The following is a 57,671-nucleotide window of genomic DNA, read 5'->3' on the forward strand; positions in this document are numbered from 1 at the left end:
AAAACTGCTTTTAAACGTCGATAGAAATTGTGCTCTGGTACGCGAACACTTAACTGAAAATTGTTGAATAATTTCTCTTGATAATCTTTCTTGCCTTGCATTCCTAAAAATAAGAACTTTCATGCAAATCTTAAAATTTTAAACTATATTTGAGTGTTGTGCAACAGGCACACCGTATAAAAATAATGCTTAGTTTAGTGCTTAATCAAGGGTTAGTGCGTTTTGCTAGCTTCTGATTTTCCTTCGGAAAATCCTCGCACACAAAACCGCACTATTCTTATACAATCACGTTAGCAACAAGCAAAACTTAACGCAGATGAAAACTGAATTCAAAGAAGAACAGAAATTTACTCAATGGTGGCTTTGGTTGATTTTAATTTCAATTGGAATTTTACCAATATTCGGAATTTACAAACAACTGATTTTAGGAGAACAATCTGGAGATAAGCCAATGTCTGACCTTGGATTAATAATATTTTCGGTGTTCGTTTTCGCGTTAATCGGACTTTTCCTTATTATGAAATTAAAAACCTCGATTGACAAAAATGGAATTCAAATGGATTTCTTCCCTTTTACGAAAAAGAGAGTTGAATGGACTGAAATAAAAAACACAAAAGTTGTGAATTATGGATTTGTTGGCGGTTGGGGAATCCGACTTTGGACAAAATACGGAACAGTTTACAATATGAAAGGAAATAATGGACTTGCGATAGAATTGAAAAATGGAAAAAAATTTCTAATCGGAACTCAAAAAGAAACTGAATTGAATAATGTTGTGAAAAAAATGCCAGTTGCTAACAATGTATAACCGCAATTACGGCGGATTCGACTACGTCCGAATCCACTCGGAATTGCTAAAGTCTGTGCCAAACCGAAAATTATTAACTTTAAATCCGTAACTGACGGTTATACGAAACCGTTGTAAGCAAGCTAAAAACTCGAACAAACATCAAAATTGGAACAATTACTTTCAGAAGAGGATATTAAAGAAATTCTATCTAATAATAGAGAAAATCCTGTTTTTAAATACTATGGCTTTCGTTTAATGTCGACGGACAAACATTCATTTAAAGAGGTTATTGCTATTTCGGACAAACATAATCTGATTTTAATAAAAGGAAATGAAGATACAGGAAACGAGCATATTCGAGAAAGACATAATTTTTGGTCTACTAAAAAATATATAGTTCCTGATGATAATGGTGGTTTAAGATTTCAAAACCAAAGTAGATTTCCAATGGGAGTTGCACCAATCAACTATCTGAAAATAGCTGATGAAATTTACTCAACAGAAAATCTGATTGAAAACAATTCTCACCCAATGGCAGAAAAGTTTGATTTGTATATTGGAGAATATTTATTTGACAAGCCTAAAAAAGAAAAAGTTAAGCTTCTACTTTATAAAGGAACTAAAATCGTTCATTCACTTTTTTTAGCAAGAGATTCATATAATCAGAAAAGAGCAAAAAAATTTCCGTTTGCAAGAGGAAAAGTCAAATTCAAAACAAAAAAAGGAATAGAAGAAACTTTTATTCCATATTACGATGTGACAACCAAACTTCGTTATGGAATTTCGATTGAAAAATATCCTTCAGAGGATATGGAACATATTTATTTGCTAATTTTCAATCCTAAAGATTATTCAGGTCATAATTTCATTAAACTTTTGGAAAGAAAACTAACATATTTTCAAACAAAAAAACACGAGGAAGTTACATATCAATTTAATGATTTAAGTGAGGTTGAAAGATATATAATGGATATAGATTACGGAATAGAAAACGGATATTTGAAATTTGGAGAACAATAAAGCCAGCTTACAACACCGTATAAAAATAATGCGTAGTTTAGTGCTTAATCAAAGGTTAGTGCAGTTTTGCTAGCTTCTGATTTTCCTTCGGAAAATCCTCGCACACAAAACAGCACTATTCTTATATAATCACGTTGTGGTTAATTTGAAAAAATGACAATAGAAGAACTAAAATCGAATATAAAATGGTGGGAATCTAAAAGATGGATTTATAATGTCGCTGTTGGACTTTTCGGAATTTTTGCTATTTATGATGGACTTTCAAGAGGAGAATACTTTTGGACTTTAGACGACACAATCGGAATTATAGTTTGGGGAATTGGAGCAAATATTTTTTACTCATTAGGAATCTTATTAGAATTATTTGATTGGTATTATCTGAAAAATAAAGTCGGAATTAAAAAACTGCGAATAATATTCTTCATAATCGGACTTTTATTTAGTTGCTTCTGGACTTTATGGTGTGGTTGGCTCTACTTTGCAAAACCTTATTTATGGTAAAAAAAATCATTTTTCTATTTGTGATTTTGACAATAATCAGCTGCAAAAAAGAAAAAGTTGATGGAATCATTATTGGCGACACTTTGCTTGTTCATCAATCTTTGTCGGAAAACATAAAAATGGAAAGTTTGATTAACCACGCTCTGAAAAAAGATAAAAACGCAATCATTGGAATAAAAAAATTTCCGAATGGTGGAGCAGCAAGTTCTTATGATTTGGGTTACGTTTTAACCCAAATAATTTATCGAATTGGTGAAAACGAATTTGCAAATATTTTAAGAGAAATACCAAAATCGGAACTAAATGGATTTGAAGGACTAATAGCTGTTGGACTTGAATATGGAGACAATGACTACGATGGAAAAATGGACAATAAAAGAATGGAAACGGAATTTCCAAAACTAACTAAAATACTGAATGAGTAAAAAAACTAACCACAACACCGGCTATAGTTCATTGCTTCTGACTTTCCTTTCGGAAAGTCCTCACAAATTTGCTATCTCCGGTTTACGGCGGAAAATCATAGCTGATTTTCACGCAACGAAACTATAGCCCAACCGTCAGACTGCGCAAAAACTTCTTCTTAAAAACCATTAATGATTCTTTTTAAATTCGTATCTTAAAGCACTGATAATCAATACTTATTTCTATGGATTTTATTAATGGATTCAACAGAAACCAATTACTAATGATGGATTTATGATCTTCTTCGGTCTTTACTATTTTCTAAATCCTTTGATTATTATTTTAACTCAAAAAGCTTGGTTCAAAAATTTTGATCTTCACTACGAAATTCAACCTGAAAGAATTATTATTAAATCGGACAAAAGTAAATCTGAACTTGATTATTCTGATTTAAAATCTGTTCAAAAAAGGAAAACATATTTTGCTTTAAAAACAGATTCAAAACAAGGGATTTATCTTCCAATAAAATTATTAGAACCAACTGAAATTGATATTTTGAACAAACTTAAGCCGTGTATAGCTCATTGCGGCTGAATTCCTAATCGGAATTCATTGCAATTTGCTATCTTTCGGTTACGGTGGAAAATCCTTGCGGATTTTCACGCAACGAAACCATACACAATCACGTTATGCTAAAAAAACATTGTGCAAACAATAGCAATTCTATATCAAGCCAAACTTCCACCAATTAAAGGTGGAATTCAGAAACCAATGAAACCTGGTGGTTATTCGGATAGTGGAGCTGACATTGCATATGAATTGGAAAAAAATGGTATCCGAATAGTTACGCCAATCAGTAAACCAAATATTAAAACAGATTTAGATTGGGTATTTCCCGATACAAAAAAAGGAATTCAAAATGCGTTGGACAAAGGAGCAAACACTTTTTGGTTAAACACCGTTTTATACAAAAAACACGAAATAGAAAACTACTTTAACCGAGATTTTAAATTTATCGGACAATTACCAAGTCAAGTTGATATTTACGATGACAAATATTTTACGAATGAACTTTTAAGAAAAAATAAAATTCCTATTCCTAAAACGAAATTAATTTCAACAGAAAATTTGACCATTTATACATTGGATATTGATTTTCCAATAGTCGCTAAGCCAATAAGAGGAAGAGGAAGCCAAGGTGTTTCGCTGATTAGAAATCAAAAAGAATTGGACGACAAGCTAAACAAAATATTCTCGAATAACGAGTATGGAAATACAGTTTATGTCGAGCAATTTTTAAATGGACAAGAAATAACTGTTACTGTAATGCCATCTGGTAATTATTTGATTGACAATCAGGAAAAAATTTATAAAAATCCTTGGTGTCTTCCTGCTGTAAAAAGATTTAACCATAAAGATGGAATAGCACCTTATAACGGAATTGTAGCAGTAATGAAAAACAGTTCAGTTCTCGAAAATAAGGAGCTAAACTCAAGAAAAATAATTGAAGTTTACAGACAATGTGAAAAAGCGAGTGAATTATTAAATATCAAAGCACCAATACGAATAGATTGTCGTGCGGACGAAAATGGAAATTATTTCTTGTTCGATTTAAATATGAAACCCAATATGACAGGACCATCAAGACCTCACAGGCAAAATCAAGATAGTTTGACATTATTGGCTTCGAGAAAAATTGGATGGAATTATATAGATTTATTGAAAAATATGATTAAACAATCGTGGAAAGCCAGTTGCTAACAAACGTATAAAAATAATGCTTAGTTTAGTGCTAATCAAAAGTTAGTGCGTTTTGCTAGCTTCTGATTTTCCTTCGGAAAATCCTCGCACACAAAACCGCACTATTCTTATACAATCACGTTGGGCACCAAAATAAAGAACTGAATGCTAAATTTTGATTTTAAAGAAAACTATATTTTAGAAGATGATTTTGTGAAAATGAGTCCTCTAAAAATTGAGCACGTTGAAAATTTAATTGAAATCGCAAATGAAACTGACATTTGGAAATACTCATTCGTAAAGGGGAACGGAATTGAAAATCTGACTAAATATATACAATCAACTATCGACAATCGAAAAGCTGAAAAAGATTATCCCTTTGTCGTTTTTGACAAAATTAAAAATCAATTTGCGGGAAGTACAAGATACTGTGAAATAGTTCCAAGTTTAAAAGCTATCCGATTAGGGTACACTTGGTACGGAAAAGAATTCAGAGGGACTGGATTAAATAAACATTGTAAATTTTTACTATTTGAATTTGCATTTGAAAAAATTGAAGCTGAAAGAATCGGACTTGGAGCCTACATCGAAAATGAAAGAAGTATTAGAGCAATGGAAAGTGTCGGATGTCAAAAAGAAGGAATATTACGTGGAATTTTTCCAGCAACTAATGGAATTGGACGAACTGACGGAATTTTAATGAGCATTCTGAAAAGTGAATGGAATGACAATGTAAAATCTGAACTAAAGAAGAAATTGAATAAAATGCCTACACACAAAACCGTATAAAAATAATGCTTAGTTTAGTGCTTAATCAAGGGTTAGTGCGTTTTGCTAGCTTCTGATTTTCCTTCGGAAAATCCTCGCACATAAAACCGCACTATTCTTATACATAATCGTTGTGCAACAGCTAAAAAAATGACGGAAGAGTTAAGAAAGTTCCTTGAAAAAGAAAAACGGACAGAAGAAAGGAATAAAAAAATATGGAAGATTATAGATAAGATTTACTTACCACTTGCAATACTTGCTTTGATATTATCAATTATCCTTTGAAAATAGAGACTAATAATGCAATAATAGATATTACAATAGCGACAAGTTCTGACCAATAGCTGAAATTCTTATACCAAACAAAATGATTTTCGGATATGGCATTTCTACCTTTATCAGTTATACCTCAAAAATCAGTTTCTCCTTTGCCGTGCAATCTGAATTTTTTAATATAGTCGTTGTAATGAAGAGCACCAATGAGAAGATTGACCGAATCTAAACTATAGTTAGTTTTTCTATGTATGTCTTCAGTACTTAAAGTTTTACCAGCTTCTTGAGTATTTGATGTTGTAAAACTTTTGTCATTATAGACTTTTAAAAGAAGATTCAATATTTTATGTTTTTTAAGACTTGACATAGAAAGAAAATTTTGACTAAATTAACAAACTAAAGCGGAAAAACAACACATCGGAGAAAAAAGCCAATTGCACAACAAAGAGCTAAAAAACAAATAGCTTAAGAAGAACAACAATCAATGTGTTTTATTAAAAATAGTTTTTCTTTTATAAAATCATTATATTAGTATCAAAATACAACAAAAGATCTTATCAAATAAGTTACCTATTCGGTTACCAAGGTGTGAAATAATACGTAACTATTTGATTATTAAAAAAGTACATTGGGATATTTCTACCTGTCATCCCGACGAATTTAGAAAATAAAAATATCAAAAACACTAATAATTTAATAATTATTAGTGTTTTTATTTTATTAATATCTCGTCTGATTTTTGCGAATATGAGTAAATAGTTTTTAATAAAATTAGGTTAAGTTTTTACTTCTATACCTTATTACTTTGTATAAAATTATAACCCGAATTCATTTTTTATGTTTTAAACTAAATATGTTTCGATTTATGTTTTTTTCTTGAAAATACATTTATATATTTGCAGCCTTAAAATACGTAAAAGTATTTTTAAATTTTAGTTATAGAATTTAGTCTAATATAGATTATTTTCTACTAATTAATGGTCGCGTAGCTCAGTTGGATAGAGCATCTGCCTTCTAAGCAGACGGTCACAGGTTCGAATCCTGTCGCGATCACTACAGCACCTTTCAAAAAGTGTTAAAACCTTGCAAACTATATGATTTGCAAGGTTTTGTAGTTTTAAGGGAGCAATTTATTTTGATTTGATTTGAGATTAAATGGTTCTAAATCGGTCAACAGTTTAAAAAAATGAAAAAGTGTTGACCGAATAAGGGGTTAAAATCCTTATATTTAGATAGTTGTATTTGGCTTTCGTCTTAGTAAATGTTTAACTAAAGACGATAATTATGAAAAATCGATCCACTTTTAGCCTTTTATTTTGGGCTAACACCTCACGTATTAAAAACGATCAAGTTCCAGTTTATGCAAGGATAACAGTTAATGGTAAACGAACAAATTTAAGCTTGCAAAGACGCATACCCATTTCTAGTTGGGATGCAAACAAGGGAAAGGCAAGAGGGACTAAACAACAAGCTAGACTTTTTAATAAGTATCTAGAGCAAGTAAGAGCAAAAATTTATGAATCTTATGAAGACTTGCTGAGTGAAAATAAATTAATTACTGCTCAATTAATTAAATCCAGGTTTTTAGGAATGGATGAATCTGGCAAAACATTGTTGGAATTATTTAAATATCACAATGAAGTTTCCAAGGAAAAATTAAATAGCCATACGCTTCGTCATTATAAAGTAACTCAAGGGTATTTAGAAAAGTTTTTAAACGAGAAACTGAAAACTACTGATGTTAGTTTACAAAGTTTAAATTATTCATTTATTGTCGATTTCGAATGCTTTATCAAATCCTACCAGCCCAAGGACCATCAACGAAAAATGAGTCATAATACAGCAATGAAACATTTGCAGAGATTACGTAAAATGGTAACTATGGCGTATCATATGGAGTGGATAATTAAAGATCCATTTGTTAGGTTTAAAAGCTCATTTGAAAATAAGCGCAGGGAGTTCTTGACAGATGCTGAGTTGGATTCGTTAGAAAAATTTCATTCATCTATTGAAAGACTTAACATTATTAAGGATTTGTTTCTTTTTAGCTGTTATACAGGGATATCTTATATAGATATGAACGGGTTAACAGCTGACAACATTATCTTAGGTATGGACGGAAATTATTGGATAAAGTCTAAGAGGAAAAAAACAAATTCCTTTTTGGAAATACCTTTATTGAATCAGGCTAAAAATTTAATAAAAAAATACGAGGGACATCAAAGAACCGTCATTTCAAATACGCTTTTCCCTTGTTTCTCAAATCAAAAGATTAATAGTTATTTAAAAGAAATTGCCGAGTTAAGTGGCCTTAAAAAAAACTTAACCTTTCATATGGCTCGTCATACCTTTGCTACGACGGTTACCTTGAGCAATGGTGTTCCCATTGAGACAGTTTCTAAACTTTTGGGACATACTAAAATAGCAACTACACAAATTTATGCTAGGGTAATTAATAAAAAGGTGAGCGAGGATATGTTTAAGTTGAGTGAAAAGCTGCAAGTTAAATAGATTTCTCTTTTGAATTAAAAAGTATGAATTTACAAAGTTGATATCCCAAAATAGACACATGATACCCACATTTTGATCGTAACCCACTTTGATTATTGTTAATAACTTAGAATACATATAATTACTGGCATTTTTTTGACATTTTCATTTAGGGTAATTGATATGAAAAAGATAAAAGAAAAATTTGGTAATGGTTTTGATTATATGGTTTGACTTATTTTGTTTTAATTTGTTGTTTATCAAATATTTGTGAATAACTATTTCAGGTTTTTTCTTCTTTCAATAGCTCAGTTTTATACCTTTATTTCCACACTCCCATAAGGGAAAACAAAGGCCTTTGTTCATTTTATTAACTCAAAAACAATAAAAATGGACAATCTATTAATACTTGAACGGCTTGACCGTTTGGAAAAACAGCTCATTGGCCAAAAGGAGGTCTTGACCTTTGATGAAGCCTGTGATTATGCGGGAATATCCAGGAGTTATTTGTATAAGTTAACATCCTCTGGCAGGATACACCACTCAAAACCCAATGGCAAAAAGCTCTTTTTTGAGAAGAAGAAACTGATTGAATGGCTACTACAAAACAATCAGAAATCAAAACAGGAGCTTGAAGCCGAAGCTTTGGTCTATACTATGCGCCGTAAGGTGAGACAGGGAATCCTTCATTTAAAACAGTTATCATGAAGAACATACCTTATATACGTGTAGGCACGTCGTATTATAAGCGTGTCAAAGCACCCACTATTGCCGGAGGTTTTAATGAATTGCTTGTGCATTGGACTCAAGAAATCATTAGGCAAGATCATGGTAAAGATTTAATTAGTAAAATACCAAAGTACGATGGCTTTACCTGTATGCCCAGCCATCTGAATTTTCAGCAGGAATACTTTGGATTTTATAATATTTACTCACCATTATCGAATACTCCAATTAAAGGCGATTTTAGCTTAAGCATTGAATTTGTATCCCATATTTTTGGAAAACATTACGAACTGGGGCTGGATTACCTGCAATTACTCTATACCAGGCCTATCCAAATTTTGCCAATTTTATGTCTGGTTTCTAAGGAGCGTTCCACAGGAAAAAGTACCTTTTTAAAGTGGCTTAAGAAAATCTTTGAAAATAACATGACTTATCTTACCAACGATAGTTTTACAAGTCAATTTAATGAGGATTGGGCCAATAAACTACTCATATGTATTGATGAAGTCCTCTTTAATAAAGAAGAACTTACTGAGCGTATAAAGTATTTGAGTACAACAAATACTAATAAACTTGAGGCCAAACGTAAGGATAGAAGGGAAGTTGAGTTTTTTGGAAAGTTTGTGCTATGTAGTAATAATGAAACAAACTTTATCAAAATAGATGCTCTTGAAACGCGATTTTGGGTATTAAAAGTACCGTCAATATCTCAAGAGCTTACTAATTATCTGGAAAAACTAACAGAAGAGATTCCTGCTTTCCTACACTTTTTAAAGCACCGAAAGTTGCATTCTCCCCATAAAACCAGAATGTGGTTTACAGAACAACAGATAAAAACACCGGCACTTGTCAAACTGGTTCAAAATAACAGAAACCGTGTTGAAAAAGAATTGGCCAGTATTCTCTTGGGTTTCATGGAGAATTATGATATGGAAGAAGTGCATTTATGCCCGATGGATGCATTGCACCTCATGAACAGAACCCGGGTACGAACAGATTTGACACAGCTAAGGAAGCTGTTGAAATTTGACTGGTGTCTGGAAAATCAAAAGAACTCCAATAAATATAAACGGCTTATTATTTTAGGTGATGGCAGTATAGGTGAGAATACTGCCAAAGGACGCTACTTTACTGTAAAAAAGGATTTCCTGATTAAAAATTTTGATGATTTGATGACGGATTAACGAAACCCTTAGTATTTATAGGAGTTTAGGCTGTCATCAAACTGTCATCACTTTGTCATCAAACTAAATAATGATGACAGAGAACTAAAATTTAGAATTTAAAACGATGAGATGATGACAAATTGATGACAAAGGAAATGTAGATGTGCTCTAGGTTTACAGAGGATTGTCATCATATCATCAAAAAATCACCTAAAAACATTTTGCAGATGAAAAGAAAAATAAATTGTGAAACAGCTCGCAATTTTCCAGTGGTAAAGGCGCTGGAAAAATTAGGGCACTTTCCCAATAGTGAAACGGAACAGGAAGCATGGTTTCTGAGCCCTTTTAGGTCAGAAACACAAGCCTCTTTGAAGGTCTCTAAAAGAAAAAACAGATGGTACGACCACGGACTGGGCATTCGCGGTAATGTGATCGATCTGGTCATTATGGTTTTGAACTGTACGGTAAAGGAAGCCCTGACATTTTTAAATGACAATCCAACCTCTTTTTCTTTTCAGCAGCAGCAAATCCCTTTTGAGGAAGATCCCCATATGATAGAAGTGGTGAAAGCCCAGGAAATAAAACATCCGGCATTAATCCAGTATTTAGGTTCCAGGAAGATACCACTAGCTATAGCAAACCTCTATAGTAAACAAGTATGGTATAAATATAATGGAAGCCTGTTTTTCGCTATTGGACTCGAGAACATAAAGGGAGGATGAGAACTTCGCAATAGGATTATCAAAAATTGCAGCAGTCTCAAATCCCATAGCCTTATTAAAAGAGACGGCAAACAATTGGTTATTGTGGAAGGTATGTTTGATCTATTCTCGGTGGCGGTATTAGAAGAAGAACTAACCAGTACTTCTGATATTATTGTGCTCAATTTCCTTGCTTTTATTAGAGACGTGGAGGATTATGTTAATCATTATGTTAATGGTTATGTTAGAATCTTGCTCTATTTGGATAATGACAAGGCAGGTGATAAAGCCACTAGGTATTTAACAGAAAAATTTCCCTCTGTAATTGACCAAAGGGAAACCTATAAAAACCATAAAGATTTAAACGAACACCTGTGTCATGTTGGAGGAAGCTGATTTTGAATATATACCCCCGGAAATGCAGAAACAATCGCAACTGACTTTAGAGATTCCTACCGATGCAATTGATCAATCCGATAGTATTGCATTGGAACTGGAAACAGGTGCAACGAAAGAGAAGATGGTCTTGGGTAGGAATTCGAGATGTGTGTCTGTGGACACATTCTCACCTGCTCCCGAAGGTCGCAGAGAAAAAAGAGTGTTTAAGAGGAAAGAAGAACTCGTTAAGTTTCGATGTTCCGTTTACGAAAAGAAACTGCTGAAGGTAAAAGTAAAAAGTACGGGTTGAGCGTTAGTGAATACATCAGGCGCTCTGTTTTTGAAAAGGAAATCACTGAACGCTTTAGCGAAGAACATATCCAAATCTATAAAATGCTTATTAAATAAAGATAATCTTATTAAAAAGTTAGATAGTGTTTTTTTTAAAGAAAGCAATACTGGTATGTCAATTAATAAATACTAGGAAATGGAAAATAAAAAATGATATAAGGTTATCTTAATAGAATTGGGAATTTTAAAGTGACTTACAATTGTTAAAAATTAGTAAACAAATTTGTTTACTAATTTATTTATTTCTAATTTTGAAATAGAAGACAAAGTATGTTACCTAAAATAGATAAAATAAAAGGAATACACCCTGGGCTTATATTACACCGTGAAATAAAACGAAATAATATTAAAAGCTCTCAATTGGCTATGACTATAAATGAGCATAAGCAAACTATTAGTGCTATCATAAATCAAAAGAGAGGTATTACCGCAGAGCTATCTATTAAATTGGCAGAATACTTTAATACAGAAGAAGATTATTTTATGATGTTGCAGGCAGGTTATGAAGTAAAAAACAAATTGGCTTCCAATAGTAAAAGAAAGCCAAATCTAGACAACATCAGGAGAGTACTGTTTTGGGATACTTCTTTTGATAAAATTGATTGGAATAAAAACAAACGTGCCATTATCCAAAGGATTTTAGAAAGGGGTAATGATAAGGAAATCAACGAAATTATAAAATTCTACGGTAAAGCAACGGTTTCTAAAATAGCAAAATCTATTAATCGGTCTCGTCTATCTACATTCAAAAAGAATGCAGAAAATTATGGCCTTATTTAAGTTTTTAAATGCCTTTACATCTCAATACTGTTTCAGATCTTCTATGGGAATCCTTAACGACACTAATGGCTATTGAAGAGTTTAACAGTTTTCGATTAGTAGGGGGTACGTCATTAAGTTTGCAACTAGGGCACAGGGAATCCATAGATATTGATTTATTTACTGATGTTGAGTATGGTAGTTTGGACTTTGGTCGTCTTGAAAGGATTCTAAAGGAAGTGTTTCCTTATGTCGATAATTCAAGTATAGGCGACGTGGTTTTTGGAAGGTCCTATTTTGTTGGAAATGATGCTCATAACGCTTTTAAGTTGGATATTTACTATAGTAATGAACCCTTTGTTTTTCCTTTGCTGGAGATAGATAACATAAGATTAGCATCAAAGGAAGAAATTGCGGCAATGAAGCTTGAAGTTATTGCTAATGGTGGGCGTAAAAAAGATTTTTGGGACATCCACGAACTTTTGGATGTCTATACTTTGGAACAAATGCTAGGGTTCTATGAACAACGAAATCCGTATGGTTCAGCAAGAGAAGAGTTATTGGAAAGATGTTTGGATTTTTCTTTGGCGGAAGATGATTTAACACCCAACTGTTATAGAAATCAAGATTGGGAGCTTATGAAAATTGATATTGAAGAAGAGGTACAAAAAATAATGAATGACTTTTCCGGATTCTGAAAAGGTTATCGAGCAAGCTACTGAACAAGTCACCCACAAGTTGAGCGCCTATTGAATGTCATAAGACAAGAGTGATTTGTGACTCAATATATGGTGGTTTAATTTAAAAAGGAAATAATTTCAATCTACCTTCAAAAATATTAAAATACTTTTCTTTCATTTCATCAGAAAGAAAAGAAATGTCAATTAAGGCTTTCCATTTAGGAATTGTATTTTGTATTTGCTTTAAAATTGTATCTAATGCTTTGTCGCTCAATTGTAAGCGTTCTTTAGCGTAATAATCGATAAAATCAGTTGTTTTGAGATTGCTTTTTTTCCCCTTTAAGGTTAATGCAATTTCTTCTTCTGGGTTTTTAATCGCAATACTTGAATTTAAAAAATCGTATACTGGAGCTAACATTGTTTTCCCTTTTTTTGTAATTAGTGAAAAGTTTTTCAAGTGCATATCTTCATTACCTGTGACAAAACAAAAAAGAATCCGTTTGAAAAAATCAGCCTTTTCTACAGCTGGAAATGAGCAAAATTCGTCAATAACTGGTATTAGTTTTTCCATTGTAAAACGATACTTGGTATCTCTTGTGTTACCAGTTAATTGTGCAAAATCTTCTGTAGCATATTTTTTGCCTTTTCCGTATCGGTCAAATCGTTTTATAAAATAAGATAAGCTGCCATCTTTTCCGTAGACCATACCATGAAATGGAACTTCCAAGTTAAAGGTAGAAGCCATTCGCATTGTTAAATCTTCATTTTCTGGTAGTTGAGGGAATAAATCATTTTGAGGTTTTATAATGTATGTTCCAAATTGGTCTACAATTTTAAACTCCTGGTCAACTACAGAAATGGAAGCACTCAATTTAGGCTGAACACCTTGAATAGATATTTTTTTTGCTCTATTGGCAGCTTCTCGTCGAAGTTCAGCTGCTGTAAAGGGTAAATCATTCAAATACGTCAATTTAGGAGCTATCTTTCGAAGTCCCTTTTCACTGTATTTTTTGTTACCACATAATTCGTATGTAATAGGGCATCTATTCATTGTCTAATAATTTGACTGTTACAGCGCCTACTAAATCGCTTCCAGTAGCAATTAACTGAGAAAAATAATCGTTTTTATCTATTTTGGCAATCTTTAATAAGCCTTCTAACATAACACCTTCAGGTAATAAACCTTCAAAAAAAGGAGGGAATGATTTATAGCCATATGTTTTGTGGTTAGTAGGCATGGTCAAAGAAATAGGCACACCATCATAATTATGATCATATTCAAAGGTATATTCGCTGGGGGAGACCTCAGTTAACACCCCAGCTCTTTTTCCATGTACCATTACAACCGCTTTTCTCATTGTTATCATTATTTAGGCAATGGACTTTTAAACTCTACTTTAATATTCAAAACTTCGAGCACGGCTAAAAGGTTACTCCAACGAACCGTTTCTTTGTTTTTTTCAATATCAAAAACGGTTGTTTTCCCTATTCCTGCTAGATTTGCTAATTCAAGCTGTGTGAGTCCTGCTTCTTTACGATGGACTTTTATTAAAGCACCTAAATCTAAATCATTCATTTTTTACCGTTTAAGCAGTAAATGTAATAATTTTTGGAATCAAAAAGGATAAAAATGCAGAAAATTTTTTAAAATCACCGTTATAGCGGTAAAAAAAGAGGTTGGAATCATATCATTTGGTAAAATAATGCTATATTACTAAAAATTACTGATATAGCGGTAAAAAAGGAAAGGTATGTATTCATTGATATACACATCTTAGTTACATTAATCATTTTTATTAAATATTTTAATAAAGCTACTTTAATAAGAATTGAGATTCATTAAATTATTTTAACTTTGTAACGGACGAAAATCGAAAACACTTCTTAATCGGTTAACAAATCGGTCAACAATTGCAAATATTGACACTAAAGATGTAGTAAATATGCGAGATTCCAGATTAGGTTCGAATCCTGTCGCGATCACAACACTTAAAACCTCACTATTTGTGGGGTTTTGTTGTTTTATATAACAATAAAGGAAAGTATTTATTGTTATTTGAATTAGTTTATAGTAAAATTGCAGGTAACAAATGAATACAAATGTTTGATTTAAATAAATTTTCAATTTCTAGAGTTGCACTACCCTTAGCTACTTTATTAGCGTTATTTACGTCGCTTGTTTTTTATTTTATTATGGGAAGACACCCTGTTCTTCTTCAGGGTTTTCTTGTTATATACATTATATTTGGTTCAATAAGAACTTTTTTTGCTTATAAAAATGAAGGAGGTCTTTTAAGACTAATTAAAGATTTAATAATAGGAACCTTAGCAATACTAGCTTTATTTTTTATGGGAATATGTATTGGTTGGTTAGCGTGTTAAAATAGCTCAGATGTTATTCCTTAAAAGTAATTTGATTTATAACTGACTAATATCATATTCTACTATTAAACAATTTCGTTATATTTGTTTTGACATAACGAAAATAAAATGATAAGTATTGAAGATGCTATAAAGGCTGTGGTTGAAAGTGGTAATACTATTTCAACATCAATAACCTTACCTATAGAAAATGCGCTTAATTTAGTGCTGTTTTCAGATGTTTATTCTCCAATAAATATGCCTCCATTTAGGCAATCTGCTATGGATGGTTATGCGCTTAATTTACATAACGATTTAACATATTCGTTAGTTGGCGAAATAAAAGCAGGAGATTCTCATCAACCCATTTTAAAAAAAGGAGAAGCTATTCGCATATTTACAGGCGCTGCAGTTCCAGATTCAGCGAATGCAGTTATCATGCAAGAAAAGGTGATTTCAAAAGAAGGTGCTATTGTTGTTGAAAGCAATCCTGTTGAGGAGCAGAATATTCGCCCTACAGGAGAACAGGTTAAAAACGACGAAATAGCTTTAAAAAAAGGAACAAAGTTAACACCCGCAGCTATTGGTTATCTGAGTTCGTTAGGAATTATCGAAGTATCTGTTTACAAAAAACCATCAATTGCATTAATAACTACAGGTAACGAACTTATAGAAGCTGGGCAACCATTAACCTACGGAAAAATATATGAAAGCAATTCGATAATGCTTAAAACAGCACTATTGAATCTTGGTTTAGAGGATGTTTCAATTCATAAAATTGAAGATAATTTTGACGATACCTATAATAAACTACAAGAGGCCGTCGAAAAAAATGACATGGTTATAATTACAGGAGGTATTTCAGTTGGTGATTATGATTTTGTAGGTAAAGCTCTGAAAGAGTTGGATATAGAAGAGATTTTCTATAAAGTCAATCAAAAACCTGGGAAGCCTTTATTCTTCGGAAAAAACGATCATACCTTGGTATTTGCGCTTCCAGGAAATCCGTCAGCGGCATTATCTTGTTTTTATATCTATGTTTATACTGCGTTACAAAAAATGACAGGCTTAAAAAATACCTTAACTAAAGTCATGGCAATTTCAGCATCGAATTTTGAAAAGAAAGGAGATAGACCTCAATTTTTAAAGGCTATTTATAATGATGGAACGGTTACCATTTTAGAAGGACAAAGTTCTGCTATGCTACAAACGTTTGCTATTTCGAATGCCTTGGTAAAAATGTCTGGAGATTTAGACCAGATTAAGATTAATGATATGGTTGAAGTGTTATTACTTCCTATTTAATTTTTTTTGAGATGACTTATAAAATAAAAAGTAGAATCTGGATTGAACTCGATGATAAAGAATTTCTTGGAGAAGGGAAAGTACAATTATTAAAAGCTATTGAAGAGACTGGCTCCTTATCTAAAGCAGCTAAATCTCTTAACATTTCATATAAAAAAGCATGGCATCTTATGAATGCTGTTAATAAAACAACCAAAAAACCGGTAACTGTAAATAGTATAGGAGGTAAAGGGGGCGGAGGAACAGAATTAACATCCTACGGAAAATCATTAATCCTTGTTTTTGAAGAGATGAATAAAAAATGTTGGGATTTTTTAGATGTTCAACTTGAAAAAATTAAAAGTTTATAACTATGTTACAATTAGAAAATATCTATCTTTTTCTGTTGATATTACCTATTATATCCTTTTTATATTCTAGTGTTGGTCATGGAGGAGCTAGTGGTTATTTAGCCCTAATGGCACTATTTTCGTTTGCTCCAGAAACCATGAAACCTACAGCGCTATTGCTTAATTTGTTTGTGGCAGGTATATCATTTTACTATTATTTTAAAGAAGGATATTTTAATAAAAAACTGTTTTTATCATTTGCTATAACTTCTATTCCTTTTGCTTTTTTGGGTGGGACCATCGAGATAGATGCCTCTATTTACAAAAAAATATTAGCAATTTTATTGGTGTTTGCTATATTAAAAATGCTGAATGTCTTCGGAAAAGAAAGTAATAGCATTAAACAAGTTAAACTGTGGCAAGGCCTTATCGTTGGTGGCGTTATAGGTTTTTTCTCTGGGTTAATTGGTATTGGTGGAGGCATTATATTAACTCCTGTTATTTTATTGTTGCATTGGGGAAAAATGAAAGAAGCGGCTGCTGTTTCTGCCTTATTTATTTGGGTGAATTCCGCGTCAGGTTTAATAGGGCAACTAAGTACAGGAATTGTTATACAATGGGAATCTTTTATATTAGTTGCTATAGCGCTTGTTGGAGGTGTTTTAGGTGGGTATGTAGGAAGTAAAAAATTAAATAATAAAAAGCTCAGATATATGCTAGCAATAGTTCTTGTTATGGCTTGTCTTAAATTATTTTTTACGTGATCATGATAGATAAAAAAGACATAACTGGTATTATTTTAGCAGGTGGAAAAAGCTCCAGAATGGGAACAGACAAAGGATTTTTGAAGCTAAATAGAAAATCATTTGTTGAATATAGCATTGAAGCAATGAAACCTTTGGTATCTCAAATGATGATTGTTTCCAATAATGCAGATTATGATGCTTTTAAGTTGAAACGAGTTGAAGATGTTATTAAAAATTCAGGTCCTTTAGCAGGTATTTATTCTGGATTAAGTCATTCAAAAACCGATTATAATTTGGTGTTAAGTTGTGATATTCCGTTCATTAAAACAAGTATCTTAGAAATGCTAATTAACGCACAAGATGGTGATGCCGATATTGTTCAAATTTTAAGTGATGGTAAGCCAATGCCATTGATAGCATTGTATAAAAAACGTTGTGAAACCATATTTTATAATCTTTTGCAGAATGATGAACGCCGTTTGCATGTTGCTCTTAATCAGTGTATAGTAAAAAATATAGAATTGAACCCTGAATGTGATGTATTTACAACAAACATTAACACACCTGAAGAATTAAAAGAAATAGAACATGTTGATAAAAATTAAATATTTCGGATTGCTAACCGAAGTCACTAATTGTCAAGAAGAGACAATTGATTTTTCAGGAAATATTATTTCAGAATTATTAGAATTGTTATTTGTAAAGTATCCTAATTTGAAAAATAAAGAATTTCAAGTGGCACAAAATCAGGAGTTAGTGCCAGTTGAAGCGAAATTACTCAGTAACGAAATTGTTTTGCTACCACCTTTTTCTGGTGGATAATAAAAATATGAAGCTAAAGCAGGATTTGATTCCCGCTTTCGCAGGAATTTATGGATAGATATAACCGACATATTATACTTTCAGAAATTGGTCAAACGGGCCAGAACAAACTTTCTAAAGCCAAGGTTTTAGTGGTTGGCGCTGGCGGATTGGGTTGTCCGGTTTTGCAATACCTTGTAGCGGCTGGTGTTGGAACGATTGGTATTATTGATTTTGATGTGGTTGAAACGTCTAACCTTCAACGTCAAGTGTTGTTTGGTTCATCTTCTTTAGGACAAAATAAAGCTGATGCCGCAAAACATAGATTATTAGACTTGAATAACAGCATTACAATAATTTCATATCCAGAAAAATTAACCTTTCAAAATGCGATTGAGTTATTCAATGAATACGATATTATTGTGGATGGAACCGATAATTTTGAAACGCGTTATTTGATTAATGATGCCTGCGTCATCACCAATAAACCATTAGTATTTGGAGCAATTTTTAAATTTCAAGGTCAAGTAGCAGTTTTTAATTATAATAATGGTCCAACTTACAGATGTGCGTTTCCAAAGATACCTAAACAAGGAGAGGTTCCAAATTGTTCAGAAGTAGGCGTTTTAGGTGTGTTACCTGGGATTATTGGAACCATGCAAGCTAATGAAGTGCTTAAAATAATTTTAGGAATTGGCGAGGTGCTTTCAGGAAAGTTATTGTGTTATGATGCGTTAACTAATAAAACTTTTACAATAAAAGTAAATAGATTAGACGAGGAAATTCAAAGCATTCTAAAAAATAAGGATGATTTCAATAAACGAAAAATGGATTCTGTTTGTAAGGTTGAAAATTTTGAAGGTTCTATTAAGGAATTTTTGAACCAAGAAAACGTTCAATTTATTGATGTAAGAGAAGTTCATGAACAACCAAAGGTAGAAGGTATTTCTGTTACTAATATTCCTTTAAGTTCATTTTTAGAGCATTTAGATTTAATAGATAAAGATAAGAAAAAAGCTGTTTTTTGTCAGTCAGGAATAAGATGTAAAATGGCAGTTTTCATTTTAAATAAACATAATATTCAAGATTGTTATAGTATTAATGAAGGTGCTTCAGAAATAATTGAAATTTTAAATAACCGTCATTGCGAAGGAGGAACAACTGAAGCAATCCATTCAAATTCAATGACTCATAAAAAGAATACAAATGAGTGATAAAAAATCTAAAAATGTTTTTATTAAAGGTGCTATTTCATCTGAATTTATAGGTAATTCAATAGCCAAACATCAAACCAAAACAAGTATTGGTGCCCATAATATCTTTTTAGGTCAGGTTAGGGCAGATTTAGTGAACAATAAAACTGTCTCAGCTATAGAATATACAGCTTATGAAGACATGGCAAATGCAAAATTTCATGAGATTCGAGAAGCAGCCTTTGAAAAATTCGAACTTACCTGTATGCATATTTATCATAGTTTAGGAACTGTAAATGTTGGAGAAATTTGCTTGTTCGTTTTTGTATCGTCACCACATAGAAAAACAGTTTTTGATGCTTTAGAATTTATTGTTGAAGAAATAAAAGCAAATGTACCGGTCTTTGGAAAAGAGATTTTTGAAGATAATTCACATCAATGGAAAGTTAATAATTAAGTTATGGTCGATATCACGCATAAGAGTTCCACATTAAGAACAGCAATGGCACAAGCCATTGTAAAAGTTAGCAAGATTGAAACGATTGAGGCAATTAAAAACGATACCGTTCCAAAAGGAAATGTGTTTGCCATGAGTAAAGCAGCGGGCTTATTAGGTGTTAAAAGAACTCCTGATATTTTGCCCGATTGTCATCCGTTACCGATTGAATACACCAGTGTTGAATATGAAATAAAGGGGTTGGAAATAACGGTTTTGTTTACTGTAAAAACGATTTACAAAACGGGAGTAGAGGTAGAAGCAATGCATGGAGCTAGCGTAGTCGCATTAAACATGTATGATATGCTAAAGCCAATTGACAAAGGCATCGAAATTCATCACATAAAACTGCTTAACAAAAAAGGTGGTAAATCAGACTTTACAGATAAATTTAGAAAGAATTTAACAGCAGCTGTGATAGTTTGCTCTGATACTATTTCAGCAGGACAAAAAGAAGACAAAGCGGGCAAAGCTATTATTAAAAAACTAGAGGAATGTGATGTTAAAATTTCCAACTACATTATTATTCCAGACGAAATTGATAGTATTCAAGAAAAGGCAAACCTATTTCAACAACAGGGAATCGATTTAATTATCTATACAGGCGGAACAGGATTATCGAGTAGAGATGTCACACCTGAAGCGTTATTGTCTATTTTAGACAGAAGAATTCCTGGTATTGAAGAAGCTATCCGCAATTACGGACAAGATAGAACGCCATTTTCAATGTTATCGCGAAGCATCGCAGGAACTTTAAAAAATACGTTAATTTTAGGGTTGCCAGGATCAACAAACGGAGCAAAAGAATCTATGGATGCTATTTTTCCATCCGTTTTACATATTTTCAGAATATTAAAAGGTGCTAGACACGACTAAATGACAAATAAAAATAACATATTACAAGATTCACATGGTCGAGACCATACATATTTACGAATTTCTTTAGTAGAGCGTTGTAATCTTCGCTGTTTCTATTGTATGCCGGCAGAAGGTGTTCAACTAACGCCTAAAAGCCATATCATGAAGTATGAAGAGGTTTATGACATAGCCAAAACATTTGTTAAACATGGTGTTACTAAAATACGCTTAACTGGAGGCGAACCTCTAATTAGAAAAGATATCCCTTTTGTTTTAGAAAAATTAGCGTCTTTACCTGTTGAATTATCAATAACAACCAATGCTATTATCATTCATAAATTTATTGATACGTTAAAGTTATATGGTGTCAACAATATTAATGTGAGTTTAGATTCTTTAGTAAAAGAAAAGTTTAAAAAAATAACCCTCAGAGATCAATTTGAGGTGGTTTATAACAACATCTTACTCTTGGTAAAAGAAGGTTTTAACGTGAAGATTAATGCCGTATTGATGCGTGGTGTTAATGATGATGAGATTATTGATTTTATCAACCTAACAAAAGAGTTGCCAGTCTCTATACGTTTTATTGAGTTTATGCCTTTTGATGGTAATAAATGGGATTTAAGCAATATGGTGTCTTATGCTGAAGTAATGACCTATGTTAACGCATCTTTTCCAGAAGAAACTATTGAACGCTTACAAGATGCTTCAAATGACACAGCTAAAAACTATAAAATTAAAGGGTATAAAGGAAGTTTTGCAATTATTAGTTCGGTAACCAATCCGTTTTGCGATTCTTGTAACAGACTTCGGCTAACCGCTAACGGACACTTAAAAAACTGTTTATTTTCTTCTTCAGAATCTGATTTGTTAACCACCCTTCGAAAAGGGAAATCTATTGAACCGATTATTCAAAAAGCCGTCCAAAATAAATTAAAAGTTAGAGGCGGCATGGATACTTTAGAAAAATTGCAAGAGCCAAAACGTCATAATAATAACCGAAGTATGATTACTATTGGTGGGTAAGATTTGTTTTGTGAGTTTATAAATCGATAATCATTATATTAAAAAAGTTATTATATTTAATAAGATGAATTTTAAAGTATCTGATAAAATTTATTAAGGATATTATGGATTTTATTACAATTAAAAGTTCTCATTTGGAGTCAGATTTATTAGTTCTGAAAAGTAGATTAGAATTTGAAGGAATACCATGTTTCTTAAAAAATCAGTTTACAACTCAGGTAATGAATTATATGCCAACATTTGAGGTTGAACTGCAAGTTTCAAGTTTAGATCTAGAAAAAGCGAGAGAAATAATGGGAGAACTAGAAAACTATTAAAAAATCACTTTTCTGGTAAAACACATTCATTCGTTTTCTTTCTTAAAATAGGTTCTAATCCAAATTCTAAAGTTTGTTTCATTACTTTAGAATCATCTTTGTGACATTGCAAACAGGCACCAACCAAAAGCATCCGTTTTTGTTCTTCAACATTAAAAGGTCTAAAATCGGTTCTGGTTGAATTAACAACATCTTTGTTAACGTTTTTCAAGAATGGAATCCATGCATCTTCGGGTAAATCATCATTAGGGTTCAACGCGTATTCAGGAGTAAAAATCCAAGTTCCTTTTCCTTCATTCATATCGTAAACTAAAGAGCCCATGCCAAAACCTAAAGTAGCAGAATTGGCGTGACACGATTTACAATCTCTAACCTCTTTTGTGGTAGTATGAGGCGAATTAGGGGCATAGAGTCTGTGGAAAGAAACATCAGTATCTGGTTTACCAACAAAACTTCCTTTATCAATCGTTAAAATCATTCCGGGAATCGCTGGCTCAATACTGTTTTTTCCATCGTGTTCTCTAACCCCTAATGCTGGTTGGGACGATGAAAATTCGGCAACATATTCTTTCCATTGTCCTATTACATATGTTTTATCTAATAAATCAAAAGCTCTGGGTTCGTTGGCATCATATTGGTTGTGGCACCCAATACAACGGGACGTCCATGACGAATGGCACGCGCTACAAGTTACATTTTGATGCGCTATATCTCTTGAACAAACCTCTGATTGTGGATTTAAAGGATGTAAACTACCATCGTTTTTACTAATTAAAAAGGCATTTCCAGTAGAATCTATGTAGGTGTTCACTAATGGATGACCATCTTTTTTAGCAACTATAATCTCTTTATCAGAATGGCTATAGTCCCGATGTAAAAACACCAAAAGACTTTCAGTATCTAAGGAATCATAAGGAATGGTATTAGGCTGTTCTTTAAAATGGCAATCGCTGCATTGTAAAGCTACAGCATCCTCTTCATGAGTATAATTTTTCCCAGTCCCCATAACTTCATGAGATGAATGACAATCAATACATAATAATCCCTTGGCATGATGTACATCGTCTTCCATATGTTTATAAACGCGCTTGTCTTCTAAAACAGTGTAGTCATTATTATTGATAATATCTTCTTCGTTTAGTAAGGTTTCTTGTAAGCCTTCATAATTTGTTGAAATTCTACTAGATCTGCTATGGCAGCCAAAACAATGGGTGTTATTAACAAAAATATTAGTTGAAGGATGAAATTTTGGTAATTCCTTTTTGTTGGAAGTTAAATAAGTTTCAAAATCATTTTTAGCTTCAACCGAATAATTTAAGTGACAAGCATTACAGCCACCACCACGACTTAATTGAGTTATTTCACCATATTCTGTTTTTTCAGCACCTAAATGGCAATTGGCACATAAATCTCTTAAATGTTTATCTGCTGCAGAATTTTTTAGGTTTTTTATATGAAATTGATGATTGGGGTCATCTGCTTCACCAAAAACGAATTTATCAATAGCCACAATACCACTATTGGAAGTCATTAACGAAGAGTTAATTTTATTTAATTCTTCTACATGACATTTTCCACAAGTTTGTTTAGCATCAGAAAGGTTGCCAGGAATCAAAATCATGCCTTTGTGAGCGACTTCTTTATTCGTAGAAGTAATATTTCCTAAATGGCAACTAGAACAACCTATAAGTTCTGGATTATGATAATTTGAGTAGCCTGTTGTGTTTTGATGACACTGTAAACAAGATTCATTTTTACCTACTTTAATATCAGTATAGTTAGTTTCGGAATTAATAACAGATTTAAAAATATCGCTTTTAAATAAATATAACGCTATAAAAATCAGTAAAATAACCACTGAAAAAAGGCCAAATATGAAGTGTTTTTTTTTCATTAAATGAGTTGTTATTCAAAGTTACAACATTTTAAAATGCAAATTATTTAAAACCTACTGATACATTAATTTTTTTAGACTTGTGTAACAAATGTTACATATAAAACATTGATTTTATGACATTTATCATACTATTAAAACGCTTTTACAAATATCTTTACTGCTGTAAAAACATTTAAAGTTATGACCACTTCAAGACGAAAATTTATTAAAATTTCTGCCTTAGGTTTAGGAGGATTAGCAACAACTTCCAGTGCATTTAAAATGTTTGGTGTAAATTCCTATTTAGATGCCGCTGTTAAAGAAAACATTGCTAAAAAATTTATAAGATCTGCTACCTATTGCGAAGTATGCTTTTGGAAATGTGCTGCTTGGGCTTATACTGATGAAGAAGGCTCTATTAAAAAAATTATAGGAAATGAAGATGATACACACTGTAACGGACGCCTTTGCCCAAGAGGAACAGGTGGTGTAGGTATGTATAGTGACGAGGACAGATTAAAAACTCCATTAATTAGAACTACAATTAACGGTGAAGAAACCTATAGAGAGGCAAGTTGGGAAGAAGCCCTTGATTTAATAGCTTCAAAATTTAAAGATATTAAAGAAATGTACGGTCCTGAGTCGTTTGCATTGCTTAAACACGGTTCACCAGGAAGTCATTTAGAACATTTGTTTAAAGCCTATGGATCTGATACGATTGCAGAACCCGCGTACGCACAATGTAGAGGACCAAGGGAGACCGGATTTGGATTAACCTTTGGGTCTTGGGTAGGATCTCCCGAACCAACAGACATAAGGGATACTAAATGTTTAGTGCTTATAGGTTCTCATATTGGTGAGAATATGCATAATTCTCAAGTTCAAGAAATGTCAGACGCTATTGATAATGGAGCAACAATCATTACGGTTGATCCAAGATTATCAACAGCAGCGAGTAAATCAAAACACTGGTTAGCAATTAAACCGGCAACGGATATCGCTTTATTATTATCATGGATGCACGTCTTGATAGAAGAAGGCTTATATAATAAAAAGTATGTTGAACAATATACTTTAGGATTTGATCAATTAAAACAACATGTAAAACCATTTACACCAGAATGGGCCTATGGCATTACAACCATAAAACCAGACGAAATTAGAAAAACAGCACGTATTATGGCTGCAGCTGCACCGTCGGTAATTGTTCATCCAGGAAGACATGTAGTTTGGTATGGAGATGATTCACAACGTGAACGTGCCATAGCAATTTTAAATGGTTTGTTAGGCTCATGGGGTAACAGAGGAGGTTTTTATTTTAAAGAAAGTCTTAAAGTTCCTAAATTTCCTCATCCAGAGTATCCAGAACCAAAATGGGGTTGGGAAGAAATTGGAGAGAAATATCCGTTTGCTCAAATGGGTATTACGTCTGAAATAGTAAAAGCAACACTGAAAAGTGAAGAAAGTGACTATCCAATAAAAGCGTGGATGGTTGCAGGAACTAATTTGATAAATACCTTACCAGAACGTGAAAAAACAATACAAGCCATTAATGAAGTTGAGTTTTTAGTGGTTATTGATACCATGCCAATGGAAATTACAGGGTATGCTGATGTAGTTCTTCCAGAGTGCACGTATTTAGAGCGATACGATGGTATAAGGTCAGCAACTAACAGAACGCCTTCTATAGCCGTTAGAGTCCCTGCTGTTAAGCCTAAATACGATTCTAAACCAGCTTGGTGGATTAGTAAACAAATTGGAGAACGCTTAGGCTTAGGAGATTATTTTAATTACAATGATTTTGAAGAAGTTATTGAATGGCAGCTTAATAAATTGGGAACTTCTTTAGATGAAATGAAAAAGATAGGTGTAAAAAACTTTGAAAGAACATCTGGTCCATTATTTTTAGAAGAAGGACAAGAGTATGAATTTTATACACCAAGTGGAAAAATCGAATTCTATTCACAACAGTTGGCAAATAAAGGATTTGACCCTATGCCGGTTTATACAAGGCATCCAGAACCACCACAAGGTTTTTATAGGTTAAACTATGGAAGATCGCCTATGCATACCTTTAGTAGAACGATAAATAATCCAAATTTAAGTGATTTAAAAAGTGAAAATACGCTTTGGGTAAATCCTAAAGTGGCTAGAATACTTGGATTGAAAAAATATCAAGAAGTCTGGTTAAAAAATCAAGATGGTATTGTATCTACGTTTTCAATAAAAGTTAGAATAACAGAACGAATAAGATGGGATTCTGTATATATGTATCATGGATTTGGTCATAACGACAAAAAACTATCAAGAGCCTTTGGTAAAGGAGTAAGTGATACCGAATTAATTTCACAAACAGTTATTGATCCAATTATGGGAGGTACTGGACTTCGAGGTAATTTTGTTTCAATATTAACTGAAAACCCACATAAAACTTCAGAGATATGAGATATGCAATGGTAATAGACACTTTAAAATGTGTCGGATGTAGTGATTGCGTTGTGGCTTGTCAAACAGAAAATGACGTACCACATGGGTATTGTAGAGACTGGATTACAGAAACTGTAAATGGGTCATATCCAAGTGTAGAGTTAGAATTAAAATCAGAACGTTGCAATCATTGTGATAATGCGCCATGTGTTAGATGTTGTCCAACAGGTGCAAGCCATATTGTTGAGGGTGGTGTTGTTTTAGTAACGGCTAATGAATGTATTGGTTGCGGAGCTTGTATTGAATCTTGTCCCTACGATGCACGTTATCAGCATCCTGATGGCTATGTAGATAAATGTACATTCTGTCATCATAGATTAGAAAAAGGTCAGCTTCCAGCTTGTGTGTCTGTTTGTCCTACAAAGTGTATGTATTTTGGAGATTTAGATAATCCTAATAGCGAAGTTTCACAATTATTAAAAAACAGAAAATACAAAACGTTAGCACCTGAAGCAGGAACTAATCCTCATGTATTTTACTTAATTTAAAGTATCAATATTATGCAAGAAGAATTATTTACAAGCGGGAGACATATTCCACATATAGATCCTTCATTAGAAATATGGCATTGGCCAATTGCTGTCTATTTATTTTTAGGTGGATTAGCAGCAGGAATCTTGTTTTTTGCAGCGCTATTTTATGTTTTAGGTAAGGATAAAGACTATCCGGCAGCTGTTAAAATAACTTCTATTATTCCTCCAATCGCCTTGTCATTAGGTTTATTGGCTTTGGTTTACGATTTAACACATCCATTATTTACTTGGCAGTTATACACAACATTTAGAATTGAGTCTCCAATGTCATGGGGCGCTTGGGTATTATTAATTGTAACACCTTTATCATTTCTTTGGACATTTAGTTATTATAGAGAATCTTTTGGGAATATCGAATCTAAATTAAATCTGTTTAGACGATTTAAATTCTTGAATACATTTGAAGCGTTTGTTATTAAAAATAGAATAAATATCGCTTACGCATTAATTCCTTTATCTTTAATACTTGGTGTTTATACAGGTATTTTACTATCTGCTTTTAATGCCAGACCACTTTGGAATAATGCTATTCTTGGTCCGTTGTTTTTAACCTCTGGACTTTCAACAGGAGCTGCAGCTATCATCTTGTTATCAAAGAGCGTCCAAGAAAGACATTTATTTGGCAGAATCGACTTAGGGTTAATTATTGTTGAATTAGCTTTAATTGTTCATATGATTATGGGCTATTATGCAGGCTCTCAAGTACAATTAGAAGCGATGGAACTACTTGTAGGAGGAGATTTTACGTTAATGTTCTTTGGCTTTGTAGTTTTATTAGGGTTATTAGTACCTGCAATACTAGAATTAATAGAACTTATAGGTTATAAAGTGCCTGTTGTAGTACCAGCACTCTTGGTAATTATTGGCGGACTCATTTTTAGATTTGTCATGATAGAAGCAGGTCAGTTAACTAGATATCTTTATTAAAATTATAAATTATGAAGACAGACAACAAAACAAATAGTCATGTGTATTGGAATCCATATTTTGGTGGGTTCTTATTAGGGATTATAATCATTTTCACCTTTTATTTAACAGGAAGAGGCTTGGGAGCAAGTGGTGCTATGAAGAGTAGCGTCGTTGCAATAGTTGATGAAGTAGCTCCAACACATGCTGAAAATAATGCTTATTACAGTAAGTTTATAAGTGAAGAAGATACACCAATGAACACTTGGTTAGTTTTTGAAGCATTAGGTGTTTTAATAGGCGCATTTATATCTGGAGGATTAGCTGGTAGAATTAGATGGAGAGTTCAACATTCTCCAAAAATAACAAGTAAACGACGACTTGTTTTTGCTCTTGGCGGCGGAATAATGTTTGGACTAGGAGCTCAAATTGCTAGAGGCTGTACCAGTGGTGCAGCACTTAGTGGAATGGCAGTATTATCAACAGGCGGATTTATAACCATGTTGGCCATTTTTGGATCGGCTTATGCCTTTGCTTATTTCTTTAGAAAAAATTGGATTTAAATTAAATTAAAAAATAAAATTATGGGACCTTTAATTCCTAACGGTATAATCTCAATGGAGTGGGATAGTATCATAGCCATTTTTATTGGTATTTGTTTCGGATTCGTTTTAGAATCTTCAGGATTTTCATCATCAAGAAAACTTGCTGGTGTATTTTACGGTTACGATTTTGCCGTGTTAAAAGTATTTTTTACTGCAGCAGCAGTTTCTGTAATAGGTATTTATTATATGGACTACCTGGGCTATTTAGACGTTAGTCAGTTATATGTTCACCCTACATATTTATGGGGAGCAATAGTTGGTGGTATTATTATGGGAGTAGGCTTTGTTGCGGGTGGTTTTTGTCCAGGAACAAGTTTATGCGCAGTTGCTATAGGTAAACTAGATGCTTGGATTTATGTACTTGGAATTATGGTAGGCGTATTTATTTTTTCTGAACTATATTCATTCTTTGAACCTATTTATGATGGAGATTTTTTAGGAAATATAACCTTAATGGATTCATTTAATTGGAATCCGTATTGGATCATATTTGGTTTTTCCATTATTGCTGTTGTTGCATTTGCAGTATCAGATATGGTTAGAAAACGAGTTAAAAAAATATTTTATTAATTAAATAATAAATTAGGATGGTTAAAAAAACGGTAGCCAAGGTTTTATCTTTCAGATATAAAATTCTTGCATTAATTCTTGTTTTGCTAGCAGGCGGACTGGTTGTATTACCAAAATATCAAAAGCAGAAAGGAATTAAATCTGAGCAATTATTAAGTAATGCTATTAGTCCTGAAAGATATATATCAACAGATCAATTAGCTGATAAAATAATAAATCAGGATCCTTCATTTATATTAATTGATGTAAGAGATGAGGATAGTTATAATAACTATTCACTTCCTAATGCTTTAAATATTCCATTACAAAACTTATTAGATCAAGATTTTGAAGGCTATTTAAATCAAAATCAATTTGATGTCATATTTTATTCAAACGATAATTTTTATGCAGATCAAGCTTGGGTATTGTGTGACAGATTGGGTTATAAAAACCTTCGGGTTTTAAATGGAGGTATTAATAAATGGTTTACAACTATTATTAACCCAACAGAACCAACAGAGACAATGTCTACAGAAGAATATAAATTGTATTCAACAAGAAAAGCAGCTAGTATGTTTTTTGGAGTTATGTATCCAGATCAGATGACGGCAGAAGACTCTAATTTAAATGTTCCTGTTCCAAAAAAAGTGATTACAGTTAAAAAGAAAAAGAAAAGAGCCGCTGAAGGTGGTTGTTGATTTTAAAACGTTATAAGTTATGAAATGTCTATTATAAATTTTATTTCCATCGCTATAAAAATAGGTATGGATAATTTAAAAAGGACATTACATCTTACTTCTAAAACAATAAATTAAAAACAGATGAAAGAATTAGAAAAAGTAAAACGTATATCGATTGCTTCAACACTTTTTATACTAGCAGTAATTATAGGTGTTTTAACGTTTGAACGGCCTAAAAATATGTATGCTATAAATACCAAAGACACTTTGGAAAAATTAGTGGACAATGATTATCTAATGGCATTTAATGAAATCAATAAACCAGATATAGTGCTAATTGATGTAAGAAGCCAATATGAATACGAAAAAGGACATTTGGTAGATGCCATTAATATGCCTTCACCTGAGATTTTAAGTGAAGAGAACCAATCAATATTTATTGAGTTAAAAGATTCAAAAAAAACAGTGGTTATCTATGGTAAAACGCCAGAAGAAGCTAATATCCCTTTTTTAATGCTCTATCAATTAGGGTTTGATAATGTTAAGTTATTATCTGTAGATATTAGTTACTTGCAAAATAAGTTGGTTGCAAATACTGTAAATATTGAGAAACCTATTGCAGATATTAAAGCTTTCATAGATGAATCCATTAAAAACTCAAATTCATCTTCTACTGTTATTAAAAAAGTACAACCAGCACCAAAAAAAATAATAACGGTTAAAAAGAAAAAGAAAAAGCCGGTTGAAGGTGGGTGCTAATAGTTTTTAAAGTTATAAAAAAATGATGTTTAAATATATACAAAAGGACCTACTTTATTTGAGGTCCTTTTTTTCTTTTTGTTAAAATAATTTTTAATACCATTTCTGATGAGAAACGATAAAATTCTTCGTGAAAAATTTATAAAATATTATTCACCAATTTTTGAAGAAGAACTCATCAAGCAAATTCTTGAAATTGGTAACTTTGATAAAATTAAAGCAGGAGAACTCTTAGTTGATATTGGGGATGATTTGACCCATATCCCTTTAATTTTTGAAGGAGCTGTTAAAGTCATTAGGCAAGCAAAAGAAGGTGGAGAACTAGCCTTGTACTATTTAAAACCTGGAGACACTTGCGCTATTTCATTTATTAACTGTATAGAAACTAAGAAAAGTGTTTTTGAAGCTCTAATAGAGTCAGATTTGGAAGCTGTTTTTGTTCCTGTTGATAAGATTGATGAGTGGCTTGTAAAATACAAATCATGGAGACGTTATATCATAGATAGTTATCATTTTAGGTTGATGGGAATGTTAGAGTCTATTGATGATTTAGCATTTAAGGGTTTGCACGAACGCTTAATTAAATACTTGGTAGAAAAAGCTAATCGATCTAATAAAAAAACGATACAAATTACACATCAAGAAATTGCAAATGATCTGAATACATCAAGAGTTGTGATTACCAGAATCATGAAACAATTACAAGATGAGGGAAAAATTATCTCGACAAGAAATAAAATAAAGGTCTTAAGGTTGGATTAAGTAAAGATTTTAGCTCAGTTCTTTGTTGTGCTTTTGTTATTTTTTAATTTCTTTTTCAATTAATGTAATCGTTAATTCAACATTTTTCAATATTTGAATCAGTTGGTCTTTTAGTAAATTATTATTAAAGGATGCTAGGGTAAATCCATTTTTTATTGCCTTATTTTTCAAAGCAATTACAACATCTTCTTCGGATAATTCTATTTCTATATTGGGATTAGCCCAAACTTTAATGCCATCTTCATAATTTATTATTTCAGAATATGGACTATATAAATAAAGAGTATAATCATCATACATATGCTGTCTAACCTCAAATAATTCATCGTATGAAGCATTAATTTCAAGAAGTGAGTTTCTAATATTCGCGTTCTTAATTATTGATACATTCCCCGAATTAACCAATTCTTTAAATGCAATATTTCTTGGATTATGAGCTTCCCAATAGAGTACATTTGTCCAATTGAAATAATAATCAGATAGCTTTTTTATTTTTAATCCGTTGTAATAGCTTACCATTAATTCTGCAGAGGCAACCTTACTTTTTCTTCTCAATTATGTTATTTAACCCAACTTTATCATTTTTTAAGTCTTGAAGAATATTTTCAAGAATTATTAGCTCTTGTTGTCTATTTTTATTTGTTTCGTTCCAATTATTAATTTGTAGTGCAATTAAAATTCCTATTACTACAAGAATTATTTCTCCAATTGCATAAAGCAAATATTTGCTGAATTTATTTTCAGTCAGCAATCCTTGTCTGATTTTTCTAAAGAATGTTATCATTGGTTAGTGGTTGGTTAATATGAAGCACAACATCAGAATATATAAACTAGTAGTTATATTCTAATATAAATAAACTCAAATATACATAAATGCTTACAAATACAATTTGATTATAAGTAAAAACCCAGAGAAATATTTCTCTGGGTTTTATTAGTTGTAAACTGTTTATAAAAGTTTGTGTTGTTTAAAACAACAGCCGTCCATTCATTTTATTTATTAAATGTATAAGTAATACCAACCATAACTAAATCAGTAGTCATATCATAACTTACAGAACTTGGGATAGCTCCAAGAGGATTTGTGTCTGCATTCCATGATCCACCCATAACATCTGGAGTTGGATTCAACATTGTCCCTTTAGTTTTGCCATCACTTATACCATGATGATATACAGCATCAAAACTAAAGCTGTCGTTAATAGGATAACTAAATCCAAATTGGAAGGCATGTGCAATTACTGCTGTAGCTGGCATAGAGAAGAATGTTAAATTTTCATCTTCATTAATTGGATTGCTACTATAGGTATACCCAACTCTTAGTGGCAATTTATCAATGCCTTTATATTGTAAACCTGTTGATATAATGCTTATACTTTTCCATCCAAAACCATTTACTGCACCTGTTGGGAATCCATTATCTGCAACTTCCCAACCTGATTTTTCAAATCCTTCGGCATTTTCATAATCAACATAACGATAATCTAAAGCAAAATCGAAATTTGTTTTAGAATATCCTATACCAATAGAATATACAGCAGGATAATTCATAGTAAATTTAGCTTCAGGAGCTTTGCTACCATCTAAATATTTACTATCAAATTTCATGTCTCCAAAATATTGTTCAGTTTTGTAAGATGCTCCAATTTTAAATCCACTCTGGGTATCATAAAACATACCAATTTGAGCACCAAAACCAATTGATCCAGCTCTGTCACTTGTTGGATATCCTTTTCCTGTAAAATCAGGTCTTGCTAATGGATTTGGACCTATCTTTAACGCTCCATAATTTATGGTAGGTTCAACTCCAATTGAAAATTTTTCAGAAACTTGATATGCCCAAGTAAAACCAACTTGCAATAACATATAATCTGAATATAGGTTACCAAAACCGCCTGCAAATTGTGGAAAATTAATAGGGTTTGTAGGTTCGTTTGGATTAAAATTTGGATTTGGGTTTCCTAGTAAATCTTGTGGGTAATTCAAATCTTCAGCAAAATCTACACCAAATCCACTAATACCAAATGCAGAAACTCCAAAAGTGTGCTTGCTTCCTTCTTTTCCCCAAACCATGGCTAAGGCTGGCATAGGAGAAAGACCTTTGTCGTCCTCTGCAGAACCTGTAAATGGACCAAATGTTGAATATAATTTTGGTGACCCAGAAAATAAGCCAATATCGAATTTTAAGATTTTTTCGTTAAAAACTGAAATTGAAGCAGGATTCCATTGTAATGCACCTGAAATATCCAAGGGTTGTGCTGTTGAAGCTCCACCCATTGACATGTTAACTGCTCCAACACCTTGCATAATGTGTCCTGTTTGTGAAAATGCTACAGCAGAAAAGCTTAGAAAAAATAATTTTAAATAAAATGATTTCATGATTAGAAAATTTATAAAAACATATTTAAAAATTTGAGCCATTTTTTGAGGCTAAAAGATTCAATATGATTTTTTGTTAATAAAGTTTATGCAAATTTACGCTTGTAAATTTTATATTTGTATGACATTTGTCATTCTTTTATTGCTAAGTATATGTAAATATTCCTGATTTAAAAATGGGATTTTATAATAGAAACTATACTGTTTTTATCTACAACTCCAGATTGCCTCCAAAGTTGCTTGCCATTTTTAAAAAGAATCATCGTTGGGACTCCTTTTACTTGGTATTTTGAGGATAACATTTGATTTTTATCAACATCAATTTTTATAATTTTTTGTCGTCACCAAGTTCTTTTTTTACATCTTTTAAAATAGGAGCAAGTGTTTTGCAAGGGCCACACCAATCTGCAAAAAAATCAACAAGAACGAGATTGTTAGAGTTAACAATAGTATTAAATGATTGTTTCATGATTTAATATTTAAATTAAAATTTATAAAAAAAGTTATTAATCAATAGGTTACAGTGTTCTGTTTTTTTTAATATTTAAAATTATAATATAAATACTAACACAACTAGTCATTTTATAGAAACTTTGTTTATTTTTTGTATTTTTAATCAATAAATTTTCAATAAAAAGGGTAAATGTTTCAGAAGGAACAAGATGTTTTTAATATACTTTTTGAAGCAGTTTCTGAAGGTGTTATTGTAGTTAATAATTCACAAAATGTTGTTGCTACAAATATATCTGTAGAAAAAATGTTTGGCTACGGCAATAAAGAACTTATTGGTTTACACATCAATGAGTTAATTCCTAAAGAATATCATGCTAAGCATTCTGGATATTTCAAAGGGTTTGTAAAGCAGAATGTAAGTAGAAAAATGGGGTTAGGAAGAGATCTTTATGGTTTGAGAAAAGATAATACTGTTTTTCCTTTAGAAATAGGATTAAACCCTTTTGAGTTTCAAGAAAAAAAGTATGTTATGGCTCTTGTAATTGATATTTCTGCACGAAAGAGACATGAACAACAAATTTTAGAGTTAAATACACAATTAGAAGAAAAAGTTTTAAAACGTACAAAAGAGTTAAGTCAAGCTGTTAACAAATTACAAATTTTAAATACAGAATTAGAAGCTGAAAATATAAAACGTATTGAAGCCGAAAAAAACACTAAAATAGCTCTGCAAAAAGAGATTGAACTTAATGAGTTAAAAACAAAGTTTTTATCATTAGTATCTCATGAGTTTAAAACACCTTTAAGTGGTATTTTAACATCTACTATGCTTTTAGGGAAATATAAATTAACAGAACAGCAAGAAAACCGCGAGAAGCATTTAAAGACCATTACAGATAGAGTACATTATTTAAATAATATTTTAAATGACTTTTTATCAATCGATAAACTAGAAACTGGAAAAATTAAATATAATTTTAGTGATTTCAAATTAAGTAAAGTGCTAAACGAAGTGGTTTATAGTTGTAATTTATTATTAAAACAAGGTCAGAAAATCAAGTACCCAGATAATATTGATGACATGTCTTTATATCAAGACGAAAAAATAGTTGAGCTCGCATTATCAAATTTAGTTCACAATGCGATAAAATATTCGCCAGAAGACACAGAAATAGAAATAGATGTGAGACAAAACTATGATAAAACTACATTTGATATAAAAGATAAAGGTATTGGGATTCCTAAAAAAGATCAAAAGAATATTTTTAATCGTTATTTTAGAGCTGAAAATGCCTTACTAACTCAAGGAACAGGTATTGGGTTGAATATTGTAAAAACACACCTTGAGAATTTAGGTGGAAATATTAAGTTTGTAAGCGAAGAAAATAAAGGAACTACATTTACTATAACCATACCAAATAAACCCCTATAATGAAAAAAGTACTATTAATAGAAGATGATGTTGTTTTAAGAGAAAATACGGCTGAACTATTAGAGTTATCAGGATATCAAGTAGAAACGGCTTCAAACGGAAGAGTAGGAGTAGAAGTTGCAAAAAGATATATTCCAAATATTATTGTTTGTGATATAATGATGCCAGAACTAGATGGTTACGGTGTGTTAGGAGCATTATCAAAAAGTGATATCACTAAACATATTCCTTTTATTTTTTTATCTGCAAAAACAGAACGACAAGATATTAGAAAAGGCATGAATCTTGGTGCAGACGATTATATTACCAAGCCATTTAATGAAGAAGAACTTATAAGTGCTATTGAAAGTAGAATAGCTAAAGTTGCTATTTTAAGAGAGCAACAATTAGAAAACCCAACATATGAAAACGCCGAAGACTCGCAAGATGAAATAAGAACTCTTAATGATTTAAAAAACTTTTTTGATGATAATGGAAAAGTATTTAAATATGCAAAAGGTGATTTGATTTATGAAGAAGGCAATAATTCAAATTTTATTTTTTTAATAAGAAAAGGAGTGGTTAAAAACTTTAAGTTTGATCATGATGGAAAAGAACTAACAACTAATTTATATCAAGAAGACGAATTATTTGGATACACCTCTTTCATGCAAAACATTCCATACCAAGAATCTGCTATGGCCATAAAAGATGTGGAGTTAGTAGGTGTTTCCAAGCACGAATTAAAAGATATTTTAGACAATAATCATAAAATAACCTTAGAACTTATTCAATTATTAACTGACGACCTATCTGGAGCAAGAGATCAGCTCCTCGATATGGCCTATAGTTCTGTTAACAAAAAAACAGCATCTACCATACTTAAATTTGCAGAAAAACTAAACAATAAATCGGGAGAACCTATAAAGATTTCAAGAAATGATTTAGCTAGTGTTGCAGGAATAGCAACAGAAACATTGATAAGAACCTTATCGAGTTTTAAAAAAGAGGGTTTAATAGAAATTGAAGCTAGAAATATTAAAATATTAGACATTAAAAAGCTTGAGCAAATAAATTAAGTTGCTACTATACCAACTAAATATGATTTATATCATTTTTTGTGATATATCTTGAACATATTTTTGTTTTTAATTAGTTGTTGTATGGTAATGAAAAATATTTTAATCCCAACCGATTTTTCAGAAAATTCTTGGAATGCTATTAAGTATGCTCTTAAGTTCTTTGAAAAGGAGTCATGCAATTTTTACTTTTTACATGTTAATACTATCAATGCACTTGTAGATATTGATAGAACTTATATACCTGCACAAACAGTTATAGATGAGTCTTATGTTAAACCATCTAAAACAAAATTAAAAGAACTTTTAAAACGCATTAGCAATTTACAGTTAAAAGGGAATAATAGATTTTTTACACTTACAGATTATAATTATTTTATAGATTCAATTAGAAAGCATGTTTCCGAAAATAAAATAGACATGATTGTAATGGGAACAAAAGGCGCCTCAGGGTTAAAAAAATTAATTATAGGAAGTAATACGGGTGATGTTATAACGCGAATACACTGTTCAACATTAGTAGTCCCAGAAAATGCAAAATATAAAAAGCCTAAAGAAATTGCTTTTCCAACTGATTTTTCTTCATTTTATTCATCAGAACTTTTAAAGCCTGTATTGGAAATACTTGATGCTTATAATGCTTCAATTAGCGTTTTGCACATTAATAAAAAAGGAGGGAAATTAAATTTAGATCAACAAATTAATAAAGGGTATTTAGAAGACCATTTCGTAAATCATAATTACAGCTTCCATCATTTAACTAATAATCACATTGAATCTGCAATTCAATCTTATGTTGAGGAACACAATATTGATTTAATAACCATGGTTGCTAAAAATTTAAATTACTTTCAACGTATTTTATTTCATCCTACAGTAAAAGAAATTAGTTATCATACAGATATTCCATTTTTAGTTTTGCACGAATAAAATATATCAAAGCTAACATTTATCATTTTTTTTCTTATTTAAAGAACTTAATTTTATGCTATTATTTTATAGCAATTTTTAAGACAGAGAGTAATTTTGGAAGGATATTGCTTTCTGTCTTTTTTTAAAATTAAGTTATGAAAGTTATAAAATCATCACCAAAATATATTGAGTGGCTCAATGCAGAATTAATGCATGAAGAGTCAAGCAAATGGCTTTCTGAACTACGTTTTATTAAGGACGAGGAACACTTTTTTGAAGACTTAATAAAATTATTTACGCTACAATTAATTGATTCAAAAAATTTCTCAAGGAGTAAAGAAATTGTAGACCTCTTAAAATCACTTCGTATTAAAAATACCGAGCTAATAGCTACAGTAACATCTCATGAAAGAAATCTTAAAATAATGGTAGATGGCAAAGACCAGTTAAAAGAAGAAGAAGCTTATAAAGATAGGCATAGGGAATTATTAATTGCTGTAAAACGATATTTTAAGGAATACAGAAGACTTAAAGCACAACTTTTTAAAACAGTAAAAGGTATCATGAAAAGCGAAAAACAAAAACGCTTATTATCTTAATATTTTTTAAATTTTAGAAGTAATAATAACTATTCTGTTAGATTCATTATCCGTAGTAAAAAACAAATAGATATCACCACCATCTTTTAATTTTAGTTTTTTTCTGATTTGTTGGACGGTTTCAAGAAAATTTCTAGTTGTAATATTCGCTTTTTCTATCCCTAATTTTTTTATGGATTTTATGTGGTATGGTACAACCTGTTCTATTTTAAATTGTCTTCCTGGAAATTCAATTGGATACGAATTTGTATATAAATGAGAGTGTTTATGAAGTTTGTAAACGTCAAATTGTTTTGCAATAGAATTAAAAGCACCGGCTTTTAATACCGCCGAATTGGGTTCGTACAAATATGAAAGCGGTTGCGAATATGGAGATTCTTGTTTTTTTTCTTCTTCTAATAAAAAATCAAAATGTAGGGCATCTTCTTTTTTTATGTTTACAGTTTTTACAGTTATCTCATTCGTGTAACCTTGCTCCAAAATCCAAAGTAATTCCTTAACTTCATTATTAACAGCAACAACATGAATACTTTTTACAAATTTAAGTTCACTTATCCCAATAGACACATCAAGCAAAGGAGACGTTTTAATCATGATATTGTTTGTATGCTTAAAAATAGTGTCCAAATGTTTTGGAATATTTGGTAAGCAATCATTTAAAAAGAACACTTTTCCCTTACTATCATGGCGCCTTGAAGGATCTACATAAACCCAGTCAAAATTTTGTTTACTTTGACTTATAAAGTCAAGGCCATTTATGTTGTGGGTTTTAATGTTATTAATATGAAGTTGTTTATAATTATAATCAACAATTTCAGAAAGAGATGTATCTAATTCGCAATGCACAACGTGTTTAAATTGCCTTGAAAAATAATAGCAATCTACACCAAAACCACCAGTGAGATCAATAATGGTATTGCCCTCTATAAGTTTTGATTTGTATTTAGCAGTTACTTCAGAAGATGTCTGTTCAATATTTAATTTATTAGGATAGTAAATTTTTTTAATTTTAAACCAAGTTGGTAATTTATGTTCGCACTTCTTTTTAGCTTCAATCTGTTCAATAATTTCTTTAGTTTCAACGCTTGTAAATTGCGTTCCTTTTAATAGAATAGATGTGATTTCTGATTTTGTATTCTCTGTTATAAAATCTTGAATTTTAATATTTAAAATGGAAGTATTCAAACTGTATTATAAACCCTTAGTTAGTTTTTTAACAATTTCATTTTCAGACAAAAATTCTTTTAAGACAACTTTAATTGCTGTGTAAGCGGGGATAGCAACAATTAACCCTATAACACCAAAAAGCATCCCAGCAATTAAAATAACTAAAAAGATTTCTAAAGGATGAGACTTCACACTTTTAGAAAAAATAATGGGCTGACTACCAAAATTATCAACAAGTTGTCCAAAGATAAACACAACTGAAACCCAAATAATTTTAGAAAAAATAACAGTTGAGAATCCTTCTCCGAGATTGCTCGTCATTGTTAGTGTAAGCATTAAAACACCTCCAACAATTGGTCCAACATAAGGAACTAAATTTAGCAATGCACATAAAAAAGCAATGACTACGGCGTTTTCAACCCCGACAATAAGTAAACCAACGGTGTAGATAATAAATAAAATAAGTATTTGAAAAATAAGACCAACAAAATATCTCGACAATAAATCTTTAATTTTATTAAAAGAATTTGTTAAGCCAGACTCTTTGGATTTTGGAACGAAAATTAAAATACCATTTTCAAATAGCTTGCTGTCTTTTAAAAAGAAAAACGAGATAAACAAAACAGAAAATAATCCAACGCTAAAACTTCCTAGACCACTAATTACAGAGTTTAAAAAATCAGGAATTATTGAGTAATCTATTTTTGATAACCAGCTAGAATTTTCGAATGATTGTTCAATATCAATATTTTTAAGTTGAAAATATGAGATAACTTCTTGATATAAGCTTTCAATATTAAGCTGTAATTTTTTTATATCCAGAAGCGATAAATTATGACCTTGCTCTACAATTAATGGAATAAACAAAAGCACTAAACCTACAAATAAACCAATAAGAAGAAGCATGGTGACAATAACAGCTATGGTGTTTTTAAATTTTAATCGATGCCGTAAAAACAAAACAATAGGTCTGCCTATTAAAGAAATTACAACAGCAATTGCTATATAAACAATGACCGACTCTATTTTATATAAAAAATAGAATAATAGAGCTATTCCTAAAACGATACCAATAGCTCTTAAAATACCATTTGCAATAATCTTTGAATTCATTTAGTAAATATAATATTATTTAGCGTTTTTATTAACCTATTAAAGCTATCTAATAAATTGAAATTAAGAATATAAGGAATACTCTGCTTTTACAACGAGGTTACAAAAGTTGTTTAGTTATTTCAAATAAAGCAATATTAGTAGCTTGAACCACATTCATGCTACTATTTTGACCAAACATATCAATATGTAAAGTTTCATCTGATAGCTTTAGAATGTCTTCAGAAACACCAAAATTTTCATCGCCAATAATTAAAGCGATGGGTTTTTCTTTTGAAAAAATAAATGAGTGGATAGGTTTACTCTGACTAGTAATTTCTAAAGAAATAATTTGAAATCCTTTACTTTTTAAAGATTCAACCGTTTCTAATGCAGAATGATTTATTTCATAATCAACTATTTTTTCAGTGGCCCTCGAGGTTTTAGCCATTTTTCTTCCTAACGGAATAAGTTCGCCACAAAGGATTAATTTTTCAACTCCGAAAGCATCTGAAATTCTAAATAGACTGCCAATATTAGCCGCGTTGGTAACATTTTCTGATACTAAAATAACAGGAAATGTTCTTTTCTTAAAATTTGTATTGTAGTGATTGAGTTGCAATAGTTGTTTGGATTTTATTTAAAATCTATTCAATTTAATGTTCAAAAACATATTTAATAATATTAGCACCCATTTTTAACGCTTTTTCCCTCACTTCAGAGGGGTCGTTATGAACAGCTTCATCTTCCCAACCATCACCTAAATCGCATTCATACGTAAATAATAAAACAAGACGATCTTTATAAAAAAGCCCAAAGGCCTGGGGTCGTTTGCCATTATGTTCATGAATTTTTGGTAATCCATCAGGGAATTTATAAGCACTACTAAATATAGGATGTTTTGCAGGAAGTTCTATTAATTCTTGGTCTGGAAACACTTTTTTTAATTCCTTACCAAGGTAAGGCTCCATACCATAGTTATCATCAATATGTAAAAATCCTCCAGACATTAAATAATTACGTAAATTTTCTGCTTCATCTTCGTTAAAAAATACATTTCCATGCCCTGTCATATGAAGAAAAGCGTACTGAAAAATATCAGGACTACCAACTTCAACCGTTTCAGGGTTTGGTTTTATGTGCGTATTAATATTAGCATTACAAAAGGTAACTAAGTTTGGTAAAGAGGTTGGATTGGCATACCAATCACCACCACCTTTGTATTTTAAAAGCGCAATTTCTTGAGCAAATACTGTTAAAAATGAAAAGCTAAAAATTAAAAGGATGAATACTCTTTGCATATTATTCGTTTATAAATGCGACACTATGACAAGCTACTATAGCAGCTGTTTCAGTTCGTAATCTCGTGTCACCCAAAGTTACAGGAATAAAACTATTAGCTATAGCCATTTCAATTTCTTTAACACTAAAATCACCCTCAGGACCAATTAAAATAGTAATATCTTTGTTGTTTTCAATCTCATTTTTAAGTGATTTTTTATCAGTTTCTTCACAATGTGCTATAAATAATTGACCTTTAAACTCTTGATTTAGAAAGTCTTTAAAAGAAATAGCTTCATTTAATTTAGGAAGATAACAATTTAGTGATTGTTTCATGGCAGATTGCAAAATCTTTTCAAAACGGTCTAATTTAATAACCTTTCGTTCACTATGATCGCAAATAATAGGAGTGATAGTATCAATTCCAATTTCGGTCGCTTTTTCTAAAAACCATTCGTAGCGGTCATTCATTTTTGTTGGAGCTACGGCCAAATGTAGTTTATATGATTGCTTTTCTTTAAATGTTTTTGAAACAATATTAACGACACAGTTTTTTATATCTGGTATTGTAATTTCAGCAGCAAATAACCAGCCATTTCCATTGGTAATATGTAAAGTGTCTCCAGAGGTTTTTCGCAATACTTTGACTATATGTCTGCTTTCATCCTTATCAAAAGTAAATTGAGTTGTATTTTCGGTTATGTCTGGATTATAAAATAATTGCATATTAAATTTTTAATCTTGCTGAAGCTGTAATATTTTGTTCTGAAAAATCACCTTCTAAATATTTTAAATAGCCAACAATCGCTATCATAGCAGCGTTATCTGTGGTAAACTCAAATTTAGGAACATACGTTGTCCATCCATATTTTTGTTCACCATCTTTTAAAGCTTGTCGTATTCCAGAATTGGCTGAAACACCACCACCAATGGCAATATGTTTGATACCTGTTTGTTTGGTTGCCAGTTTCAATTTATCAATTAAAATTCTAATGATGGTATATTGTATAGAGGCGCAAATATCATTTAAGTTTTCTTCTATAAATTTAGGATTTGCTTTTGTTTCTTTCTGAATAAAATAAAGAATGGCAGTTTTTAAACCTGAAAAACTAAAGTTTAAACCGTCAACTTTAGGTTTTGTAAATTGAAAAGCTTTTGGGTTTCCTAATTTAGCAAGTTTATCAATAACCGGTCCTGCTGGATATCCTAACCCTAATATTTTTCCACTTTTATCAAAGGCTTCACCAACAGCATCATCAATAGTTTCACCAATAACTTCCATATCAAAATAATGCTTCACTTTTACAATTTGCGTGTGGCCTCCAGAAATAGTCATGGCTAGAAATGGGAATGGTGGTTTATTAAATCCTTTTTCATCAATAAAATGTGCTAAAATATGAGCTTGCATATGGTTAACATCAATCAAAGGAATATTTAATCCATAAGCTAATGATTTAGCAAAGGAAGTTCCAACCAAAAGTGATCCCATTAAACCTGGACCTCTGGTGAATGCAATAGCGTGCAGTTGCTCTTTAGTAATATTTGCTTTTGCTAAGGCTTGAGCTACCACAGGAACAATGTTTTGTTGGTGTGCTCTTGAAGCCAGTTCGGGCACAACACCACCATACTCTTCATGGATTTTTTGACTAGCAATAACATTGCTTAAAATTTTGCCATTACATATAATAGAAGCAGCCGTATCATCGCATGATGATTCAATTCCTAGTATATAAATATTTTGTCTATTCATTAATTAGAATTAGGCATAATTATTGTTAATTTTGAAAACAATTAGAAATCTGTGAATTTCAATTGTTCGTATATGCAAATGTAATTCATTCTCAATAAAATCATAACTTTAACAACTATCAAAAAGTTTCTAAAAATAATATCAAAAATAGCAGCTGTGTTGCTGTTATTATTCATCATTTTGGTGTTGATAGTGTCTATTCCAGCCGTTCAAACAAGCATAGGAAATTATGTTACTAATTTGTTGAATAAAGATTTTGGAACTAATATAAATATTGATAAAGTAGGGTTGCAATTTAATGGTGATGTTGAACTTAAGAATATTTACATCGAGGACTATAAAAAGGACACTTTAATAAGCATAACAGAACTAAATACGTCTATTTTAAGTGTTAGAAATGCACTTAAAGGAAAATTAGTTTTTGGCGATATTGATATTTATGGGCTTTTGTTCAATATTAAAAAATATAAGGATGCAAAAGATACGAATCTAGATATTTTTGTTGCAAAGTTTGAAGATGATAATCCAAGAAAGGAAAAGAGTAGTTTTTTGCTATCATCAAGTGATGTCTCGATTTATGACGGTGTTTTCAAGTTATCTGATGAAAACAAGGAAACGGTAAACATGCTTGATTTTGAGGATTTAAATATTAACGCTACTAATTTTTTAATAAATGGTAGCGATGTAAGCGCTAGAATAAACACACTGGCACTTAAGGACAGTAGAGGAGTAGTCATTAAAAACATGATGACTAATTTCTCTTATACACTTACAGATATGACTTTTGATGATCTTCAAATTAAAACTGTGAATTCAATTTTAAAAGGTGATTTAAAGTTTACCTATAATAGAGAAGATTTTAAATTTTTTGAAGATAAAGTCCATTTAACAGCTCATTTTAAAGAGTCCAGAATTCTGCTTAACGAACTCAATACGTTCTATAACGAATTTGGTCAAAATCAATATGCAAGTTTTAATGTTAATTTATCTGGTACCTTAAATGATTTAAATGCTAATAATCTTTATCTAAATACCAGCAGAAACTCTAGGATTGTCGGTAATTTTAATTTTAAAAATCTATTTAGTAAAGAAGATAATAATTTTTATATGCTGGCTAAATTTAGCAATTTATCATCCACTTCTAAAGATTTAAAATCGCTTCTTCCAAATGTTTTAGGAGCGTCAATACCTTCATCGTTTGACAGGTTAGGAAAATTTACTCTAGTTGGTCAGTCAGAAGTAACACCTTCAACCATAAAAGCAGATCTTAATATTGAGACAGAGTTGGGTTTTGTTGATTCTAACTTAAACATGAGTCGAGTTAATAATATTGATAATGCTTCATATACGGGAAAAATTATTTTTAAAGATTTTGATTTAGGAACACTCATCGACGAGCCTAAGGTTGGAAATGTATCATTAAACCTTGATGTTAATGGAAATGGATTTGTTGCCGAAACATTAAATACGCAAATTAAGGGCGATGTGTTTCAATTAGTATATAATAACTATGATTATAAGAACATTAAAGTAGCTGGAAATGTAAGAAACAAGATATTTGATGGAAATCTTATAGTAAATGATAATAATTTAAAACTGAATTTTACCGGTCTTGTAGATTTTTCTGAAAAGATAAAAAAGTATGACTTTGAAGCCAATGTGTATTATGCCAACTTAAAAGATTTAAATTTTGTTACTAAGGATAGCATTTCAATATTTCAGAGTACTATTAAAATGAATATGAATGCTAGTAATTTTGATGATGCACACGGGCAAGTAGCTTTTAAAAACACCTCTTATAAAAATCAAATAGACACTTATTATTTTAAAGAGTTTGAAATTTCTTCCCGCTTTAATGAAGGCACTCGCTTTATTGAAATAAATTCACCAGATATTATGGAAGGAAGCCTAAGCGGTAAGTTTGTTTTCAACGATTTGAGTAAGTTATTCCAAAATTCTATTGGAAGTATATATACCAATTATATTCCTTATAAAGTAAAAAAAGACCAATCAATAGACTTTAATTTTAAAATTTATAATAAGATTATTGAAGTTTTTTATCCAGAAATTAAGTTAGGCAAAAACACCTTTATAAAAGGACAAGTAGAAAGTAACGAAAAAGGTTTTAGGCTAACATTTAAATCACCAGAAATAAAGTATTTAGATAATTTTGCTCATAATATAGAGTTGCAAGTTGATAATAACAATCCGCTTTTTAATACCTATGTAGAGGTTGATAGTATCAAAACAAAATATTACAATGTATCAAAGTTTAACCTAATTAATGTTACAGTTAATGATACGCTGTTTATGCGTTCTGAATTTAAGGGAGGTAAGAAAAATAAAGACATTTATAATTTAAGTTTTTATCATACCATAAATGATGAAAACCAATCTGTAATAGGTTTTAAAAAATCAGATGTAACCATAAAGGACAATGTTTGGTTTATTAATGAAAATAAAGATAATTTTAATAAGATATCTTTCAGTAAGGATTTGTCTTCTTTTAATATCGATAAACTTCGCATAAACCATAATAACGAAGAAATTAAACTTTCGGGTTTTATTAAAGATTCTACACAAAAAGATATACGGCTTAATTTTAAGGATGTCGATTTAGCTAAAATCACACCAGATATTGATAGTTTAAAACTGGCTGGTAATGTTAATGGTAAGTTAGATATTCTTCAAAAAAATGGGAGCTATTTACCAAATTCAACGGTGACTATAGATGATTTTAAGGTTAACGATTTTGAATTAGGATCATTTGATGCTAGTATAAAAGGGAACGAAAATTTAACCAACTATTTTGTAGATGTTTCGATTAAAGATGATGTTTTAAAATCGTTTAGTGCCGTTGGAAATATAAATGTTGCCAATAGCTACACAGGTATAGATGTAGATCTCAATTTTAAAGACTTTAATTTACAGCCCTTAAACCCACTTCTTCATGATGTTTTAAATAACATCAGAGGCACTGTTTCTGGAAAGACCAAAGTGATAGGTAATTTGAAAAAACCAGCTATTAATGGGGATTTATTGTTGAACCATGGCGGATTTAGAATACCATATTTAAATGTTGATTATGATATCGCAGATAATACAGTCGTGCAACTAAAAAATCAAAGTTTTATTTTCGATAAATTACAATTAACCGATACCAAGTTTAAATCTAAAGCAGAACTTAGTGGATCATTAAGTCATGTAAATTTATCAGATTGGAGTTTAGATTTTGATTTAAATACACCAAGGTTTTTAGTTTTAAATACAACAGAAACAGAAGATGCGTTGTATTATGGTACTGGCTTTGTAGGTGGTAGAGCAACCATAAAAGGGCCTGCAGACCAGTTAAATATTAATGTTCAGGGAGAGACTAAAGCAGGTACGGTATTTAAGATACCATTAAACGACACGGAGTCATTTGGTGACAACTCGTATATCCATTTTTTAAGTCCAGATGAAAAACAAGCAAGAATTAATGGCGTCGATTTTAATTTTAATGATATTAAAGGGCTTGAACTTGATTTTGATTTAGATATTACTGAAGATGCTGAAATAGAAATTATCATCAATAAAAGCACAGGTCATGCACTTAAAGGGCGTGGTCGAGGCGGTATGTTAGTTGAAATTAACACCAACGGTAAGTTTAATATTTATGGTGACTTTTCGGTGTTTGAAGGGGTTTATAATTTTGCTTACGGTGGTTTAATAGGTAAGAAGTTTATTGTGCAACCAGGTGGAACATTAGCTTGGGATGGAGATCCTTTAAAAGCACGTATTAATATGCAAGCGGTTTATAAAACACAGGCAAACCCATCACCTTTACTTGATAATCCTATAAATAGAAGTATTCCTGTTGATTTAAATATTAATCTAACAGGAGAGCTAGAGCAACCAGAACCAACTTTTGAATTTGAATTTCCTAATGTAAACTCAACTATTAAATCTGAGTTAAATTATAGATTAGAATCTAAAGATGATAGACAAAATCAAGCCTTGTATTTATTGTCTACTGGATCATTTTCAAGAGGTTTAAGTGAACTTAATTTTTCAGGTACCATTGCAGAACGACTTAATGGTATTATTAATGGTATTTTTACTAGTGGCGACAGTAAACTAAACGTAGGCTTAAATTATGAAGTTGGAGAGAACAGACCTGATTATAAAACAGATGATCGATTTGATTTAACCTTACAAACTCAATTGGGAAATAATGTTTTTTTAAATGGGAAGGTAGGTGTTCCAGTAGGAGGAGAAACCCAAACAGTTATAGCTGGTGATGTACAGATTGAATTCCTACTAAATGAAGAGGGAACTTTGCGGGCAAAAGTATTTAATAGAGAAAACAGTATTCGTAATTTTGGAGAAGAAATTGGGTACACACAAGGGGTAGGAATTGCTTATAATGTAGATTTTGATACCTTTAAAGAATTACTTCAAAAACTATTTAAAAATACTAAGAAGGCAGTTAAAAATCCATCACAAGAATCAGACAAGAAAACAGACGAAACCTTACCCGATTTTGTGAGTGTAAAAAAGCCATCAAAAAAGGATAATTAACAAAAATTAGAGGTTTTAAATGTTAATTTAATAAAAATTATGGTTTTTTATCAACTAAATCGTTGTAGTTTTGATAGTTGCATAAAAAAACTAGATTGCTCTTAATTATCTAATTTTAGTTTAGTAATTTTACTAAATAATTAAAAAATAAATGCCAAAAACAATAAAAAAAATAGGTGTTTTAACATCAGGAGGAGATGCTCCAGGCATGAATGCCGCTGTTCGTTCTGTTGTTAGAACATGTGCATACCATAATGTTGAATGCGTTGCGGTTTACAGAGGTTACGAGGGTTTAATGCAAGGCGATTTTAAACCTATGACAGCGAGGAGCGTAAAAGATATAATTAATAGAGGAGGTACCATACTAAAATCAGCTCGCTCTATGGAGTTTAGAACTGTAGAAGGTAGAAAGTTAGCTTATCAACAAGTAACAAAGGCGGGTATTGATGCGCTTGTGTTAATAGGAGGTGATGGTACATTTACTGGAGGAATGATTTTTAATCAAGAATTTGATTTTCCAGTTATTGGTATACCAGGAACGATTGATAATGATATCTTTGGAACATCTCACACTTTAGGTTTTGATACTGCTTTAAACACTGTTGTAGAGGCCATAGATAAAATACGAGATACAGCAAGTTCACATAACCGATTATTTTTTATTGAAGTAATGGGTAGAGATGCAGGTCACATAGCTTTAAATGTAGGTGTTGGAGCAGGAGCAGAAGAAATTTTAATTCCTGAGGAAGATATGGGATTAGATAGACTTGTTGAATCTTTGAGAAGAAGTAGACAATCTGGAAAGACATCAAGCATTGTTATTGTTGCTGAAGGTGATAAAATAGGAAAAAGTGTCTTTGAATTAAAAGATTATGTAGATGAAAACATGGAAGGCTATGATGTTAGAGTATCCGTACTTGGACATATGCAACGTGGTGGTGCACCATCTTGTTTTGATCGTGTTTTAGCCAGTAGAATGGGAGTAAAAGCTGTTGAATCATTACTAGCAGGAAAAACCAATTATATGGTGGGTTTAATTAACAATGAAATGGAGTTAACACCCTTAGATAGTGCCATAAAAGGAAAATCAAAAATAAATTTAGAATTATTGCGTGTGTCTGAAATAATGGCCACATAACTTAACATCTTAATATAAACAAAATGTCAAAATTAAAATTAGGAATTAACGGATTTGGTAGAATTGGTAGAATTGCCTTCAGAGTAGCAGCTGAAAGACCAAATGTTGAAATAGTAGGAATTAATGATTTGCTAGATGTAGAGCATTTAGCTTATTTATTAAAATTTGATTCTGTTCATGGAAAATTCAATGGAACAGTCGAAGTAAAAAACGGAAATTTAATTGTTAACGGAAATGAAATTAGAGTTACTGCAGAACGTAACCCAGAAGATTTAAAATGGGATGCCATTGGTGTTGATGTTGTATTAGATTGTACAGGTATCTTTACATCATTAGAAGGTGCTCAAAAACACATTACTGCAGGTGCTAAAAAAGTAGCTATTTCGGCTCCTTCAGCAGACGCTCCTATGTTTGTTATGGGTGTTAACCATAAAGAAATCAATGCAAGTCATACAATTGTGTCTAATGCATCTTGTACAACAAACTGTTTAGCGCCTTTAGCTAAAGTTATTAATGATAACTTTGGAATTATTGAAGGTTTAATGACTACAGTTCATGCTACAACTGCAACACAATTAACTGTTGACGGTCCATCTAAAAAAGATTGGAGAGGTGGTAGAAGTGCTTTAGCTAATATTATACCTTCTTCAACTGGAGCTGCAAAAGCCGTTGGAAAAGTAATTCCAGAATTAAACGGAAAATTAACAGGGATGGCATTTAGAGTACCGACTCCTGACGTATCTGTTGTAGATTTAACTGTAAGAACAGAAAAATCTGCTACTTGGGCTGAAGTTAAAGCTGCCTTAAAGAAAGCTTCTGAAACTGACTTAAAAGGTATTTTAGGCTATACAGAAGAAGCTGTTGTGTCTCAAGATTTTGTTTCAGAACCTATGACAAGTGTGTTTGATGCTGAAGCTAGTATTGCTTTAAATGATAACTTCTTTAAATTAGTTTCTTGGTATGATAATGAATTTGGTTACTCAACTAAATTAGTTGACTTAGCAACGCATATCGGTACATTATAATATTAATTTTAAGCCACAGAATTACATCTATTGGAGTAACTCTGTGGCTTTTTAGCTCATAACTTATGATATTAATTGTTGATAGTGGCTCTACAAAATCAGATTGGATAGCCGTAGATAGTAATGGAAATAAACTTTTAGAAAAAATTCGTACAAAAGGACTTAATCCTGCGATTTTATCTGAGAAGAAACTGAGAAAAATTATTTTAAAGAACAAGGATTTAAAAAAGAATAGAGATTTGGTAACTCATGTCTATTTTTATGGTGCAGGCTGTGGTACAGAAAAGCCAACACTCATGCTAAAAGAAGTTCTTGAAGAAATTTTTACAGATGCACATGTTGAAGTTAATGAAGATACTATGGCTGCCGTATATTCAACAATTAATCATGAAAAAGAAGCTGCCGTTGTTTGTATTTTAGGAACAGGTTCTAACTGTAGTTATTTTGACGGCGAAAATTTGCATCAACGTGTAGTTTCCCTTGGTTATTCAATTATGGATGATGCCTCAGGAAATTACTATGGTCGTCAATTAATTAGAGATTATTATTTTAATCATATGCCAGAAAATGTTAAAATTGCTTTTGGTAGCAAGTTTAATATGGAGGCTGATTATATAAAATATAATATTTACAAACAGCCAAATCCGAATGCATATTTAGCGGGTTTTGCCGAATTTATGTTTTTGCATAAAGATTCTCCATACACCATCGACCTTATTAAAAAAGGTATTAGATTGTTTGCGACCAATATGATTATGCAGTATAAGGAAGAATTAAAAACAGTTCCTGTTCATTTTGCTGGATCTATTGCTTATTTTTCTCAAAAAGAGATCACCGAAGTAGCAGAAGAAATGGGCTTTAAAGTTGGTAATTTTGAGCGCAGACCTATTGAAGGTTTAGTCTCTTTTCACACTAAAAATAAAAAAGCTTAAAAGAACATAACTTTTAAACACAAATAAAACCTTTATACGATATAAAACGTGTAAAGGTTTTTTATTTTTATAAACGGTTTCATTTGAAAAACGATTGAATTTGAATCATCATTTTGCCATATATATTTCTAATAACGATAACAAAGTAGAATTAATAGAAAAGATTATTTCTGGAGATATTAATAGTATATTTTTAGGTGTAAATGGTGCTGTTTTCTCAGAAGTTACTTTAAATAAGTTTATCGATGAAGAACAACGTCACGGACGTTTTGATGTTGTAACTGAAACAAAAAATAGTCTCCAAAATTCATCTGAGGGAGAAAGAAGAAAAGCTTTATTACAACATATTATTTCAAAGCAACCTGATTATCTGATTGTTGATAATGTGTTTGGTAATTTAGATATAACATCACGTGTCACTATTCATAAAACGTTATCTGAATTAAGCACACATATTACCATTATTCAAATTACAAATCGAATAAGTGATATTTTAAGTTTTATTGAGGTTGTTTATCAATTGAAGGATGATAATCTTATTCTTTTTGAAAAACCAGAAAATAAACAGTATAAAAGTTTTGTAAACGATTTGCCACAGTCGTACAATCCAATTACATCAGAAATAAATCCTTTGGTTAAATTTAGCGGTGTTTCGATTACTTATCATGATAGGCCAATTATTAAAGATATTTGTTGGGAAATTAAATCCGGTGAATTCTGGCAGTTAATAGGTCCGAATGGTTCTGGTAAAAGTACCATATTGTCTCTTATTACGGGAGATAACCCAAAAGCTTACGGACAAGATATTACTTTATTTGGTGTGAAAAAGGGGAGTGGTGAGAGTGTTTGGGATATTAAGAAGAAGATTGGTTATTTCTCATCAGATATGCTGCGAGGTTTTAAACGTTTAGATTCAATTGGGAACATGATTGCTTCAGGTTTTTTTGATACAGTAGGACTTTATAAAAAACCAGCCAATCAGCAAATTAAAATTGTACATCAATGGCTGCATGTGTTGGGTATGTTTGATATTCGAAAACAAAACTTTTTATCATTATCAACAGGGCACCAAACACTTGTTTTAATAGCAAGATCTATGGTAAAACAACCACCTTTACTTATTTTAGACGAACCTACCAATGGTTTAGATGATACAGATGCCCAAATATTTACGCAGCTTATAAATAAAATCTCTAAAGAAACTAATACGGCTATTTTATACGTTTCACATAGAAAAGAAGCAGGATTAAAACCAGATTTTGTCTATCAATTAATACCTAATGAAACAGGTTCTAGTGGTGAAAAAATGACATTTGGTAAATTTTTGTGATAAAACGCACTGAAACTTAAACATGAATGAATCTTAATTTTTTAAACTGCCGGTCTAATATCAACCGAAACATTCATTTTGTTTTTACCAGTGCTATAAATAACACCTTTTAGTGGAGGCACATCGTAATAGTCTCTTCCCCAAGACACTGTAATATGCTGGTCTTTTGGAAGTTGGTTGTTTGTAGGATCAAAATCTACCCAACCAAATTTTGGAATATAAAGAGAAAACCAAGCATGCGATGCATCGGTGCCAATCAATTTTTCTTTTCCCGGAGGAGGTAAGGTTTCAATATAGCCACTTATATATCTGCCTGGTAACCCAACAGACCGTAAACAAGCAATAGCAATTTGAGCAAAGTCTTGACAAACACCTTTTTTCTCTTTCATAACATCATGAATTGGAGTTGCAACATTTGTAAATTCTGGATCGAACTCAAAGTCGGTATAGATGCGTTGCATTAATTCATAAGCAGCTTCAAAAATAGGGCGATTTGGTTTAAATGATACACCAGCATATTCCTTTATTTCTGGCGTTATTTTGGCAATTAAAATAGATTCTAATATAAATTGTCTAACTTCTAAAATATTTGGTTCAATACTTTTTAATTCTTGAATGGCTTGTTGTAAGGTTATTTTTTGTGCGTCAACAGATTGATAAATATCGGGTTTTAAAGAAGAATCTATTTCTACAATACTGCTTGCCGTAACTTTAAGCTCTTTATGATGTTGCTGAATAGAAAAACGGGTAACCACATTCCCAAAAAAATCAATTTTTTCTGAAATTTCAGTTGGCATTGGACTAATATCTAATTTATAATCTAAAAGGGTTTGTCCAACAATTGTTTTAGGTTTTAACGTGGCAATATTATGGCAAAATGTTACACCACTATCATATTTATAGGAGGTTGTATGAGATAATTTAAAAACCATTATAGAGGAAAATTTTGATTAACTAATTGCGTTTGCTGATGCGAATGATTAAAATACGTGTCTGAAATTGATAGGGATAAATCATGAAGTAAATCACTTAATTCTGAAAGGCAATTATCAAGATTTTGTCTTAAACTTCCATCGTTATTTAACTGCAGTAAGCTTTTAATGTTTAATTGCTGAATTTTTAAATTAGCTTCTGCAATTAAAGTTTCACATTCTGTAATATTTCCTGTTGCTTTTGAATGAGGTAAACGTTCTACATCCTTTTGAATGCGTCTCAATTGATAGGTTAGCGATTTTGGATAATCACTTTGTAATAAAATAAGTTGAATCACATTTTCAACATTCAAATATGAACGATAACTGTACCTGTAAATATTTAAACTTTCATGGCTTGTGAGTAAGGATTCTAAAATATCGTATTGTAATTGCTCGTTATGATTAAAAACGAGTAGCGATCGGCATTTAGAAACATTCATCATAGCTTGCTCAGTTTGCAAACCAATAAAATAAAGTAGTAATCCTTGCTGAACTAAGATACTTTCTTCAATTAAGCTCATAAAGGCAATTATCCTGGTAATAATTCTATCCAGTATTTTTGTTAAGGCTGAAATGGAATAATTATCGTCATCTTCAAATTTTAACCATAATTTTTGAATGCCATCAAACACACGCCACATATCTTTAGACCATAAGTTTCGCAGCGAATAGTAAGAGTTATTAAAACTTGACATGGTTTGTGCAAAACTGCCCATTCGGTCTTGGTCTAACATAAGCGATAAAATTTCCTTTAAAGGATTTTTTAAAAGCGCATCACTTCCTTTTCCAACAAAGCCAGGAAATGTATAGGTAATATGTGTTAGTGATTGCAATAAAAATTTTAAATTTTCTGAACCCGTAATTCCCTCATTATATTGTTCGCTACTCATGCGATTTAGAACTGTTCTTAAAAACCGAGCCGTGACAAGAGCTCTTCCTAAATAACGACCAGACCAAAATAAATTTTGAGCAGTATTACTTGGTAAATCGTTAATATCTGAAATACGTATTTTAAACGAATTATCCCAAGCATAATTTTGTATGTTGGTTTGTTTCTCATCCGTCGAAACCCAAAAATCTTTGCTTACACCACCACGCTGATTTGATACAAATAAATTTTCACGTTCTGCAGCAACTCTTACCAAACCACCTGGCATAATGCTATAACTGTCATGTTTTGCAATAGCAAAGGTACGGCACATTACTTTTCTGGGTTCTAAAGTACCGTCTACAAAATCGGGCGCTGTGGAGAACGAGATCTTCTCTTGTGCTACGAATCCGTATGGACTAGAAATAATTTCCTTTTTAAGTGATTCTAAAGCCTTATTATCTAAAAATTCACAGAAAAATATGCTCTCTCTGTTCGATCGGTCTATGCGTTTTACAACTAAATTCGACAGGTTATCGAGAACATAATTACGTTCTTTTTCTTGTCCACACCACCAAGACGCTATTTGCGGTAAAATTAAATTTTCTTTTAAGAAGTATTTGCAAATATTATTCATAAACGGAATTAATCCTGAATTTTCCAGAATACCGCTACCTATTGGATTAATAATAGAGACGTTTTGCCTTCTAATAACATCTAGCAATCCTGCCACACCCAAATAAGAATCTTCTCTTAATTCTAAAGGATCCATAAAAACATCATCAACACGTCTTAAAATAACATCGACTTGTTTGAGCTCTTTTAAAGATTTCATCCAAACCTTACCACTACGAACCACTAAATCATCACCGGTTACCAACGGATATCCTAGAAAAGACGATAAGTAGGAATGCTCGAAATACGTTTCGTTATGTGGTCCAGGCGTTAAAATAACAATATTAGGATTTTCCTTGTTTTGTGGCGCCGAATCAATAAGCATTTGGTTAAAATCGTAGAAAAATCCAGAAGGCTGCTTTACGTTAATATCTTTAAAAATACCTGGTAAAGCTTTACTCATTGAATATCGGTTTTCTAAAGCATAACCCATACCAGACGGCGCTTGTGTACGGTCGTTTACAACCCACATGCGGCCATCGGGTCCACGTGCTAAATCTGAGGAATATATTAATAAGTTTTTAGCAGTTTTATATTGAATTTGATCGCATTGCCTTAAAAATCCGCGATGAGCAAAGATGACTTCCTGAGGAATAATCCCTTTCTTTATAAGTTCTCTTTTGCCGTAAATATCTTTTAAAACTAAGTTGAGAATTTCAGCACGTTGTTTGATACCTTTTTCGACGGTTTCCCATTCTTTTTGATGAATAACAAACGGAACAATATTTAAATTCCACGGACGATGAAGTCCTTTAGGATCGTTATAAACATTATAAGTTACACCATTTTCGTCCATCAGCCAATCAATCTCTTTTTGCTTTGAGATTAATGCGTCATGACCCATTTCGGTAAGATTATTAAGTAATGTTTCCCAATTTGGATTAATAGACATGTTAGATTTTAAAACTTCATCATAGTTTTTAAAATCTGAAAAATAATTTTGAAATAATATATTTGAATGGGTTGTCATATAAGACTTTGCTTATTTTTTTCTTAAATCTAGGGTGTTTGGAAACTCAAAATTTACAGGTAATTCTTTATATCTGAATTTTTTTGATGCATCCTTTTCGGTAACATTTTTATTCGATCTGTTGGTATCTTGATTAATTTCTTCAACCGTTTCTACATCACCTTGCGTATGCCCGAATTCCCAAAAACGATTGATGCGTCGTGATTCGGCTTCGTAGCTATTTACGGGATAGGTTTCATAACTTCGTCCACCCGGATGCGCCACAAAATAAGTACAACCGCCAATCGAACGTCTGTTCCAAGTATCAACAATATCAAAAACTAATGGTGTATCAACATCAATGGTTGGATGTAATGCCGAATACGGATTCCATGCCTTATAACGAATACCTGCCACAAATTCTTCTTTAACAGGTGTTTTGTTCAAATTCACTTTTAAACCGTTGCAGGTGAGCACGTATCTGTCGCTATTAAAATTAGATACTTTCACTTGAACACGTTCTACTGAAGAATCGACATATCGAGCCGTTCCACCGCCAGTCATTTCTTCACCTAAAACATTCCAAGGTTCTATACCAGCACGCAATTCTAAATGAATATTATTAATTTCGACCATGCCGTGAAGCGGAAATCTGAATTCAAAAAACGGATTAAACCAATCTTCTTTAAACTTATAACCAGCTTTGTTTAATTGCGAAACAATATCTTTAATATCCTCTCTTACAAAGTGTTCAATTAAAAATTTATCGTGTAATTCTGTTCCCCAACGTACTAAATTATGTTCGTAAGGTTTTTTCCAGAACCAAGCCACCAGCGTTCTCACTAATAGGTTTTGCATAAGACTCATTTGCGGGTGCGGAGGCATATCAAAGGCACGTAATTCTAATATTCCTAAACGTCCAGACGATGAGTCTGGCGAATACAATTTATCGATACAGAATTCGGCACGGTGCGTATTTCCTGTTAAATCAGTTAATAAATGTCTAAATAACCTATCTGTTAACCAAAATGGCACTTCGCCATCTTTCGGTATTTGGTTAAAAGCAATTTCGAGTTCGTATAGGTTTTCCATACGTGCTTCGTCAATTCTTGGTGCTTGACTCGTGGCACCAACAAAAGCTCCAGAAAACAAATATGAAAGCCCAGGATGATGTTGCCAAAACGTTAATAAACTGCGTAATAAGCTCGGCTTACGCAATAACGGACTGTCAGCCGGAGAAACACCACCTAAGGTTACATGATTACCGCCTCCAGTACCTGTATGCTTGCCGTCAAGCATGAATTTTTCGGTACCTAAACGTGATTTTTTGGCTTCCTCGTAAAGTGCGAAGGTATTATTTACAAGCTCGTCCCAGTTTTTAGCTGGATGCACATTAACCTCAATAACTCCAGGGTCTGGAGTGATTTTTAAAGATTCTAATCGGCTATCTTTGGGTGCATCGTAACCTTCTAGTGTTACAGGAATATTTAGTTCTTTGGCAGTCGCCTCAATCGAGGCGAGTAAATCTAAAAATATTTCAATAGAATCCAGAGGTGGTAAGAAGAGGTAAAGGTTACCTTCTCTAATTTCAGCACAAAGTCCCGTTCTAATAAAATAATTATTATAAGATTCTTCTATGCCATTTTCTTGCACCTCTTTATATCGTTTAGAAACGATGTTTTTATAGCTTGGAAGTGATTTCTTTTTAGAAAAATTATCGGGTTCGTATTGAGGAAATTCACCTTGTTTTGGTTTTC

The 57,671-nt window shown here is 31.7% G+C and carries 59 protein-coding genes, 1 tRNA gene and 2 pseudogenes (1 of these 62 running past the window's edge); 44 read left to right on the plus strand and 18 right to left on the minus strand.

What is annotated here, in order from left to right; genetic code table 11:
* The first annotated feature begins 316 nt into the window (after positions 1-316).
* The 7 genes from G5V56_RS11565 to G5V56_RS11595 all read left to right on the plus strand — a co-directional run bounded on the left by G5V56_RS11565 (position 317) and on the right by G5V56_RS11595 (position 5,245).
* The gene (locus G5V56_RS11565; protein WP_166965135.1) at positions 317-808 is read left to right on the plus strand and encodes a phosphoethanolamine transferase domain-containing protein; all 492 of its coding nucleotides are present in this window, start codon (positions 317-319) and stop codon (positions 806-808) included.
* 147 nt (positions 809-955) lie between these two features.
* Positions 956-1,810: a hypothetical protein gene (locus G5V56_RS11570; protein ID WP_166965138.1), complete on the plus strand. Its 855-nt coding sequence runs from the start codon at positions 956-958 to the stop codon at positions 1,808-1,810.
* 153 nt (positions 1,811-1,963) lie between these two features.
* On the plus strand, positions 1,964-2,311 hold the full coding sequence (locus tag G5V56_RS11575) for a hypothetical protein (RefSeq protein ID WP_166965140.1): 348 nt from the start codon (positions 1,964-1,966) through the stop codon (positions 2,309-2,311).
* Positions 2,305-2,736 (plus strand): hypothetical protein, encoded by a 432-nt coding sequence (locus G5V56_RS11580; protein WP_166965141.1) that lies wholly within the window; start codon positions 2,305-2,307, stop codon positions 2,734-2,736. Before G5V56_RS11575 ends, G5V56_RS11580 begins: the two co-directional genes overlap by 7 nt.
* 310 nt (positions 2,737-3,046) lie before the next feature.
* The gene (locus G5V56_RS11585) at positions 3,047-3,310 is read left to right on the plus strand and encodes a YcxB family protein (protein WP_166965143.1); all 264 of its coding nucleotides are present in this window, start codon (positions 3,047-3,049) and stop codon (positions 3,308-3,310) included.
* 111 nt (positions 3,311-3,421) lie between these two features.
* Complete coding sequence (locus G5V56_RS11590; protein ID WP_240911304.1) at positions 3,422-4,477, plus strand: ATP-grasp domain-containing protein; 1,056 nt, start codon at positions 3,422-3,424, stop codon at positions 4,475-4,477.
* A 144-nt stretch (positions 4,478-4,621) separates the two neighbouring features.
* A complete protein-coding gene (locus tag G5V56_RS11595) occupies positions 4,622-5,245 on the plus strand; it encodes a GNAT family N-acetyltransferase (protein WP_166965145.1) in 624 nt (207 codons plus the stop codon).
* Positions 5,246-5,633: 388 nt separating this feature from the next.
* Here G5V56_RS11595 and G5V56_RS11600 read toward each other — a convergent pair whose 3' ends face one another.
* Entirely contained in the window at positions 5,634-5,864 is a 231-nt protein-coding gene (locus G5V56_RS11600) for a hypothetical protein (protein WP_166965147.1), read from the minus strand.
* A 612-nt stretch (positions 5,865-6,476) separates the two neighbouring features.
* Between G5V56_RS11600 and G5V56_RS11605 the strand changes: the two genes are divergently transcribed.
* The 9 genes from G5V56_RS11605 to G5V56_RS11635 all read left to right on the plus strand — a co-directional run bounded on the left by G5V56_RS11605 (position 6,477) and on the right by G5V56_RS11635 (position 12,766).
* A tRNA-Arg gene (locus G5V56_RS11605) sits at positions 6,477-6,550 on the plus strand.
* A gap of 231 nt (positions 6,551-6,781) precedes the next feature.
* Positions 6,782-8,008, plus strand: a complete 1,227-nt coding sequence (locus G5V56_RS11610) for a site-specific integrase (protein ID WP_166965149.1) — start codon at positions 6,782-6,784, stop codon at positions 8,006-8,008.
* Between the two features lie 369 nt (positions 8,009-8,377).
* Positions 8,378-8,695, plus strand: a complete 318-nt coding sequence (locus G5V56_RS11615; RefSeq protein ID WP_166965151.1) for a helix-turn-helix domain-containing protein — start codon at positions 8,378-8,380, stop codon at positions 8,693-8,695.
* Positions 8,692-9,897: a primase-helicase family protein gene (locus tag G5V56_RS11620; protein WP_166965153.1), complete on the plus strand. Its 1,206-nt coding sequence runs from the start codon at positions 8,692-8,694 to the stop codon at positions 9,895-9,897. Before G5V56_RS11615 ends, G5V56_RS11620 begins: the two co-directional genes overlap by 4 nt.
* Before the next feature lie 209 nt (positions 9,898-10,106).
* Complete coding sequence (locus G5V56_RS19075) at positions 10,107-10,601, plus strand: hypothetical protein (RefSeq protein ID WP_240911306.1); 495 nt, start codon at positions 10,107-10,109, stop codon at positions 10,599-10,601.
* 84 nt (positions 10,602-10,685) lie between these two features.
* Positions 10,686-10,976: a toprim domain-containing protein gene (locus G5V56_RS19080; RefSeq protein ID WP_262886924.1), complete on the plus strand. Its 291-nt coding sequence runs from the start codon at positions 10,686-10,688 to the stop codon at positions 10,974-10,976.
* 237 nt (positions 10,977-11,213) lie between these two features.
* Entirely contained in the window at positions 11,214-11,366 is a 153-nt protein-coding gene (locus G5V56_RS19200) for a plasmid mobilization protein (RefSeq protein WP_339917962.1), read from the plus strand.
* 213 nt (positions 11,367-11,579) lie between these two features.
* Positions 11,580-12,089 (plus strand): HigA family addiction module antitoxin, encoded by a 510-nt coding sequence (locus tag G5V56_RS11630; RefSeq protein ID WP_166965155.1) that lies wholly within the window; start codon positions 11,580-11,582, stop codon positions 12,087-12,089.
* A gap of 8 nt (positions 12,090-12,097) precedes the next feature.
* On the plus strand, positions 12,098-12,766 hold the full coding sequence (locus G5V56_RS11635) for a nucleotidyl transferase AbiEii/AbiGii toxin family protein (protein ID WP_166965157.1): 669 nt from the start codon (positions 12,098-12,100) through the stop codon (positions 12,764-12,766).
* Positions 12,767-12,869: 103 nt separating this feature from the next.
* Here G5V56_RS11635 and G5V56_RS11640 read toward each other — a convergent pair whose 3' ends face one another.
* From G5V56_RS11640 to G5V56_RS11650, 3 genes are read right to left on the minus strand one after another with little or no spacing between them, the layout of a single operon-like run.
* Complete coding sequence (locus tag G5V56_RS11640) at positions 12,870-13,799, minus strand: HipA domain-containing protein (protein WP_166965159.1); 930 nt, start codon at positions 13,797-13,799, stop codon at positions 12,870-12,872.
* Entirely contained in the window at positions 13,792-14,106 is a 315-nt protein-coding gene (locus tag G5V56_RS11645) for a HipA N-terminal domain-containing protein (protein ID WP_166965161.1), read from the minus strand. The genes G5V56_RS11640 and G5V56_RS11645 overlap by 8 nt, the downstream gene beginning before the upstream one ends.
* An 8-nt stretch (positions 14,107-14,114) precedes the next feature.
* Entirely contained in the window at positions 14,115-14,324 is a 210-nt protein-coding gene (locus tag G5V56_RS11650) for a helix-turn-helix domain-containing protein (protein ID WP_166965163.1), read from the minus strand.
* Between the two features lie 524 nt (positions 14,325-14,848).
* On the opposite strand from G5V56_RS11650, the gene G5V56_RS11655 reads away from it, so the two are divergent.
* From G5V56_RS11655 to G5V56_RS11705, 11 genes and pseudogenes are all read left to right on the plus strand, one after another.
* Positions 14,849-15,130: a hypothetical protein gene (locus G5V56_RS11655; protein WP_166965167.1), complete on the plus strand. Its 282-nt coding sequence runs from the start codon at positions 14,849-14,851 to the stop codon at positions 15,128-15,130.
* 108 nt (positions 15,131-15,238) lie between these two features.
* Entirely contained in the window at positions 15,239-16,414 is a 1,176-nt protein-coding gene (locus G5V56_RS11660; protein ID WP_166965170.1) for a molybdopterin molybdotransferase MoeA, read from the plus strand.
* 11 nt (positions 16,415-16,425) lie between these two features.
* Complete coding sequence (locus G5V56_RS11665; RefSeq protein ID WP_166965173.1) at positions 16,426-16,764, plus strand: winged helix-turn-helix domain-containing protein; 339 nt, start codon at positions 16,426-16,428, stop codon at positions 16,762-16,764.
* 2 nt (positions 16,765-16,766) lie between these two features.
* Positions 16,767-17,507, plus strand: coding sequence for a sulfite exporter TauE/SafE family protein (locus tag G5V56_RS11670; RefSeq protein ID WP_166965176.1), 741 nt, complete (start codon positions 16,767-16,769; stop codon positions 17,505-17,507).
* A 2-nt stretch (positions 17,508-17,509) separates the two neighbouring features.
* On the plus strand, positions 17,510-18,094 hold the full coding sequence (gene mobA, locus G5V56_RS11675; RefSeq protein WP_166965180.1) for a molybdenum cofactor guanylyltransferase: 585 nt from the start codon (positions 17,510-17,512) through the stop codon (positions 18,092-18,094).
* Positions 18,078-18,311, plus strand: coding sequence for a MoaD/ThiS family protein (locus G5V56_RS11680; RefSeq protein ID WP_166965183.1), 234 nt, complete (start codon positions 18,078-18,080; stop codon positions 18,309-18,311). Before mobA ends, G5V56_RS11680 begins: the two co-directional genes overlap by 17 nt.
* A 47-nt stretch (positions 18,312-18,358) precedes the next feature.
* A pseudogene (gene moeB / locus G5V56_RS11685) lies at positions 18,359-19,504 on the plus strand (molybdopterin-synthase adenylyltransferase MoeB); the annotation flags it as partial.
* The gene (locus G5V56_RS11690) at positions 19,497-19,940 is read left to right on the plus strand and encodes a molybdenum cofactor biosynthesis protein MoaE (RefSeq protein WP_166965189.1); all 444 of its coding nucleotides are present in this window, start codon (positions 19,497-19,499) and stop codon (positions 19,938-19,940) included. The pseudogene moeB and the gene G5V56_RS11690, both read left to right, overlap by 8 nt.
* Before the next feature lie 3 nt (positions 19,941-19,943).
* Positions 19,944-20,855 carry a bifunctional molybdenum cofactor biosynthesis protein MoaC/MoaB gene (gene moaCB / locus G5V56_RS11695; protein ID WP_166965192.1) on the plus strand — a complete coding sequence of 304 codons (912 nt, stop codon included), beginning with the start codon at positions 19,944-19,946 and terminating at the stop codon, positions 20,853-20,855.
* Positions 20,856-21,863, plus strand: a complete 1,008-nt coding sequence (gene moaA, locus G5V56_RS11700) for a GTP 3',8-cyclase MoaA (RefSeq protein WP_166965194.1) — start codon at positions 20,856-20,858, stop codon at positions 21,861-21,863.
* Positions 21,864-21,997: 134 nt separating this feature from the next.
* Positions 21,998-22,180 (plus strand): putative signal transducing protein, encoded by a 183-nt coding sequence (locus G5V56_RS11705; RefSeq protein WP_166965196.1) that lies wholly within the window; start codon positions 21,998-22,000, stop codon positions 22,178-22,180.
* Positions 22,181-22,184: 4 nt separating this feature from the next.
* Here G5V56_RS11705 and G5V56_RS11710 read toward each other — a convergent pair whose 3' ends face one another.
* Entirely contained in the window at positions 22,185-24,074 is a 1,890-nt protein-coding gene (locus tag G5V56_RS11710) for a hypothetical protein (protein WP_166965198.1), read from the minus strand.
* Positions 24,075-24,257: 183 nt separating this feature from the next.
* Here G5V56_RS11710 and G5V56_RS11715 point away from each other — a divergent pair, with 183 nt between their 5' ends.
* From G5V56_RS11715 to G5V56_RS11750, 8 genes are all read left to right on the plus strand, one after another.
* Positions 24,258-26,501: a molybdopterin-containing oxidoreductase family protein gene (locus G5V56_RS11715; RefSeq protein ID WP_166965200.1), complete on the plus strand. Its 2,244-nt coding sequence runs from the start codon at positions 24,258-24,260 to the stop codon at positions 26,499-26,501.
* On the plus strand, positions 26,498-27,031 hold the full coding sequence (locus G5V56_RS11720) for a 4Fe-4S dicluster domain-containing protein (protein ID WP_166965202.1): 534 nt from the start codon (positions 26,498-26,500) through the stop codon (positions 27,029-27,031). The genes G5V56_RS11715 and G5V56_RS11720 overlap by 4 nt, the downstream gene beginning before the upstream one ends.
* A gap of 12 nt (positions 27,032-27,043) precedes the next feature.
* Entirely contained in the window at positions 27,044-28,003 is a 960-nt protein-coding gene (gene nrfD / locus G5V56_RS11725) for an NrfD/PsrC family molybdoenzyme membrane anchor subunit (RefSeq protein WP_166965204.1), read from the plus strand.
* An 11-nt stretch (positions 28,004-28,014) separates the two neighbouring features.
* Positions 28,015-28,545 carry a YeeE/YedE thiosulfate transporter family protein gene (locus G5V56_RS11730; protein ID WP_166965206.1) on the plus strand — a complete coding sequence of 177 codons (531 nt, stop codon included), beginning with the start codon at positions 28,015-28,017 and terminating at the stop codon, positions 28,543-28,545.
* A gap of 21 nt (positions 28,546-28,566) precedes the next feature.
* Complete coding sequence (locus tag G5V56_RS11735) at positions 28,567-29,157, plus strand: YeeE/YedE thiosulfate transporter family protein (RefSeq protein ID WP_166965208.1); 591 nt, start codon at positions 28,567-28,569, stop codon at positions 29,155-29,157.
* Between the two features lie 17 nt (positions 29,158-29,174).
* The gene (locus G5V56_RS11740) at positions 29,175-29,837 is read left to right on the plus strand and encodes a rhodanese-like domain-containing protein (RefSeq protein WP_166965210.1); all 663 of its coding nucleotides are present in this window, start codon (positions 29,175-29,177) and stop codon (positions 29,835-29,837) included.
* Between the two features lie 123 nt (positions 29,838-29,960).
* A complete protein-coding gene (locus G5V56_RS11745) occupies positions 29,961-30,578 on the plus strand; it encodes a rhodanese-like domain-containing protein (RefSeq protein ID WP_166965212.1) in 618 nt (205 codons plus the stop codon).
* A gap of 108 nt (positions 30,579-30,686) precedes the next feature.
* Positions 30,687-31,340, plus strand: coding sequence for a Crp/Fnr family transcriptional regulator (locus G5V56_RS11750; protein WP_166965214.1), 654 nt, complete (start codon positions 30,687-30,689; stop codon positions 31,338-31,340).
* 36 nt (positions 31,341-31,376) lie between these two features.
* Here G5V56_RS11750 and G5V56_RS11755 read toward each other — a convergent pair whose 3' ends face one another.
* The 4 genes and pseudogenes from G5V56_RS11755 to trxA all read right to left on the minus strand — a co-directional run bounded on the left by G5V56_RS11755 (position 31,377) and on the right by trxA (position 34,188).
* Positions 31,377-31,895 carry a hypothetical protein gene (locus tag G5V56_RS11755; protein WP_166965216.1) on the minus strand — a complete coding sequence of 173 codons (519 nt, stop codon included), beginning with the start codon at positions 31,893-31,895 and terminating at the stop codon, positions 31,377-31,379.
* Positions 31,879-32,124, minus strand: coding sequence for a DUF6090 family protein (locus G5V56_RS11760; protein WP_166965133.1), 246 nt, complete (start codon positions 32,122-32,124; stop codon positions 31,879-31,881). Before G5V56_RS11760 ends, G5V56_RS11755 begins: the two co-directional genes overlap by 17 nt.
* Before the next feature lie 209 nt (positions 32,125-32,333).
* Positions 32,334-33,719 carry an OmpP1/FadL family transporter gene (locus tag G5V56_RS11765; protein ID WP_166965218.1) on the minus strand — a complete coding sequence of 462 codons (1,386 nt, stop codon included), beginning with the start codon at positions 33,717-33,719 and terminating at the stop codon, positions 32,334-32,336.
* A gap of 170 nt (positions 33,720-33,889) precedes the next feature.
* Positions 33,890-34,188: pseudogene (gene trxA / locus G5V56_RS11770) on the minus strand (thioredoxin).
* A gap of 174 nt (positions 34,189-34,362) precedes the next feature.
* On the opposite strand from trxA, the gene G5V56_RS11775 reads away from it, so the two are divergent.
* The 4 genes from G5V56_RS11775 (at position 34,363) to G5V56_RS11790 (ending at position 38,173) form a co-directional block, all read left to right on the plus strand.
* Positions 34,363-35,604: a sensor histidine kinase gene (locus G5V56_RS11775; RefSeq protein ID WP_166965220.1), complete on the plus strand. Its 1,242-nt coding sequence runs from the start codon at positions 34,363-34,365 to the stop codon at positions 35,602-35,604.
* Positions 35,604-36,662: a response regulator gene (locus G5V56_RS11780; RefSeq protein WP_166965222.1), complete on the plus strand. Its 1,059-nt coding sequence runs from the start codon at positions 35,604-35,606 to the stop codon at positions 36,660-36,662. The genes G5V56_RS11775 and G5V56_RS11780 overlap by 1 nt, the downstream gene beginning before the upstream one ends.
* Before the next feature lie 90 nt (positions 36,663-36,752).
* Positions 36,753-37,592, plus strand: a complete 840-nt coding sequence (locus tag G5V56_RS11785; RefSeq protein ID WP_166965224.1) for a universal stress protein — start codon at positions 36,753-36,755, stop codon at positions 37,590-37,592.
* A gap of 137 nt (positions 37,593-37,729) precedes the next feature.
* Complete coding sequence (locus tag G5V56_RS11790; RefSeq protein WP_166965226.1) at positions 37,730-38,173, plus strand: hypothetical protein; 444 nt, start codon at positions 37,730-37,732, stop codon at positions 38,171-38,173.
* A 6-nt stretch (positions 38,174-38,179) separates the two neighbouring features.
* Here G5V56_RS11790 and G5V56_RS11795 read toward each other — a convergent pair whose 3' ends face one another.
* The 6 genes from G5V56_RS11795 to tsaD form a co-directional block, all read right to left on the minus strand.
* Positions 38,180-39,358, minus strand: a complete 1,179-nt coding sequence (locus tag G5V56_RS11795; protein ID WP_166965228.1) for a class I SAM-dependent methyltransferase — start codon at positions 39,356-39,358, stop codon at positions 38,180-38,182.
* Positions 39,359-39,364: 6 nt separating this feature from the next.
* Positions 39,365-40,453, minus strand: coding sequence for an AI-2E family transporter (locus tag G5V56_RS11800; protein WP_166965230.1), 1,089 nt, complete (start codon positions 40,451-40,453; stop codon positions 39,365-39,367).
* 100 nt (positions 40,454-40,553) lie between these two features.
* A complete protein-coding gene (locus G5V56_RS11805) occupies positions 40,554-41,054 on the minus strand; it encodes an RNA methyltransferase (protein ID WP_166965232.1) in 501 nt (166 codons plus the stop codon).
* Positions 41,055-41,088: 34 nt separating this feature from the next.
* Complete coding sequence (locus G5V56_RS11810) at positions 41,089-41,733, minus strand: DUF4159 domain-containing protein (RefSeq protein ID WP_166965234.1); 645 nt, start codon at positions 41,731-41,733, stop codon at positions 41,089-41,091.
* Between the two features lies 1 nt (position 41,734).
* Positions 41,735-42,439, minus strand: coding sequence for a 16S rRNA (uracil(1498)-N(3))-methyltransferase (locus tag G5V56_RS11815; protein WP_166965236.1), 705 nt, complete (start codon positions 42,437-42,439; stop codon positions 41,735-41,737).
* Position 42,440: 1 nt separating this feature from the next.
* A complete protein-coding gene (gene tsaD, locus G5V56_RS11820; RefSeq protein WP_166965238.1) occupies positions 42,441-43,463 on the minus strand; it encodes a tRNA (adenosine(37)-N6)-threonylcarbamoyltransferase complex transferase subunit TsaD in 1,023 nt (340 codons plus the stop codon).
* A 156-nt stretch (positions 43,464-43,619) separates the two neighbouring features.
* Here tsaD and G5V56_RS11825 point away from each other — a divergent pair, with 156 nt between their 5' ends.
* From G5V56_RS11825 to G5V56_RS11845, 5 genes are all read left to right on the plus strand, one after another.
* Entirely contained in the window at positions 43,620-48,023 is a 4,404-nt protein-coding gene (locus G5V56_RS11825; protein WP_240911308.1) for a translocation/assembly module TamB domain-containing protein, read from the plus strand.
* Positions 48,024-48,174: 151 nt separating this feature from the next.
* Positions 48,175-49,161, plus strand: a complete 987-nt coding sequence (pfkA, locus tag G5V56_RS11830) for a 6-phosphofructokinase (protein ID WP_166965240.1) — start codon at positions 48,175-48,177, stop codon at positions 49,159-49,161.
* Positions 49,162-49,184: 23 nt separating this feature from the next.
* Positions 49,185-50,186, plus strand: a complete 1,002-nt coding sequence (gap, locus tag G5V56_RS11835; RefSeq protein ID WP_166965242.1) for a type I glyceraldehyde-3-phosphate dehydrogenase — start codon at positions 49,185-49,187, stop codon at positions 50,184-50,186.
* A gap of 65 nt (positions 50,187-50,251) precedes the next feature.
* Entirely contained in the window at positions 50,252-51,118 is an 867-nt protein-coding gene (locus G5V56_RS11840) for an N-acetylglucosamine kinase (RefSeq protein WP_166965244.1), read from the plus strand.
* 100 nt (positions 51,119-51,218) lie between these two features.
* A complete protein-coding gene (locus G5V56_RS11845; protein ID WP_166965246.1) occupies positions 51,219-52,448 on the plus strand; it encodes an ATP-binding cassette domain-containing protein in 1,230 nt (409 codons plus the stop codon).
* A gap of 41 nt (positions 52,449-52,489) precedes the next feature.
* Here the strand turns inward: G5V56_RS11845 and G5V56_RS11850 are convergent, their stop codons facing one another.
* The 3 genes in view from G5V56_RS11850 to G5V56_RS11860 are tightly spaced (at most 12 nt apart) and all read right to left on the minus strand, a layout consistent with a single transcriptional unit that may run on beyond the window.
* Positions 52,490-53,380 carry a transglutaminase family protein gene (locus G5V56_RS11850; RefSeq protein WP_166965248.1) on the minus strand — a complete coding sequence of 297 codons (891 nt, stop codon included), beginning with the start codon at positions 53,378-53,380 and terminating at the stop codon, positions 52,490-52,492.
* Positions 53,380-55,935 (minus strand): circularly permuted type 2 ATP-grasp protein, encoded by a 2,556-nt coding sequence (locus G5V56_RS11855; protein WP_166965250.1) that lies wholly within the window; start codon positions 55,933-55,935, stop codon positions 53,380-53,382. Before G5V56_RS11855 ends, G5V56_RS11850 begins: the two co-directional genes overlap by 1 nt.
* Positions 55,936-55,947: 12 nt before the next feature.
* Positions 55,948-57,671, minus strand: the 3' portion of a protein-coding gene (locus G5V56_RS11860) for a transglutaminase family protein (protein ID WP_166965252.1). It continues 1,609 nt past the right edge of the window; the window shows 1,724 of its 3,333 coding nt (coding positions 1,610-3,333); the start codon falls outside the window, past its right edge; the stop codon is at positions 55,948-55,950.

This window comes from Yeosuana marina (genome assembly GCF_011762485.1).
GTDB classification, from domain to species: Bacteria; Bacteroidota; Bacteroidia; order Flavobacteriales; family Flavobacteriaceae; genus Yeosuana; species Yeosuana marina.

What these genes read in the sequence shown, in the direction of transcription:
- G5V56_RS11565 (WP_166965135.1), top strand. Translation starts at nt 317, where the DNA reads ATGAAAACTGAATTCAAAGAAGAACAGAAATTTACTCAATGGTGGCTT.
- G5V56_RS11575 (WP_166965140.1), top strand. Translation starts at nt 1,964, where the DNA reads ATGACAATAGAAGAACTAAAATCGAATATAAAATGGTGGGAATCTAAA.
- G5V56_RS11580 (WP_166965141.1), top strand. Translation starts at nt 2,305, where the DNA reads ATGGTAAAAAAAATCATTTTTCTATTTGTGATTTTGACAATAATCAGC.
- G5V56_RS11595 (WP_166965145.1), top strand. Translation starts at nt 4,622, where the DNA reads ATGCTAAATTTTGATTTTAAAGAAAACTATATTTTAGAAGATGATTTT.
- G5V56_RS11600 (WP_166965147.1), bottom strand. Translation starts at nt 5,864, where the DNA reads ATGTCAAGTCTTAAAAAACATAAAATATTGAATCTTCTTTTAAAAGTC.
- G5V56_RS11610 (WP_166965149.1), top strand. Translation starts at nt 6,782, where the DNA reads ATGAAAAATCGATCCACTTTTAGCCTTTTATTTTGGGCTAACACCTCA.
- G5V56_RS11615 (WP_166965151.1), top strand. Translation starts at nt 8,378, where the DNA reads ATGGACAATCTATTAATACTTGAACGGCTTGACCGTTTGGAAAAACAG.
- G5V56_RS11620 (WP_166965153.1), top strand. Translation starts at nt 8,692, where the DNA reads ATGAAGAACATACCTTATATACGTGTAGGCACGTCGTATTATAAGCGT.
- G5V56_RS19075 (WP_240911306.1), top strand. Translation starts at nt 10,107, where the DNA reads ATGAAAAGAAAAATAAATTGTGAAACAGCTCGCAATTTTCCAGTGGTA.
- G5V56_RS19200 (WP_339917962.1), top strand. Translation starts at nt 11,214, where the DNA reads ATGTTCCGTTTACGAAAAGAAACTGCTGAAGGTAAAAGTAAAAAGTAC.
- G5V56_RS11630 (WP_166965155.1), top strand. Translation starts at nt 11,580, where the DNA reads ATGTTACCTAAAATAGATAAAATAAAAGGAATACACCCTGGGCTTATA.
- G5V56_RS11635 (WP_166965157.1), top strand. Translation starts at nt 12,098, where the DNA reads ATGCCTTTACATCTCAATACTGTTTCAGATCTTCTATGGGAATCCTTA.
- G5V56_RS11640 (WP_166965159.1), bottom strand. Translation starts at nt 13,799, where the DNA reads ATGAATAGATGCCCTATTACATACGAATTATGTGGTAACAAAAAATAC.
- G5V56_RS11645 (WP_166965161.1), bottom strand. Translation starts at nt 14,106, where the DNA reads ATGAGAAAAGCGGTTGTAATGGTACATGGAAAAAGAGCTGGGGTGTTA.
- G5V56_RS11650 (WP_166965163.1), bottom strand. Translation starts at nt 14,324, where the DNA reads ATGAATGATTTAGATTTAGGTGCTTTAATAAAAGTCCATCGTAAAGAA.
- G5V56_RS11655 (WP_166965167.1), top strand. Translation starts at nt 14,849, where the DNA reads ATGTTTGATTTAAATAAATTTTCAATTTCTAGAGTTGCACTACCCTTA.
- G5V56_RS11660 (WP_166965170.1), top strand. Translation starts at nt 15,239, where the DNA reads ATGATAAGTATTGAAGATGCTATAAAGGCTGTGGTTGAAAGTGGTAAT.
- G5V56_RS11665 (WP_166965173.1), top strand. Translation starts at nt 16,426, where the DNA reads ATGACTTATAAAATAAAAAGTAGAATCTGGATTGAACTCGATGATAAA.
- G5V56_RS11670 (WP_166965176.1), top strand. Translation starts at nt 16,767, where the DNA reads ATGTTACAATTAGAAAATATCTATCTTTTTCTGTTGATATTACCTATT.
- mobA (WP_166965180.1), top strand. Translation starts at nt 17,510, where the DNA reads ATGATAGATAAAAAAGACATAACTGGTATTATTTTAGCAGGTGGAAAA.
- G5V56_RS11680 (WP_166965183.1), top strand. Translation starts at nt 18,078, where the DNA reads ATGTTGATAAAAATTAAATATTTCGGATTGCTAACCGAAGTCACTAAT.
- G5V56_RS11690 (WP_166965189.1), top strand. Translation starts at nt 19,497, where the DNA reads ATGAGTGATAAAAAATCTAAAAATGTTTTTATTAAAGGTGCTATTTCA.
- moaCB (WP_166965192.1), top strand. Translation starts at nt 19,944, where the DNA reads ATGGTCGATATCACGCATAAGAGTTCCACATTAAGAACAGCAATGGCA.
- moaA (WP_166965194.1), top strand. Translation starts at nt 20,856, where the DNA reads ATGACAAATAAAAATAACATATTACAAGATTCACATGGTCGAGACCAT.
- G5V56_RS11710 (WP_166965198.1), bottom strand. Translation starts at nt 24,074, where the DNA reads ATGAAAAAAAAACACTTCATATTTGGCCTTTTTTCAGTGGTTATTTTA.
- G5V56_RS11715 (WP_166965200.1), top strand. Translation starts at nt 24,258, where the DNA reads ATGACCACTTCAAGACGAAAATTTATTAAAATTTCTGCCTTAGGTTTA.
- G5V56_RS11720 (WP_166965202.1), top strand. Translation starts at nt 26,498, where the DNA reads ATGAGATATGCAATGGTAATAGACACTTTAAAATGTGTCGGATGTAGT.
- nrfD (WP_166965204.1), top strand. Translation starts at nt 27,044, where the DNA reads ATGCAAGAAGAATTATTTACAAGCGGGAGACATATTCCACATATAGAT.
- G5V56_RS11730 (WP_166965206.1), top strand. Translation starts at nt 28,015, where the DNA reads ATGAAGACAGACAACAAAACAAATAGTCATGTGTATTGGAATCCATAT.
- G5V56_RS11735 (WP_166965208.1), top strand. Translation starts at nt 28,567, where the DNA reads ATGGGACCTTTAATTCCTAACGGTATAATCTCAATGGAGTGGGATAGT.
- G5V56_RS11740 (WP_166965210.1), top strand. Translation starts at nt 29,175, where the DNA reads ATGGTTAAAAAAACGGTAGCCAAGGTTTTATCTTTCAGATATAAAATT.
- G5V56_RS11745 (WP_166965212.1), top strand. Translation starts at nt 29,961, where the DNA reads ATGAAAGAATTAGAAAAAGTAAAACGTATATCGATTGCTTCAACACTT.
- G5V56_RS11750 (WP_166965214.1), top strand. Translation starts at nt 30,687, where the DNA reads ATGAGAAACGATAAAATTCTTCGTGAAAAATTTATAAAATATTATTCA.
- G5V56_RS11760 (WP_166965133.1), bottom strand. Translation starts at nt 32,124, where the DNA reads ATGATAACATTCTTTAGAAAAATCAGACAAGGATTGCTGACTGAAAAT.
- G5V56_RS11765 (WP_166965218.1), bottom strand. Translation starts at nt 33,719, where the DNA reads ATGAAATCATTTTATTTAAAATTATTTTTTCTAAGCTTTTCTGCTGTA.
- G5V56_RS11775 (WP_166965220.1), top strand. Translation starts at nt 34,363, where the DNA reads ATGTTTCAGAAGGAACAAGATGTTTTTAATATACTTTTTGAAGCAGTT.
- G5V56_RS11780 (WP_166965222.1), top strand. Translation starts at nt 35,604, where the DNA reads ATGAAAAAAGTACTATTAATAGAAGATGATGTTGTTTTAAGAGAAAAT.
- G5V56_RS11785 (WP_166965224.1), top strand. Translation starts at nt 36,753, where the DNA reads ATGAAAAATATTTTAATCCCAACCGATTTTTCAGAAAATTCTTGGAAT.
- G5V56_RS11790 (WP_166965226.1), top strand. Translation starts at nt 37,730, where the DNA reads ATGAAAGTTATAAAATCATCACCAAAATATATTGAGTGGCTCAATGCA.
- G5V56_RS11800 (WP_166965230.1), bottom strand. Translation starts at nt 40,453, where the DNA reads ATGAATTCAAAGATTATTGCAAATGGTATTTTAAGAGCTATTGGTATC.
- G5V56_RS11810 (WP_166965234.1), bottom strand. Translation starts at nt 41,733, where the DNA reads ATGCAAAGAGTATTCATCCTTTTAATTTTTAGCTTTTCATTTTTAACA.
- G5V56_RS11815 (WP_166965236.1), bottom strand. Translation starts at nt 42,439, where the DNA reads ATGCAATTATTTTATAATCCAGACATAACCGAAAATACAACTCAATTT.
- tsaD (WP_166965238.1), bottom strand. Translation starts at nt 43,463, where the DNA reads ATGAATAGACAAAATATTTATATACTAGGAATTGAATCATCATGCGAT.
- pfkA (WP_166965240.1), top strand. Translation starts at nt 48,175, where the DNA reads ATGCCAAAAACAATAAAAAAAATAGGTGTTTTAACATCAGGAGGAGAT.
- gap (WP_166965242.1), top strand. Translation starts at nt 49,185, where the DNA reads ATGTCAAAATTAAAATTAGGAATTAACGGATTTGGTAGAATTGGTAGA.
- G5V56_RS11840 (WP_166965244.1), top strand. Translation starts at nt 50,252, where the DNA reads ATGATATTAATTGTTGATAGTGGCTCTACAAAATCAGATTGGATAGCC.
- G5V56_RS11850 (WP_166965248.1), bottom strand. Translation starts at nt 53,380, where the DNA reads ATGGTTTTTAAATTATCTCATACAACCTCCTATAAATATGATAGTGGT.
- G5V56_RS11855 (WP_166965250.1), bottom strand. Translation starts at nt 55,935, where the DNA reads ATGACAACCCATTCAAATATATTATTTCAAAATTATTTTTCAGATTTT.